At 69.9% G+C, this 56,945-nt stretch carries 47 protein-coding genes and 2 riboswitches (1 of these 49 running past the window's edge); of the genes, 24 read left to right on the plus strand and 23 right to left on the minus strand.

What is annotated here, in order from left to right; translation table 11 throughout:
- Positions 1-191 precede the first annotated feature (191 nt).
- Together ahcY and E2169_RS09850 are read right to left on the minus strand one after the other, a co-directional pair.
- On the minus strand, positions 192-1,640 hold the full coding sequence (gene ahcY / locus E2169_RS09845; RefSeq protein WP_132986440.1) for an adenosylhomocysteinase: 1,449 nt from the start codon (positions 1,638-1,640) through the stop codon (positions 192-194).
- 52 nt (positions 1,641-1,692) lie between these two features.
- A riboswitch (S-adenosyl-L-homocysteine riboswitch) is annotated at positions 1,693-1,776 on the minus strand.
- A 51-nt stretch (positions 1,777-1,827) separates the two neighbouring features.
- On the minus strand, positions 1,828-2,376 hold the full coding sequence (locus E2169_RS09850; RefSeq protein ID WP_132986441.1) for a DUF6933 domain-containing protein: 549 nt from the start codon (positions 2,374-2,376) through the stop codon (positions 1,828-1,830).
- A 240-nt stretch (positions 2,377-2,616) separates the two neighbouring features.
- Between E2169_RS09850 and E2169_RS09855 the strand changes: the two genes are divergently transcribed.
- Positions 2,617-5,133, plus strand: a complete 2,517-nt coding sequence (locus E2169_RS09855; RefSeq protein WP_132986442.1) for a S9 family peptidase — start codon at positions 2,617-2,619, stop codon at positions 5,131-5,133.
- A 408-nt stretch (positions 5,134-5,541) separates the two neighbouring features.
- On the opposite strand, the gene metK is transcribed toward E2169_RS09855, so the two are convergent.
- On the minus strand, positions 5,542-6,753 hold the full coding sequence (gene metK / locus E2169_RS09860) for a methionine adenosyltransferase (RefSeq protein ID WP_132986443.1): 1,212 nt from the start codon (positions 6,751-6,753) through the stop codon (positions 5,542-5,544).
- 169 nt (positions 6,754-6,922) lie between these two features.
- Between metK and olsF the strand changes: the two genes are divergently transcribed.
- The 4 genes from olsF to E2169_RS09880 all read left to right on the plus strand — a co-directional run bounded on the left by olsF (position 6,923) and on the right by E2169_RS09880 (position 11,323).
- Positions 6,923-8,638, plus strand: a complete 1,716-nt coding sequence (olsF, locus tag E2169_RS09865) for a bifunctional ornithine lipid synthase OlsF (RefSeq protein ID WP_132986444.1) — start codon at positions 6,923-6,925, stop codon at positions 8,636-8,638.
- On the plus strand, positions 8,635-9,453 hold the full coding sequence (locus E2169_RS09870) for a UDP-2,3-diacylglucosamine diphosphatase (protein WP_132986445.1): 819 nt from the start codon (positions 8,635-8,637) through the stop codon (positions 9,451-9,453). The genes olsF and E2169_RS09870 overlap by 4 nt, the downstream gene beginning before the upstream one ends.
- 75 nt (positions 9,454-9,528) lie before the next feature.
- The gene (locus E2169_RS09875) at positions 9,529-10,575 is read left to right on the plus strand and encodes a metal-dependent hydrolase (RefSeq protein WP_132986446.1); all 1,047 of its coding nucleotides are present in this window, start codon (positions 9,529-9,531) and stop codon (positions 10,573-10,575) included.
- Between the two features lie 148 nt (positions 10,576-10,723).
- Positions 10,724-11,323, plus strand: coding sequence for a nitroreductase family protein (locus tag E2169_RS09880; protein WP_132986447.1), 600 nt, complete (start codon positions 10,724-10,726; stop codon positions 11,321-11,323).
- Between the two features lie 39 nt (positions 11,324-11,362).
- Here E2169_RS09880 and dusB read toward each other — a convergent pair whose 3' ends face one another.
- From dusB to E2169_RS09900, 4 genes are all read right to left on the minus strand, one after another.
- Positions 11,363-12,355 (minus strand): tRNA dihydrouridine synthase DusB, encoded by a 993-nt coding sequence (dusB, locus tag E2169_RS09885; protein WP_132986448.1) that lies wholly within the window; start codon positions 12,353-12,355, stop codon positions 11,363-11,365.
- A 91-nt stretch (positions 12,356-12,446) separates the two neighbouring features.
- Positions 12,447-13,415: a ribokinase gene (locus E2169_RS09890; RefSeq protein WP_132986449.1), complete on the minus strand. Its 969-nt coding sequence runs from the start codon at positions 13,413-13,415 to the stop codon at positions 12,447-12,449.
- Between the two features lie 10 nt (positions 13,416-13,425).
- A complete protein-coding gene (locus E2169_RS09895) occupies positions 13,426-14,724 on the minus strand; it encodes a NupC/NupG family nucleoside CNT transporter (protein WP_132986450.1) in 1,299 nt (432 codons plus the stop codon).
- A gap of 81 nt (positions 14,725-14,805) precedes the next feature.
- Entirely contained in the window at positions 14,806-15,936 is a 1,131-nt protein-coding gene (locus E2169_RS09900; protein WP_132986451.1) for a GGDEF domain-containing protein, read from the minus strand.
- An 89-nt stretch (positions 15,937-16,025) separates the two neighbouring features.
- Between E2169_RS09900 and E2169_RS09905 the strand changes: the two genes are divergently transcribed.
- Together E2169_RS09905 and hemP are read left to right on the plus strand one after the other, a co-directional pair.
- Entirely contained in the window at positions 16,026-16,994 is a 969-nt protein-coding gene (locus E2169_RS09905; protein WP_132986452.1) for an aldo/keto reductase, read from the plus strand.
- A gap of 111 nt (positions 16,995-17,105) precedes the next feature.
- Complete coding sequence (gene hemP / locus E2169_RS09910) at positions 17,106-17,270, plus strand: hemin uptake protein HemP (RefSeq protein WP_132986650.1); 165 nt, start codon at positions 17,106-17,108, stop codon at positions 17,268-17,270.
- On the opposite strand, the gene E2169_RS09915 is transcribed toward hemP, so the two are convergent.
- Entirely contained in the window at positions 17,260-17,571 is a 312-nt protein-coding gene (locus tag E2169_RS09915) for a hypothetical protein (RefSeq protein WP_132986453.1), read from the minus strand. The two genes, hemP and E2169_RS09915, sit on opposite strands and share 11 nt — an antisense overlap.
- A gap of 98 nt (positions 17,572-17,669) precedes the next feature.
- Between E2169_RS09915 and E2169_RS09920 the strand changes: the two genes are divergently transcribed.
- The 6 genes from E2169_RS09920 to E2169_RS09945 all read left to right on the plus strand — a co-directional run bounded on the left by E2169_RS09920 (position 17,670) and on the right by E2169_RS09945 (position 22,106).
- Complete coding sequence (locus tag E2169_RS09920) at positions 17,670-18,629, plus strand: SPFH domain-containing protein (protein ID WP_132986454.1); 960 nt, start codon at positions 17,670-17,672, stop codon at positions 18,627-18,629.
- A 3-nt stretch (positions 18,630-18,632) separates the two neighbouring features.
- Positions 18,633-19,073, plus strand: coding sequence for an NfeD family protein (locus E2169_RS09925; protein ID WP_132986455.1), 441 nt, complete (start codon positions 18,633-18,635; stop codon positions 19,071-19,073).
- Positions 19,074-19,199: 126 nt separating this feature from the next.
- Entirely contained in the window at positions 19,200-20,300 is a 1,101-nt protein-coding gene (gene gcvT / locus E2169_RS09930) for a glycine cleavage system aminomethyltransferase GcvT (RefSeq protein ID WP_132986456.1), read from the plus strand.
- Positions 20,301-20,369: 69 nt separating this feature from the next.
- Positions 20,370-20,762: a glycine cleavage system protein GcvH gene (gene gcvH / locus E2169_RS09935; RefSeq protein WP_132986457.1), complete on the plus strand. Its 393-nt coding sequence runs from the start codon at positions 20,370-20,372 to the stop codon at positions 20,760-20,762.
- Positions 20,763-20,793: 31 nt separating this feature from the next.
- Positions 20,794-21,471, plus strand: a complete 678-nt coding sequence (locus tag E2169_RS09940) for a hypothetical protein (RefSeq protein ID WP_132986458.1) — start codon at positions 20,794-20,796, stop codon at positions 21,469-21,471.
- A gap of 35 nt (positions 21,472-21,506) precedes the next feature.
- On the plus strand, positions 21,507-22,106 hold the full coding sequence (locus E2169_RS09945; RefSeq protein ID WP_132986459.1) for a histone: 600 nt from the start codon (positions 21,507-21,509) through the stop codon (positions 22,104-22,106).
- A 485-nt stretch (positions 22,107-22,591) separates the two neighbouring features.
- Here the strand turns inward: E2169_RS09945 and E2169_RS09950 are convergent, their stop codons facing one another.
- Positions 22,592-24,019 (minus strand): serine hydrolase domain-containing protein, encoded by a 1,428-nt coding sequence (locus E2169_RS09950; RefSeq protein ID WP_132986460.1) that lies wholly within the window; start codon positions 24,017-24,019, stop codon positions 22,592-22,594.
- Positions 24,020-24,102: 83 nt separating this feature from the next.
- Between E2169_RS09950 and E2169_RS09955 the strand changes: the two genes are divergently transcribed.
- The 3 genes from E2169_RS09955 to E2169_RS09965 all read left to right on the plus strand — a co-directional run bounded on the left by E2169_RS09955 (position 24,103) and on the right by E2169_RS09965 (position 28,090).
- Complete coding sequence (locus tag E2169_RS09955) at positions 24,103-24,705, plus strand: LemA family protein (protein ID WP_188726151.1); 603 nt, start codon at positions 24,103-24,105, stop codon at positions 24,703-24,705.
- Between the two features lie 6 nt (positions 24,706-24,711).
- Positions 24,712-26,598: a M48 family metallopeptidase gene (locus E2169_RS09960; RefSeq protein WP_132986462.1), complete on the plus strand. Its 1,887-nt coding sequence runs from the start codon at positions 24,712-24,714 to the stop codon at positions 26,596-26,598.
- A 109-nt stretch (positions 26,599-26,707) separates the two neighbouring features.
- A complete protein-coding gene (locus E2169_RS09965; protein ID WP_132986463.1) occupies positions 26,708-28,090 on the plus strand; it encodes an NTP/NDP exchange transporter in 1,383 nt (460 codons plus the stop codon).
- Positions 28,091-28,174: 84 nt separating this feature from the next.
- On the opposite strand, the gene E2169_RS09970 is transcribed toward E2169_RS09965, so the two are convergent.
- Positions 28,175-30,649: an acyl-CoA dehydrogenase gene (locus E2169_RS09970; protein WP_132986464.1), complete on the minus strand. Its 2,475-nt coding sequence runs from the start codon at positions 30,647-30,649 to the stop codon at positions 28,175-28,177.
- A 185-nt stretch (positions 30,650-30,834) separates the two neighbouring features.
- Between E2169_RS09970 and E2169_RS09975 the strand changes: the two genes are divergently transcribed.
- Positions 30,835-31,416, plus strand: a complete 582-nt coding sequence (locus E2169_RS09975; protein ID WP_132986465.1) for a TetR/AcrR family transcriptional regulator — start codon at positions 30,835-30,837, stop codon at positions 31,414-31,416.
- Between the two features lie 103 nt (positions 31,417-31,519).
- Positions 31,520-33,295 (plus strand): phosphoenolpyruvate carboxykinase (GTP), encoded by a 1,776-nt coding sequence (locus tag E2169_RS09980; protein ID WP_132986466.1) that lies wholly within the window; start codon positions 31,520-31,522, stop codon positions 33,293-33,295.
- Positions 33,296-33,350: 55 nt separating this feature from the next.
- On the opposite strand, the gene E2169_RS09985 is transcribed toward E2169_RS09980, so the two are convergent.
- From E2169_RS09985 to hslO, 8 genes are all read right to left on the minus strand, one after another.
- Positions 33,351-34,634: a putative 2OG-Fe(II) oxygenase gene (locus E2169_RS09985; RefSeq protein WP_132986467.1), complete on the minus strand. Its 1,284-nt coding sequence runs from the start codon at positions 34,632-34,634 to the stop codon at positions 33,351-33,353.
- Between the two features lie 54 nt (positions 34,635-34,688).
- On the minus strand, positions 34,689-36,638 hold the full coding sequence (locus E2169_RS09990; RefSeq protein WP_165942394.1) for an O-linked N-acetylglucosamine transferase, SPINDLY family protein: 1,950 nt from the start codon (positions 36,636-36,638) through the stop codon (positions 34,689-34,691).
- Positions 36,631-37,647, minus strand: coding sequence for a class I SAM-dependent methyltransferase (locus E2169_RS09995; RefSeq protein WP_132986469.1), 1,017 nt, complete (start codon positions 37,645-37,647; stop codon positions 36,631-36,633). Before E2169_RS09995 ends, E2169_RS09990 begins: the two co-directional genes overlap by 8 nt.
- The gene (locus tag E2169_RS10000; RefSeq protein ID WP_165942395.1) at positions 37,644-38,318 is read right to left on the minus strand and encodes a TIGR02466 family protein; all 675 of its coding nucleotides are present in this window, start codon (positions 38,316-38,318) and stop codon (positions 37,644-37,646) included. The genes E2169_RS09995 and E2169_RS10000 overlap by 4 nt, the downstream gene beginning before the upstream one ends.
- On the minus strand, positions 38,315-39,715 hold the full coding sequence (locus E2169_RS10005) for a sulfotransferase (RefSeq protein WP_132986471.1): 1,401 nt from the start codon (positions 39,713-39,715) through the stop codon (positions 38,315-38,317). Before E2169_RS10005 ends, E2169_RS10000 begins: the two co-directional genes overlap by 4 nt.
- Before the next feature lie 64 nt (positions 39,716-39,779).
- Positions 39,780-42,449: a TonB-dependent receptor gene (locus E2169_RS10010; RefSeq protein WP_132986472.1), complete on the minus strand. Its 2,670-nt coding sequence runs from the start codon at positions 42,447-42,449 to the stop codon at positions 39,780-39,782.
- A gap of 171 nt (positions 42,450-42,620) precedes the next feature.
- Entirely contained in the window at positions 42,621-43,478 is an 858-nt protein-coding gene (locus E2169_RS10015; protein WP_132986473.1) for an XOO1806 family protein, read from the minus strand.
- Between the two features lie 97 nt (positions 43,479-43,575).
- Positions 43,576-44,463 carry an Hsp33 family molecular chaperone HslO gene (gene hslO / locus E2169_RS10020; protein WP_188726169.1) on the minus strand — a complete coding sequence of 296 codons (888 nt, stop codon included), beginning with the start codon at positions 44,461-44,463 and terminating at the stop codon, positions 43,576-43,578.
- 97 nt (positions 44,464-44,560) lie between these two features.
- Here hslO and mtgA point away from each other — a divergent pair, with 97 nt between their 5' ends.
- From mtgA to E2169_RS10035, 3 genes are read left to right on the plus strand one after another with little or no spacing between them, the layout of a single operon-like run.
- Positions 44,561-45,313, plus strand: a complete 753-nt coding sequence (gene mtgA / locus E2169_RS10025) for a monofunctional biosynthetic peptidoglycan transglycosylase (protein ID WP_165942396.1) — start codon at positions 44,561-44,563, stop codon at positions 45,311-45,313.
- Positions 45,314-45,351: 38 nt separating this feature from the next.
- Positions 45,352-46,380 carry a glycosyltransferase family 2 protein gene (locus tag E2169_RS10030; protein ID WP_132986476.1) on the plus strand — a complete coding sequence of 343 codons (1,029 nt, stop codon included), beginning with the start codon at positions 45,352-45,354 and terminating at the stop codon, positions 46,378-46,380.
- A complete protein-coding gene (locus E2169_RS10035) occupies positions 46,340-46,771 on the plus strand; it encodes a CBS domain-containing protein (RefSeq protein ID WP_132986477.1) in 432 nt (143 codons plus the stop codon). The genes E2169_RS10030 and E2169_RS10035 overlap by 41 nt, the downstream gene beginning before the upstream one ends.
- Before the next feature lie 15 nt (positions 46,772-46,786).
- On the opposite strand, the gene E2169_RS10040 is transcribed toward E2169_RS10035, so the two are convergent.
- The 5 genes from E2169_RS10040 to E2169_RS10060 all read right to left on the minus strand — a co-directional run bounded on the left by E2169_RS10040 (position 46,787) and on the right by E2169_RS10060 (position 53,528).
- Entirely contained in the window at positions 46,787-48,742 is a 1,956-nt protein-coding gene (locus E2169_RS10040; protein WP_132986478.1) for an AsmA family protein, read from the minus strand.
- 78 nt (positions 48,743-48,820) lie between these two features.
- Positions 48,821-49,459, minus strand: a complete 639-nt coding sequence (gene trhA, locus E2169_RS10045; RefSeq protein WP_132986651.1) for a PAQR family membrane homeostasis protein TrhA — start codon at positions 49,457-49,459, stop codon at positions 48,821-48,823.
- Between the two features lie 298 nt (positions 49,460-49,757).
- Positions 49,758-51,350, minus strand: coding sequence for a peptide chain release factor 3 (locus E2169_RS10050; RefSeq protein WP_132986479.1), 1,593 nt, complete (start codon positions 51,348-51,350; stop codon positions 49,758-49,760).
- A 262-nt stretch (positions 51,351-51,612) separates the two neighbouring features.
- Positions 51,613-52,431, minus strand: coding sequence for a M23 family metallopeptidase (locus E2169_RS10055; RefSeq protein WP_279432754.1), 819 nt, complete (start codon positions 52,429-52,431; stop codon positions 51,613-51,615).
- 8 nt (positions 52,432-52,439) lie between these two features.
- Positions 52,440-53,528: an NHL repeat-containing protein gene (locus E2169_RS10060; RefSeq protein WP_132986481.1), complete on the minus strand. Its 1,089-nt coding sequence runs from the start codon at positions 53,526-53,528 to the stop codon at positions 52,440-52,442.
- Between the two features lie 109 nt (positions 53,529-53,637).
- A riboswitch (SAM riboswitch) is annotated at positions 53,638-53,756 on the plus strand.
- A 109-nt stretch (positions 53,757-53,865) separates the two neighbouring features.
- Between E2169_RS10060 and metX the strand changes: the two genes are divergently transcribed.
- The 3 genes in view from metX to E2169_RS10075 are tightly spaced (each overlapping or abutting the next) and all read left to right on the plus strand, a layout consistent with a single transcriptional unit that may run on beyond the window.
- Positions 53,866-54,921 carry a homoserine O-succinyltransferase MetX gene (gene metX / locus E2169_RS10065; RefSeq protein WP_132986482.1) on the plus strand — a complete coding sequence of 352 codons (1,056 nt, stop codon included), beginning with the start codon at positions 53,866-53,868 and terminating at the stop codon, positions 54,919-54,921.
- Positions 54,918-56,129 carry an O-succinylhomoserine (thiol)-lyase gene (locus E2169_RS10070; RefSeq protein WP_132986483.1) on the plus strand — a complete coding sequence of 404 codons (1,212 nt, stop codon included), beginning with the start codon at positions 54,918-54,920 and terminating at the stop codon, positions 56,127-56,129. The genes metX and E2169_RS10070 overlap by 4 nt, the downstream gene beginning before the upstream one ends.
- Positions 56,126-56,945, plus strand: the 5' portion of a protein-coding gene (locus tag E2169_RS10075) for a homoserine dehydrogenase family protein (RefSeq protein ID WP_132986484.1). Its footprint extends 287 nt past the window's final position; 820 of the gene's 1,107 nt are visible here — the first part of the coding sequence; the start codon lies at positions 56,126-56,128; its stop codon lies off the right edge, out of view. Before E2169_RS10070 ends, E2169_RS10075 begins: the two co-directional genes overlap by 4 nt.

The raw sequence follows: 56,945 nt of genomic DNA on the forward strand, positions 1-56,945 counted from the left end.
GGCGCGGATCGGCGCGGATTCACGCGGATAAAGCCGTTTGGACATGGTTGCTTTTGCCCTATCCGCGTGAATCCGCGCCGATCCGTGGCAAAAAAGCTCCTGGCCCCCCTGTTCCACCCGCAGCCGGTGGCGCGATGCAAGAAGGGCGCCTTGCGGCGCCCTTCGCGTTCACTCCCGGTCGAGGACCGGCCTCAGTAGCGGTAGTGCTCCGCCTTGAACGGGCCGTCCACCGGCACGCCCAGGTACTCGGCCTGGTCGCGGGTGAGGGTCGTCAGCTTCACGCCGATCTTCTCCAGGTGCAGGCGCGCGACTTCCTCGTCGAGCTTCTTCGGCAGGATGTAGACCTTGTTCGCGTACGCGTCCTTGTTGGCCCACAGGTCGATCTGCGCCAGCGTCTGGTTGGCGAACGAGTTCGACATCACGAAGCTCGGGTGGCCGGTGGCGCAGCCCAGGTTCACCAGGCGGCCCTCGGCCAGCAGGAAGATGCTGTTGCCGCCGGCGAAGGTGTACTTGTCCACCTGCGGCTTGATGTTGACGTGCGTCAGGCCCTGCATCGCCTGCAGCTTCTCGACCTGGATCTCGTTGTCGAAGTGGCCGATGTTGCACACGATCGCCTGGTCCTTCATCGCCTGCATGTGCTCGACGGTGATGATGTCCTTGTTGCCGGTGGTGGTGACGTAGATGTCGGCGCGGCCCAGGGTGTCCTCGATCGTGGTGACTTCGAAGCCCTCCATCGCCGCCTGCAGCGCGCAGATCGGGTCGATCTCGGTGACGATGACGCGGGAGCCGTAGGCGCGCAGCGAGGCCGCACAGCCCTTGCCGACGTCGCCATAGCCGCAGACCACGGCCACCTTGCCGGCCAGCATCACGTCCAGCGCGCGCTTCAGGCCGTCGGCCAGCGACTCGCGGCAGCCGTAGAGATTGTCGAACTTCGACTTGGTGACCGAGTCGTTGACGTTGATCGCCGGTACCAGCAGCTTGCCGGCCTCGGCAAGCTGGTACAGGCGGAGCACGCCGGTGGTGGTCTCTTCGGAGACGCCCTTCCAGTCGCGGACCACGGTGGTCCAGAAGCCGGAACGCTCCTTCGCGACGCGCTTGAGCAGGTCCTTGATCACCTGCTCCTCGTGGCTGGCACCGGGGCTGTCGACCCAGCTGCTGTCGCCCTGCTCGAGCTCGTAGCCCTTGTGGATCAGCAGCGTCACGTCGCCGCCGTCGTCGACCACCATCTGCGGACCGAGGAAGCCGCCCTTGCCGTCGGGGAAGGACAGCGCCTCGAGCGTGCAGTCCCAATACTCCTCCAGCGTCTCGCCCTTCCAGGCGAACACGGGGGTGCCGGTGGCGGCGATCGCGGCCGCGGCGTGGTCCTGGGTGCTGAAGATGTTGCACGACGCCCAGCGCACGTCGGCGCCGATGTCCTTGAGCGTCTCGATCAGCACCGCGGTCTGGATGGTCATGTGCAGCGAACCGGTCACGCGCACGCCCTTGAGCGGGGCGCCGGCGGCGTGCTTGCGGCGGATGGACATCAGGCCGGGCATCTCGTGCTCGGCGATGTCGATCTCCTTGCGGCCCCAGTCGGCCAGGGAGATGTCGGCGATCTTGTAGTCGCCCTCGGTGGAGAAGGTCTTGACCTGTGCGTTCATGCGGAAGCTCCGGTTTCTGCTCCCTGTCCCGCTCGGGGAGAGGGTGGGTGAGGTGAACCGGGCGCCGTTCCAGTAGTCATCGCCGAGCCTGGTGGGGGCTTCGTTGAAGCCGGCCATCGCAGCGCCCCTCGGCGGAACCGGGAATTATATCGGCTCGCAGTCGTTGCGGGTGAATGACGCCCGGCGCTCAGTGGCGGCTTTGGGGCGGCAAGAACGCCAGGATCTTCGCCGCAGGACGCAGGTGCCGACGCAGGAGCTCGGCGGCGAAGTGGTAGTCGGGACCCAGGTCCTTGCGCCTGAACGGTGTCTCCAGCGTCCGCAGCGCCGCTTCGAACGCGGTCAGCCGGTGATAGGCGAACTGCGTCCAGATCTCATACTTACGCTGGTTCATCGAGGCCGCCATGCTGCGGTTGCTGTTGCGTGAGAAGACGAAGGGGTGCGCCAGCGCGTCGAGCTCGGCCTGCGCCAGCGGCCCGTCGATTCCACAGGCCTCCAGCAGGCCCCCCAGTTGTTCGGCGGACATGGCGTGCAGCTGCTTCAGGTCTGCTGCGCGCGCAGGCAGCACCAGCGAGGTCCCGGTGGCGGCGTTTATCAGCACCACGAACGGACTGCGGTCGATGAAGTCGATATCGGCATGCCAGGGACCCAAGGGATTCCCGGCCGCCGGCGGCTCCGGCAGGGTGGCCGGCTGGCGCAGGCGCTTGAGGAGCTTCTGCGAGCAGTGAAGTACGGTCACCGGACGGGACTCTCGAGCTGCGAAGCGGGCTTCAGGGGGTGTCGCATGTATCGTCCTTTGAGCGGGAGGTGAACATGAAGGTATCGGCGCGCCGGCATATACCATCGGGTCGGGGCCAATGGTGCAACCGGTCGGAACAAGCGGAGCAGCACTGGTACGGGTCGTGAGCATGACCCTCGCCACGGTACAGCCCGTCTCCGCCGGGCTAGGCTTGAGGCTTTACATCTGGGGATCCCCGACATGGCAAAGCCCTCCATCCGGGCGCTCGCCGCCCCGCTTGCGCTCGCAGCCCTGCTTGCAACGGCCTTTGCGGCGCAGGCGCGCGATGAAGCCGCGACCGGCCGCGCGACGGATTCCGGCTACCGCCTGCCCGCACCGGCCCTGCGCGCGATCGTCGATGCGCCGCAGGCGCCGCGCCTGTCGCTGTCGCCGCAGCGCGACCTCATCGCCTACATGCAAGTACCGTCGCTGCCGGGCATCGAGGTGGTGGCCCAGCCGGAGCTCAAGCTCGCGGGCCTGCGCATCCATCCGCGCACGCACTCGGCCAGCGGCTTCAGTTTCAGCACCGACCTTTGGCTGCAGGCGGTGGACGGTGGCGCCGAGCGCCGCATCGAAGGCCTGCCGCAGCCGCTGGCACTGCGTTCGATGCAGTGGTCGCCCGACCAGCGCCACATCGCCTTCAGCCATGTCGACGCCCGCGCCGGGCGCGTGGAACTGTGGCTGGTGGACGTGGCCGCGGGACGCGCGCGCAGGCTGCTGGAGCAGCCGCTGGGCAGCGTGGTGGGCAGCGGTTTCGACTGGTTGCCCGACAGCAGCGGCCTGATCGCGCTGCTTCGCCCCGAAGGGCAGGGTGCGGCACCGGCCAGCGATGGCGTGCCGGCCGGTCCGAACATCCAGGAGACCGATGGTGGCGGGCAGGTGCAGAGCCTGCGCACCTACCAGGACCTGCTCGGCAATCCCCACGACGAGGCCGTGTTCGCGTACTACATGACGAGCCAGCTGGCGCGGGTCGGCCTGGACGGAGGGGTGGATCGGATCGGCGTGCCGGAGATGTACGTCGGCGCCTCGGTCTCGCCGGACGGGCGCCACCTGCTGCGGCAGCGGCTCGAGCAGCCGTTCTCCTACCTGGTGCCGTACTCGCGCTTCCCGCGGCGCATCGACGTCACCGACCTCGGCGGCCGCCTGCTGCACACCGTGGCGGTGCTGCCGGTGGTCGAAGGCCTGCCGACCGGCAACGATGCCGTCGCCACCGGCGTGCGCCGCATCGCCTGGCGCGCCGACGCGCCGGCGACCCTGGTCTGGGCCGAAGCGCAGGACGGCGGCGATCCGGCGCGCGAAGTCGACGTGCGCGATCGCGTGTTCGCGCATGCGGCGCCCTTCAAGGGCGAGCCGGGGGTGCTGGCCGACCTGTCGATGCGCTACGGCGGCATCCAGTGGGGCAGCGGTGAACTCGCCCTGCTCACCGAGTTCTGGTGGAAGAGCCGGCAGCTGCGCGAGTGGCGCCTGGCGCCCGATACCGGAAGCGCTCCGGCGCTGCTGCGCGAGGGTTCGTACGAAGACCGCTACGCCGATCCCGGCACGCCGGTGATGCAGCTCGACGACCGTGGCTTCGCACGGCTGCTGACCACAGGCGCGGGCGACACCATCTACCGCATCGGCGCCGGCGCCTCGTCCGAGGGCGACCGTCCCTTCCTCGACCGGCAGGATCTTTCAGGCGGTGCCACCGAGCGCCTGTTCCATTCCGAGGCACCCTGGTACGAGGCGCCGTTCGCGCTGCTCGATGCCGAGGCCTCGCGCATCCTCACCACCCGCGAGTCGCCGACCGAACCCACGAACGTGCTGCTGCGCACGCTCGCCGCGGACGCGGAGCCGGTGGCGCTGACCGACTTCCCGCATCCCACGCCGGAGCTGCGCGGCGTCAGCAAGGAGCAGATCCGCTACGCCCGCGCCGACGGCGTCGAGATGACCGCCGACCTCTACCTGCCGGCCGGCTACGAGGCCACGCGTGACGGTCCGCTGCCGATGCTGATGTGGGCCTACCCGCGGGAGTTCAAATCCGCCGACGTCGCCAGCCAGGTGCGCGGTTCGCCGCACCGCTTCAACCGCATCAGCTACTGGGGCCCGCTGGCCTACCTGGCACAGGGTTACGCCGTGCTCGACGGTCCGTCGATGCCGATCATCGGCGAGGGCGACGCCGAGCCCAACGACACCTATGTCACCCAGCTGGTCGCCAGCGCACAGGCGGCGGTGGACGAGGTCGTGGCGCGCGGCGTCGCCGACCGCGACCGCATCGCCATCGGCGGCCATTCCTACGGCGCGTTCATGGCCGCGAACCTGCTCGCGCATTCGGACCTGTTCCGCACCGGCATCGCGCGCAGCGGTGCCTACAACCGCTCGCTGACGCCGTTCGGCTTCCAGGCCGAGGAGCGCAACTACTGGCAGGCCACCGACACCTATCACGCGATGTCGCCCTTCAACCATGCGCACGGGATCAACGAACCGATCCTGATCATCCACGGCGAGGAGGACAACAACTCCGGCACCTTCCCGATGCAGAGCGAACGCCTGTTCTCGGCGATCAAGGGCCTGGGCGGCACCGCGCGCCTGGTGATGCTGCCCAACGAGTCGCACGGCTACCGCGCCCGCGAATCGATCCTGCACATGTTGGCGGAGACCAATGACTGGCTGGAGAACTACGTGCGCAACGCCCCGCCGCGTGCGGCGGGGGTCGAAGCCGCGGCTACGGCAAGCCCGTAACGAGACCTGGAGGGCCCTGTGGTGGTCGTGAGGCCGTCGCGGGACCTCGTTGCCCCGCGGTGGCCGGCAGGCCTTCGCGGCTCATGTCCCCCGGCATCCGCCTGGCGGCGGATGCCTCCTCCTTGACTTCCCCGCGAAGGCCTCCCGGCCACTTCGGGGGCTCTGCGTTGGCTTGCAGGTATCGCAACCATGCGCGAGATCGCGGGCTTTGCTCCTGGGGCCACCGCGGAGTGCTGCGCACCGGGTGCCAAGGCCCTTGAGGGCGAAGTCAAGGAGGAGGCGATGGCCGCAGGCCATCGCCGGGGGACATGAGTCCTCAAGGGCCTTGGTACCCGGTGCGGGAGAGGAACCAAAAAAAGAACGGGCCGCGATTGCGGCCCGTCTTTTTGTTGCACGTGTTGCCGCGGATTACTTCAGCTTCGCGGCCCGTCGCAGCTCGTCCGCCTTGTCCGTCTTCTCCCAGGAGAACGCCGTGGCGGTATGGGTCTTGCCGGCGCCGTCGGTGTAGCTGACCTCCTCCGGCTTGCGGCCGAAGTGGCCGTAGCTGGCGGTGCGCTGGTAGATCGGGTGCACCAGGTCGAGCATCTTGATGATGCCGTAGGGACGCAGGTCGAAGTGGCGGCGGATCAGCTTCTCGATCACGTCGTCGCCGACCTTGCCGGTGCCGAAGGTGGTGACCGCGATCGAGGTCGGCTCGGCGACGCCGATGGCGTAGCTCAGCTGCACTTCGCAGCGGCCGGCCAGTCCGGCCGCGACCACGTTCTTGGCGACGTAGCGCGCGGCGTAGGCGGCGGAACGGTCGACCTTCGACGGATCCTTGCCCGAGAACGCGCCGCCGCCGTGGCGGGCCCAGCCGCCGTAGGTGTCGACGATGATCTTGCGGCCGGTCAGGCCGCAGTCGCCGACGGGTCCGCCGATCTCGAACTTGCCGGTCGGGTTGATGTGGTACTTGGTGCCCTTGTGCAGCCACTTGGCCGGCAGCACGGGCTTGAGGATCTCCTCGCGCACGGCCTCGATCAGGTCCTTCTGCCGGATGCCCGGGGCGTGCTGCGTCGACAGCACCACGGCGTCGATGGCGGTGGCCACGCCGTTGTCGTAGCGCAGGGTGACCTGGCTCTTGGCGTCGGGGCGCAGCCACGGCAGCGGCGACTTCTTCTTCTTGCGTACCTTGGCCTGCTGCTCGACCAGACGGTGCGAGAGGTGGATCGCGGCCGGCATGAAGCTGCTGGTTTCGTTGGTGGCGTAGCCGAACATCAGGCCCTGGTCGCCGGCGCCCATTTCCTCGGGCTTCTTGCGGTCCACGCCCTGGGCGATGTGCGGCGACTGCTTGCCGATCAGGTTGAGCACGCCGCAGGTGGCACCGTCGAAGCCGACGTCGCTGCTGTTGTAGCCGATGTCCAGGATCACCTTGCGGGTCAGCGCCTCGAGGTCGATCCAGGCACTGGTGGTGATCTCGCCGGCCACGATCGCCACGCCGGTCTTCACCATGGTCTCGCAGGCCACGCGCGCGCCCTTGTCCTGGCTCAGGATGGCGTCGAGGACGGCGTCGGAGATCTGGTCTGCGATCTTGTCCGGATGGCCTTCGGAGACCGATTCGGAGGTGAACAGGGTGCTGGACATCGGCCTTATATCCCTTGATTCGGATGGAGAGATGGGCGCGCATGATACATGGGCGTGCCACTCGGCGCATTGTGCAGGTGTCACGGCGTCGCCGTAAATCCGACACCGCGCTGTCGCGCGGTGTCCGCATGCTTCCCACGCAGAGGCGAAGGGGAGCGTCCGGGGAACGATGCCGCAGCTGGAAGAACATCTGCGCCAACGCTGGCCGCAATGGTTCCGGGGCCGGCGCGCGCAGCTGGCCCGGCCGCTGCTGCGCGGCATCGGCCGCTGGTCGCGCTTCGACCGCATCGAGGCCTTCCTCGGTTCCCACGGCCACCTGCGCGGCTTCGCCTTCGTGGCCGCCGCGCGCGACTACCTGCAGCTGCGCTACGAGATCGATCCCGAAGACCTGCTGAGGATCCCGGCCCGGGGCCGCCTGCTGGTGGTCGCCAACCACCCGTCGGGCGCGCTCGACGCGCTGGCATTGCTGGACTGCATCGGCCGCGTGCGCCGCGACGCCTGCATCGTCGCCAACGACCTGCTGTCGCTGCTGGAGCCGCTGGGCGAGCTGATGCTGCCGGTGCGCATCCTCGGCGGCCGCCCGAGCGGTGCAAGCCTGGCGGCGATCGAACAGGCCCTGCGCGGGGAGCGCTGCGTGGTCATCTTCCCCGCCGGCGAGGTCTCGCGGCTGGGCCCGCGTGGTGTCCGCGACAGCCGCTGGCGCCGCGGATTCCTGCGCTTCGCCCGCGCGACCGGGGCCCCGGTGCTGCCGATACGCGTGGAGGCGCGCAATTCGCCGCTGTTCTACGGCGTATCGGTGCTCTACAAGCCGGCCGCCACCGCGCTGCTGGCGCGGGAGATGTTCGCGCACAGGCAGCGCCCCCTGCGCCTGCGCGTGGGCTGGCCGCGGGTGATCGCGCCCGGGACCGACGCCGGATCCGCGATGCGCGAGGTGCGGCGCACGCTGTACGCCATCGGCCGCCGCAGCGAGGCGCGCGTGGCCGGCATGGCGCCCATCGCGCCCGCGCTGCCGGCAGCGCAGGTGCGCGCGGCGGTCGCCGGCTGCGAGTGCCTGGGCGAGACCAGCGACGGCAAGCAGGTGCTGCTGGCGCGCTTCGACGGCCCGCGGGCGCTGGAGGCGCCGCTGCTGCGCGAGCTCGGCCGGCAGCGCGAGATCGCCTTCCGCAGCGTCGGGGAGGGCACGCGCCGGGCCTGCGACCTCGACGCCTACGACGCGCACTACGAGCACATCGTGCTCTGGGACGATGCCGCATCGCGCATCGTCGGCGCCTATCGCGTGGCGCGCGGGGCCGAGGTGCTGGCGCGCAGCGGGCTGGGCGGTCTGTACACGGCGTCGCTGTTCCGCTACGCCGATGACGCCATTCCGCGCATCGCCGAGGGCCTGGAACTCGGCAGGAGCTTCGTGGCGGCGGACTACCGTGGCGGTCGCAGCCTCGACTACCTGTGGCAGGGCATCGGCGCCTACATCGCCGCCCGGCCGCGGCTGCGCTACCTGTTCGGTGCGGTATCGATCAGCGGCGCGCTGCCGCGCGAAGCCCGCGAACAGCTGGTCGCCTATTACCAGCGTTACCACGGTGCCGGCGAGGCGCTGGCCACCCCCGGCCGCCCCTTCGAGTACTTCGCCGCGCCGCCGTGCTTCGGCGCGCTCGACGCCGGCACGGCATACGGCGTGCTCAAGGCCAACCTGGCCGCGCACGGGGCCAGCGTGCCGACCCTGTATCGCCAGTACACCGAACTGTGCGAGCCGGGCGGCGCACGCTTCCTGGCGTTCGGCATCGATCCCGCGTTCAGCGATTCGATCGATGGCCTGGTCGAAGTCGACCTGCACCGCGTACGTCCACAGAAGGCGCGGCGCTGGCTGCGCCGCGAAGGAGAGCAGGCATGAGAAGCGTTCCCCAGCCGCCGCCGCGGCGCGCGGTGTTCCTGTCCGACGTGCATCTGGGCTCGCGCCACTGCCACGCCGCCGAGCTCGCCACCTTCCTGGAAGGGCTGCGCTGCGAACGCCTTTACCTGGTCGGCGACATCATCGACCTGTGGTACCTGGCGCAGCGTCGCGCACGCTGGGGCCGGGCGCACGACCGCGTGGTCGAGGCCCTCCACTCGCTCAGCCGCGCCGGCACCGCGATCATCTACGTGCCGGGCAACCACGACCGGCCGGTGCGGCGCCTGTGCGGCTTGGCATTGCCGGAGATGCAGGTGCGCCGGCGCGCCATCCATGCCACCGCCGACGGCCGCCGCCTGCTGGTGGTGCACGGCGACGACTACGACGGCATCACCCAGTTCGGAAACCTGCAGGAGAAGTCCGGCGACTGGCTGTACTACCGGATCCTCACCGGCAACCAGCTGCTCAACCGCGCGCGCCTGCGCATGGGAATGCGCTACTGGTCGCTGTCGGAGTTCCTCAAGCGCCGCAGCAGTGCCGCCGAGCGCTACATCGAACGCTTCGTCCAGGCCGGGCTGGACGATGTCCGCCGGCGAGGCCTGGACGGCATTGTCTGCGGCCATATCCACCGCGCGGCGCTGCTGCAGCGCGACGGCCTGGTCTATGCCAACGACGGCGACTGGGTGGAGAGCCTCACCGCGCTGGTCGAGGAGTGCGACGGTACCCTGAGGCTGCTGTCGCATCGCGGCGAAGTGCTGGCCGAGGTGGCACCGGCGCGGGGCGTCGGAGAGGAACCCGCACTGACCTGCGCGGCCTGAGCGCCATTGCCTTGCCGGTTGCCGGATGCGATGGGGCGTTCACGATTGCAGCATAGGCCGGGCTAGCATCCGCGCATGGATTCCCTGACCCAGATCGTTCTCGGCGGCGCGGTCGCCGCTGCCATCGCGCCGGCGCGCCATCGCCGCGCGGCACTGCTCGCCGGTGCCGCGCTCGGCACGCTGCCCGACCTCGATTCGCTGCCCATCCTCCTGCTCACCGACGATCCGGTGGCGCTGATGACCCTGCTCCGCGGCGCCAGCCATTCGCTGTTCGTGCTGCCGCTGCTCGGGTGGCTGCTATGGGCCTTCTTCCGCCGGCGGGGCGGCCGCGTGGCGCAATCGCCAAAGCGCTGGTTCTGGGCGATCCAGGCGGCGCTGCTGACGCACCCGGTACTCGATGCTTTCACCGTCTACGGCACCCAGCTGCTCTGGCCGCTGCCGCTGCGGCCGGTGATGTGGTCGAGCGTGTTCATCATCGATCCGCTGTACACGGTCTGGCTGCTGCTGGCCTGCGTCGCCGCGTTCTTCCTGCGCGAGCGCGTGGCCGCGCAGCGCGCGCTGGCGGCGGGCCTGGTGCTGAGCACCGCCTACCTCGGCTGGTCGCTGGCCGCCAAGGCCATGGTCGAGCGCGAAGCCGATCGTGCGCTGGCTGCGATCGGGCTGGCCGACGCGCCGCGGTTCTCGGTGCCCACGCCGTTCAACACCCTGCTGTGGCGGGTGGTGGCGATGACGCCGGATGGCTACGTCGAAGGCTTCCGCTCGCTGGTGGCCGACGAGGGGGCGATGCGGTTCCAGCCCCATGCCTCCGACGTCGCGGCCCTGGCCGAGGCCGCCGACATTCCCGCGGTCGCGCGCCTGGCCTGGTTCAACCACGGCTTCATGCGCGCCAGCGAGGTCGACGGTGAGCTGGTGCTGACCGACTTGCGCATGGGCAGCGAGCCGGACTACAGCTTCAATTTCGCGGTGGCCGGGCACGACGGCGGGCGCTGGCACGGGATCGCCCCGAAGCAGCTGTCTTTCTCCTGGGACGGTGCCGGTGGCCGGCTGCCGATGGTCTGGGGACGCATCTTCGATCCTCATGTCGACTTGGCCGCGGACGACTGTCTTTCCCTGTCCTGCTGAATCCGGCGCGCCGGCAGGGGCGGGGGCGTTCCCGGCGCGGCATTCGTTCTATTTATGGAAATATCAGTGATTCTGACGTCGATTGCGCTCACGATTGGTTCCAATACCATTCCCTGGTCCCTTGAAACCTTCCCGGAGAGCCAGTCCCATGAGCAACGTCGTCATCGAATCGCTGCGCAAGCGCCGCAGCCAGTACAGCCTCGGCAGGCAGGTCAAGCAGTCGCCGGCCGAGATCGAGGCCCTGATCAAGGACGTGATCCGCTGGAGCCCGTCCTCGTTCAACTCGCAGTCCTCGCGCGCGCTGATCCTGTTCGGCGCGGAGAGCGAGAAGTTCTGGGCGCTGACCCGCGAAGCGCTGCGCCCGCTGGTGCCGGCCGAGGCGTTCGGCGCGACCGAGGGCAAGCTGGCCTCGTTCGCCGCCGGTGTCGGCACGGTGCTGTTCTTCGAGGACCAGGCGGTGGTGAAGGGGCTGCAGGAGCAGTTCGCGCTGTATGCCGACAACTTCCCGGTCTGGTCGGAGCATTCGACCGGCATCGCCCAGGTGGCGACCTGGACGGCGCTGGCCGAGGCCGGCATCGGCGCCAGCCTGCAGCATTACAACCCGGTCGTGGACGAGGCCGTGGCCCGGGAATGGAATATTCCGGAAAGCTGGAAGCTGCGCGCGCAGATGCCGTTCGGCTCCAACGAGGCCCCGTTCGGCGACAAGACCTTCATCGACGACGCGACCCGCTTCAAGGTCTTCGGCTGACCCTGCGCGCCGCGACGGCAGGCCGAAGGTGCCTGTCGCTCAGGCGGCGACCGGCTGCAGTTCGCCCGCCGCCAGCGCGTCGAAGTAGTCGCGGGTCAGGCACAGCTGCGCGCGGGCGCTGCCGGCGGCGTTGACCACCGCGCGGAAGGCGGCATTCTCCGGCCGGTCCTTCGCGTACCAGCCCAGGTGCTTGCGCGCGATGCGCACGCCGGACTGCTCGCCGTAGAAGTCGTGCAGCGCCTCGAGATGTCCGAGCAGGATGTCGCGGACCTCGCGCAGCGACGGCGGCGGCAGGCGCTCGCCGGTGGCGAGGAAGTGCGCGACCTCGCGGAAGATCCACGGCCGGCCCTGCGCCGCACGTCCGACCATCACCGCGTCGGCGCCGGTGTGGCGCAGCACGGCGGCGGCCTTGTCGGGCGAGTCGATGTCGCCATTGGCGATCACCGGGATGCGCAGCCGCGACTTCACCTCGGCGATCGTGTCGTACTCCGCGATGCCGGTGTAGTGCTGGTCGCGCGTGCGGCCGTGTACGGCCAGCGCGGCGATGCCGCAATCCTCGGCGATGCGCGCGATGGCGACCGCGTTGCGCTGGTCCGCGGCCCAGCCGGTGCGGATCTTCAGCGTCACCGGCACGTCCACCGCCTCGACCACTGCCGACAGGATGCGTGCGACCAGCGCTTCGTCGCGCATCAGCGCCGAGCCGGCCCAGGCATTGCAGACCTTCTTCGCCGGGCAGCCCATGTTGATGTCGATGATGCGCGCGCCCTGGTCGACGTTGTGGCGCGCGGCATCGGCCAGCTGTGCGGGCTCGGTGCCGGCGATCTGCACGCCGACCGGATCGGGCTCGCCGGCGTGGTCCATGCGTCGCAGCGACTTCTCCGTGCTCCAGAAGCGGCGGTCGGAGATGGTCATCTCGGACATCGCCAGGCCCGCGCCCAGCTGCTTGCACAGCAGCCGGAACGGCTTGTCGGTGACCCCGGCCATGGGCGCGAGGACCACGTTCGGGGCGATGGCGTGGGGGCCGATGCGCATGGCGGGATTGTCGCCGATCGCTGCCGAGGGCGTCGATCCGGCCAGAGGCCCGGTTTCAACCGGCCACGCGCTGCGAGGCGACGCGGCGCGATCAGGCGCCGGGATAGCGCGCGGCGACTTCGTCTGCGTTCGGCATCGATGCGGCCGCGCCTTCACGCTCGGTCGACAGCGCGGCATAGCGGGTGGCGAAGGTCGCGTGGCCGGAGAAGGGCTGCGCAGGCGACAGTGCAAGCGATGCCGCCAGCGCGCCGTTGAAGGCATCGCCGGCACCGGTGCTGTCGACGGTTCGCGCCTCGGCGGCGGGGCAGCGGTAATGGGCGCTTCCATCGCCGCGGAGGCTGTCCTCGCGATGCGAGACGAAGCAGCCTGCCGCGCCCAGCGTCAGCACCAGGGTCCCGCGCGGGAGCAGGGTGCGGCACAGGCGGTGCAGGCGCTCGCCGTCCATGGTGGCGAGCGCATCGGCATCGACGCTGTCGCCACAGTGGCGCGCCAGCAGGCTGGCGAACTCGGTCTCGTTGGGCGTCAGCACTTCGGCCACGGCCAGCAGTTCGCGGCTGCAGGCGGCATTGGCCGGCGCCGGGTTGAGCACGGTGTGCGCGCCGTTCGCGCGGGCCAGCCGCAGCGCCTCGACGATGGCCTCCACCGGCGACTCGAGCTGCGCCAGGACGACGTCGGCGGCGGCGATGGCCTTTCCTTGCGCGGCCACGAAATCCTGCGACAGCGCGGCGTTGGCGCCGGGTCCGATGACGATGCTGTTGCCGCCGCGGGCGTCGACGAAGATGCCCGCGGTGCCGGTGGCGACGTCGGCATCCTGGGCGCGCAGGTCGATGCCGTGCGCAGCCGCCAGCCGCCGCGCCAGCCGCGCACCCTCATCGTCGCCCAGGGCACAGATGAAGGTGGTTGTGGCGCCGGCCGAGGCCGCGGCCACGGCCTGGTTGAAGCCCTTGCCGCCCGGGCCGGTGGCGTAGCTGCCGGCCAGCGTCTCGCCCGGCCGAGGCAGGTTCCCGCAGTGCCAGACGTGGTCGACGTTGAACGAACCGGCGACGACGACGCGCGACACGACCCGGGCCTCAGGCGCCGATGTGGGTCAGGACGCCGGCGATGGTCGCGGTCATCAGCGTGGCGATGGTGCCGCCCAGCACCGCGCGCAGGCCGAAGCGCGCCAGGTCCTGGCGGCGGTCGGGGGCGAGCCCGCCGATGCCGCCGATCTGGATCGCGATCGAGCTGAAGTTGGCGAAGCCGCACAGCGCGTAGGTCGCGATCAGCCGGCCCTCGTCACCCAGCGACACGCCTTCCACGCGCCCGTTGACGATGTCGGCCAGCTGCAGGTAGGCGACGAACTCGTTGATCACCACCTTCTGCCCGATCAGCGAGCCGACGGTGCCGGCGTCTTCCCAGGGCACGCCGATCAGCCAGGCCACCGGCGCCAGCACGTAGCCGAAGATCGCCGACAGGTCGGTCGGCTTGCCGATCGCCGCCGCGAGGCCGGTGACGTCGCCCAGCCAGGTCAGCGGCGCATTGATCATCGCGATCAGGGCGATGAAGGCCAGCAGCATGGCGCCGATGTTCAGCGCCAGCTTCAGGCCGTCGCCGGCGCCGGCGGCTGCGGCATCGATCAGGTTGCTGGTGGTCTTTTCGACCTCCATCCTCACCGTGCCGCGGGTCAGCGGCTCGCCGGTCTCCGGAATCAGGATCTTGGCGACCACCAGCGTCGCCGGCGCGGCCATGATCGAGGCCGCCAACAGGTGCTTGGCGTAGTACGCCTGCTGCGCGGGATCGCCCGCGCCCAGCATGCCCACGTAGGCGGCGAGCACGCCGCCGGCGATGTGCGCCATGCCGCCGATCATCATCGTGATCAGCTCGGACTCGGTCATGCGCGAGATGTAGGGGCGCACCGTCAGCGGCGCCTCGGTCTGGCCGATGAACACGCTGGCGCAGACGCTGGTGGTCTCGGCGCCGGACACGCGCATCACCTTGGTGATCGCCAGCGCCATCACGCGCACCACCGCCTGCATCACGCCCAGGTGGTAGAGCACCGCCATCAGCGAGGCGAAGAAGATGATCGTCGGCAGCACCTGGAAGGCGAAGATGAAGCCGTAGGTCTGCACGTCCATCAGGCTGCCGAAGATGAACTCCGAGCCCGCGTTGACGAAGCCCAGCACCTGCACGAACAGGTGCCCCAGCCAGTCGAAGACCTCGCGCCCGCCGGGCACCAGCAGCACCAGGGCCGCGAAGGCGACCTGCAGGGCGACGCCGGTCGACACCAGCTTCCAGTCGACCCGGCCACGATTGTTGGAGAACAGCCAGGTGATCCCGATGAGCACGGCCAGGCCGAACAGGCCAAAACCGATCCGCGTCAGCAATTCCATCCGAATCCGATCCCCTGGCGGTGCCGCGGGCGCGCGGCGACGGAGCAGCGTAGTGCAGGCCCGGAAGGCGGGCAACCTTGCTCAGGGGTCGCGGGCCACGATCCGGTTGCCGCCGGCGGCCTTGGCACCCTTCAGCCGGCGGTCGGCGCAGCCGAGCAGTCCCGAGGTGCTGGCGCCGTCCTGCGGCCAGGCCGCCAGGCCCGCGCTGAAGGTGAAGGCGAAGGCATCCTGGCCGCGCTCGGGCAGGAACGGGCGCTCGACCAGGGTGCGGCGCAGGCGGTCCAGGCGCTCCCAGGCGCTGCCGGCGGGGCAGTGCAGCACCATCACGAACTCCTGGCCGCCGATCCGTGCCAGGGCCTCGTTGTCGGCCAGCATCCCGCTCATGGTCGAGGCGATGTGGCGCAGCGCGCGGTCGCCGGCTTTTGGCCCGGCTTCGTCATTGACGCGCTTGAAGCGGTCGATGTCGAGCAGCACCAGCGTGAGCGAGGCCCCCGAGTTGCGCGCGGTCGCGAACACGTGCGGCATGCGTTGCAGCAGCCAGGAGCGGTTCGGCAGCCCGGTGAGGCCATCGTGTCCGGACAGCTCCACCAGCGACTGCATGCGCCGGGCCAGGACCGCGGCAGTGGCGGTGGCGAGTGCCAGCAGGAGTACCTGCGAGAGGTGCGCGCCGATCCCCAGCGCGTCGGCATCCAGAGGCTGCAGGCCGACGGGCACCGCGCCGCGCGCGTACTCCGCCGCAGCCAGCAGGGCGTACTGGGCCAGTGCGAGGCCGCCGGTGAACAGCGCCAGGCGACCGTCTGCGCGCAGGGCCGTGGACCCGATCACGACCAGGTAGAACGACCATGCGACCGCGCCGTGGAGCGTGGCCGCCGGATCGCGGGTCACCAGCACCGCCAGCACCACGGACACCAGGGTGATGTCCCAGGCGCTGGTCGCGAACGGCAGCCAGGGCCGGCGCCTGCGCGTCAGCACCAGCCACAGCAGCGCCATCGCGTTCGCCAGCACCACTGCGCCCAGGCAGACCAGGATCCGGCCCGTGCCCGCGCCCGCCGCCGCGACGAGCAGCGGCAGGGCCAGCGCGAACACCGAGAGCAGCAGGCGCACGCGCGCGACCAGGCGCTCGCCACTTCCACCGAGTTCGCGCATGACTTCGTCGGGCGCTGCCATCAGGCGCCCCAGCGTGTCGCGGATCCCGCCGTCGTTGGCGTGCATCGTGCGTATCGTTCCCCTTGCCTGCGGCAGAGGATAGCGCGGCGGCGCGCGTACACTGCGGCCCGGGCAAGTGAATGGAGTTGTCGACGATGGAATACCGCAGGCTTGGCGCCTCGGGGCTGGCGCTCTCGGCGCTGTCGCTCGGCGCCTGGACCACGTTCGGAAGCGGCATCGCGCGCGGCGAGGCGCGCGACCTCGTGGCCGCGGCCTGGGACCACGGCATCAACTTCTTCGACAACGCCGAGAGCTACGCCCAGGGCGACGCCGAACGGGTGATGGGCGATGTGATCGTCGACCTGCGGCTGCCGCGCGACGGCTTCGCAGTGTCGAGCAAGGTGATGTTCGGCTCCGCCGCGGATCCGCTGCCGATGCAGAAGGGCCTGTCGCGCAAGCACGTGCACGACGCCTGCCATGCGGCGCTGAAGCGGCTGCGCGTGGACTACCTCGACCTCTTCTTCTGCCACCGCCCCGACCCGGACGTTCCGGTGCTGGAAACGGTGGCCGCGATGGACGCGCTGGTGCGCCAGGGCAAGGTGATGTACTGGGGCACGTCGGAGTGGCCGGCTGCGCTGGTACGCGAGGCGCATGCGGCGGCGCGCGCCCACCACCTGCAGCCGCCGACGATGGAGCAGCCGCAGTACAACCTGCTGCACCGTCGGCGCGTGGAGCTCGAGTACGCACCGCTGTACGCCGAGCTGGGCATGGGCACCACGGTGTGGTCGCCGCTGGCCTCGGGCCTGCTGACCGGCAAGTACAACGACGGCGTTCCCGAGGGTTCGCGGGCCGCGCGCGAGGACTGGCTGCGGGAGCGGCTGGCCGGCGACGAGGGCCACGAGCAGCTTGCGCGGGCGCGAAGCTTCACCGCGCTGGCCGGGGAACTCGGCGTGCGCCCGGCCGCGCTGGCCATCGCCTGGTGCCTGCGCAACCCGCACGTCTCGACCGTGATCCTGGGTGCGAGCCGCGTGCCGCAGCTGATCGAGAACCTGGAGGCGCTGGTCCTGGGCGGGCAGGTGGAAGAAACCACCTGGCGCCGCGTTGAGGGCGCCACGGCGGCCTGAGCCAGATTCCGGTTGACAGGCAAATGAGAATCATTAGCATTGATGCCTCCTGCCGATGATGAGGAGCCCGCGATGCTTGCCTCCCAGTCCCACCCCTCCAGCTTCGAAGCCATGGCCGACGCATCCCCGGTCGACGGGCGCCTGGACGTCACGCGTGCGGAAGAGGTGGACAGCGTCCGCCTGCTGCACGGCCAGCGCGAGGTCCTCATCCGCCACGGCAGCGAGCTCTATCGCCTCCGCCACACCCGCAACGACAAGCTGATCCTCACCAAGTAAGCGTCGGCTGCGGGCGTCCCGCGGCGCCGCCGACGCCCCGCTGGCCGCCGCCGCGTCCGCTTCGGGCGCCGTCGAGTTCGACCGCGTCGCGGTCGCCGCCACCCGCACCGAGCGCGTGGTTGTCGACGTGCCCAATACCGTCGGCATCATCGATCGTGAGCGCATGGACGAACTGGTCGTCCGCGACCTCGAGGACCTGTTCCGCTACGAGCCGGGCATCACCGTGGGCACCGGCTTCGGCCGCTTCGGCGTCGGCGTCGGCGTGCGCCCCGAGACCAGCGACGGACTCGAGGCCGGCCATCGCCAGCGACCGCTGAGCAACCCGTTGGCGGCAGCTGCGGTCACAGTCGCCGACCGGCCCGCGTCTATACTCCAGATCATTCATCGGGGAGAGTGCGGATGTCCGGAGCCACCTTCATCGCCGCCGTGCTGGCGGTCGCGTTCATCATCTTCTTCTTCAAGATGGTGCGCATCGTGCCGCAGGGCTTCGAGTGGACCGTCGAGCGCTTCGGCAAGTACACGCACACCCTGTCGCCCGGGTTGCACCTGCTGATCCCGGTCATGCAGGCCGTGGGCCGCAAGGTCAACGTGATGGAGCAGGTGCTCGACGTGCCCTCGCAGGACGTGATCACCAAGGACAACGCGGTGGTCAAGGTCGACGGCGTGGTGTTCTTCCAGGTGCTCGATTCCGCCAAGGCCGCCTACGAGGTCTCCAACCTCGAGATCGCGACCATCGCGCTGGTGCAGACCAACATCCGCACGGTGATCGGCTCGATGGATCTCGATGAGTCGCTGTCCAACCGCGAGACCATCAACGCGCAACTGCTCAACGTCGTCGATGCCGCCACCAATCCCTGGGGCATCAAGGTCACGCGCATCGAGATCCGCGACATCCAGCCGCCGCGTGACCTGATCGACTCGATGGCCCGGCAGATGAAGGCCGAGCGCGAGCGTCGCGCGGTGATCCTTGAAGCCGAAGGCCACCGCCAGGCCGCCATCCTGCGCGCCGAGGGCGAGAAGCAGGCGGCGATCCTCGAGGCCGAGGGCGAGCGCGAAGCCGCCTATCGCGAGTCCGAGGGCCGCGAGCGCCTGGCCCAGGCCGAGGCCAAGGCCACGCAGATGGTGTCCGACGCCATCGCCGCCGGCGACGTGCAGGCGATCAACTACTTCATCGCGCAGAAGTACGTGGAGGCGTTCCGCGAGCTGGCCGTCGGGCCGAACCAGAAGTTCGTGCTGATGCCGATGGAGGCCAGCGGCGTGATCGGTTCGATCGCCGGCATCGCCGAGCTGGCGAAGGAAGCCCTGGGCAAGCAGCAGGTCGAGACCCGTGCGCGGGTCGACACCAGGCGCGGGGACTGAACCATGGCCTGGAGCGCCAACACCATCGCCTGGGCCGCGATCGCACTGGTGTTGATCGCGGCGGAAACCTTCATCCCGGGCGCATTCCTGCTGTGGATGGGCATCGCCGCAGCGGTCGTGTGGCTGGTCGTGCTGCTGTTCCCCGGGCTGGGCCTGTTGGTCCAGGTGGTGCTGTTCGCGGCCTTGAGCGTCGTGGCCGTGCTCGCGTACCTGAAGTGGGGGCGTCGTCGCGAGCGTCCGAGCGACCGCCCCCTCCTCAACCGCCGCGCCGAGCAGATGGTCGGGCGCGAGGTCGCGCTCGACCGCGCGATCGTCGGCGGGCGCGGTCGGGTCAAGCTCGACGACGCCTACTGGGAAGTCAGCGGCCCCGAACTCGAAGCCGGGCAGCGGGTGCGCGTCATCGGCGCCAACGGCATGGTCCTGGAAGTCCGCGAGGCCGGTTGACCTCAACCCTCCGTGGGAACAGCTCCCGCAGGATCGGGGGACGGGAACGGCAGCAGTGCCGATGGCGTGCCGGGCGGCGTCCGAAGGGCGATAATGGCCTTCCACCGCAAAAGGAACCGACATCCCATGACCCGAATGACCGTCCTCAACGCGTCCCACCGCGCGCTCGGCGCGAAGATGGTCGACTTCGGCGGCTGGGACATGCCGATCAATTACGGCTCGCAGATCGAGGAGCACCACCATGTGCGCCGCGCCGCCGGCATGTTCGACGTCTCGCACATGACCGTGGTCGACCTGCACGGCGCGCGCGCGCGCGACTTCCTGCGCAGGCTGGTCGCCAACTCGATCGACAAGCTCAAGGTCCAGGGCAAGGCCCTGTACACCTGCATGCTCGACGGGCAGGGCGGGGTGATCGACGACCTGATCATCTACTACCTCGGCGACGACTTCTATCGGCTGGTGGTCAATGCCTCCACCCGCGACAAGGACCTGGCGTGGATCAACGCCCAGGCGGCACCCTTCGACATCGAGGTCCGGGTACGCGACGACCTGGCGATGATCGCCGTGCAGGGCCCCCAGGCGCGCGACAAGGTGCTGGGCCTCGTGCACGCGGACGACCAGGCCGCCATCGCCAGGCTCGGCAAGTTCGCCAGCCGCGACGTGCGCTCCGCCGACGGCGCGCCGCTGTTCATCGCCCGCACCGGCTACACCGGCGAGGACGGCTTCGAGGTCGCGCTGCCGGTCGGGCACGCGGTGGCGTTCTGGGACGCGCTGGTCGCGGCGGGCGTGGCGCCGGCGGGCCTGGGCGCGCGCGACACACTGCGCCTGGAAGCCGGCCTGCCGCTGTACGGCCAGGACATGGATGAATCGGTGACGCCCTACGAGGCCGGCCTGGGCTGGACGGTATCGCTCGACGACGGGCGCGACTTCAACGGTCGCGCGGTGCTCGAGGCGCAGCGCGACCGCGGCGACGCCCGCCAGGTGGTCGGCCTGGTGATGGACGAGAAGGGCGTGCTTCGCCACGGCCAGAAGGTGCTCGCGGGCAGCGGCGAGGGCGTGGTCCTGTCGGGCACGTTCGCGCCCACGCTGGGCAAGGCGATCGCCCTGGCGCGGATTCCGGCGGGCGCGCCGGGCGAGGTGCGCGTGGATATCCGCGGTCGCGAAGTCCCGGTGCGCGTGGTGGCCTATCCCTTCGTACGCGATGGCCAGCCACGCGACGGCATTTGATCCACCGCCCCGGCCCTTCGCTACACTAGCCGTCCACCCCCCCAGCAACGCTGTTTCCGGAGCAATGCGATGAGTGAAATCCCTGGCGATCTCAAGTTCATGAAGTCCCACGAGTGGGCCCGTGTCGAAGGCGGCGGCAAGGTCACCGTCGGCATCTCCGACCATGCCCAGGGCCTGCTCGGCGACCTGGTCTATGTCGACCTGCCCGGCGTCGGCGACAGCGTCGAGGCTGGCACCGCGTGCGCCGTGGTCGAGTCGGTCAAGGCCGCCTCCGATATCTATGCCCCGGTGTCGGGAACGATCCTCGAGGTCAACGAGGCGCTTGCCGACAAGCCGGAAACGATCAACGAGGACGCCTTCGGCGAAGGCTGGTTGTTCGTGATCGAGGCCAGCGAGCCCGACGAGGCCAAGGCCTTGCTCGAGCCCGACGACTACGCCGCGCTGATCGAAGGCGACGACTGACAGACGCCATCGCCGCGCGACGCGCGGCATCGTGTTTCAGAACGCCGGGCATTGCCCGGCGTTCTTCGTGCGGGGTGTTGAAGCGGTCGACAAGGTCCGCGCACTTTCGCGCAATTCGGTCATTGAAGCGCCATTCGCGGCGCCTTCCCTGCGTGCGTCTGCACGCGACGTACACACGGATGCCGCATGCCGCCGCATCGCGCCGATGCCGCTCGCACACATCGATGCACGCATCGGACAAATTCCGCGCAGCGCGCTAGAAGCGCTTAAAACAAGCGCTTTCCTGCAACAGCATCGACACGTCGGCGTTTCCACCCTCGCTTGCGCGGCACGTCGGCACGTCGCTTTCGCCGGCGATGGCGGTGATGGCCGCTCCCGTGCAGTGCCATCGGGGCGACGAAGGGTGTTGACACCGAAAAAAACCGTGATTAGGTTTCGCCACAACAACACGTGGCAACAGAAGCGAGTGAGTGCGAACCAAGCGACAGCGCGCGATACAACTCAGTCCTCCGCCGGGATGCCCGGCATGGTGGGCTCGGGCGTTGTCTCCCCCGCGAAAACTCGAGGGCCATCGAATCATGCAACCCGCGATGCATTGCGCAGCGGGTTTTTTCGTATCGAGCGATACCAGATCCGGCACGACGCGCTCTGCGCGTCGTCGGTTGGCCGTGGGTCCGATACCCGCGGTGCGTTTCGTACTGGGCAGTAGTACCTGCAAGTCCCACTGACGAGGAGAGCCATCACATGGCCACTAAGAAAGTCGTGAAAAAGAAGCCCGCCAAGAAGGCGGCGAAGAAGACCGCGAAGAAGGCCGTGCGCAAGGCTGCACCGCGCAAGGCCGCCAAGAAGGTCGCGAAGAAGAAGGTCGCCAAGAAGGCCGTGAAGAAGGCCGTGAAGAAGGCTGCCAAGAAGACCGCGAAGAAGGCCACCCGCAAGGTCGCCAAGAAGAAGGTCGCCAAGAAGGTAGCGAAGAAGAAGGTAGCCAAGAAGGCCACCAAGAAGGCTGCCAAGAAGACCGCGAAGAAGGCCACCCGCAAGGTCGCCAAGAAGAAGGTCGCCAAGAAGGTAGCCAAGAAGGCCACCAAGAAGGCTGCCAAGAAGACCGCCAAGAAGGCGGCGAAGAAGGTCGCCAAGAAGCGCCCAGCCAAGAAGGCCGCCAAGAAGGCGGTGAAGAAGGCGGTCGCCAGGAAGTCGCCGGCGAAGAAGACGGCCAAGAAGGCCGCCAAGAAGACCGTGAAGAAGACCGTGAAGAAGACCGCCAAGAAGGCGGCGAAGAAGGGTGCGCCGCGCAAGGCCAAGGCGCCGGTCGTCTCCATCCCGGCCGCACCTGCACCGTTGATGTAAGCAATCCCGATCGCCGTAAACGCAGCCCCTCTCCCGCAGCCCAGGCGGGGGAGGGGTTTTTCTTGGTTCATCTCCGAACTCCGGGGAGCCGGTTCGACGAGGAGTGTCTGCTTCCTTCGCTATGCGTCGCCGTGACCTGGAGGGCCCCGCCGCGGCCGGGAGGCCTTCGCGGCTCATGTCCCCCGGCATCCGCCTGGCGGCGAATGCCTCCTCCTTTACTTCCCCGCGAAGGCCTCCCGGCCACGGCGGGGCTCGGCTTCGGCCGCAGATGCGCATGGTCCCGGGCTTCGCTCCTGGGCCACCGCGTACTGCTGCGCACCGGGTGCCAAGGCCCTTGAGAGCGAAGTCAAGGAGGAGGCGATGGCCGCAGGCCAGCGCCGGGGGACATGAGCACTCAAGGGCCTTGGCACCCGGCACCCGGCGCCCCAGAGGATCAATGGCGCGCCATTCCCTCAGTTGGGAGATGAACCTTTTTCTTTGGTGCGTTACTGCGGCTTTGCGGTCGAGGCGGCGGCGCCGGAACCGCCGGAACCCGCCGTCGACGTCGTGCCGGCGCGTCGCGTCGGCATGGCATCGCTGTCGGCTGCGGCGTTGGCAAGCAACAGCTCGTCCACCTCTTCAAGATCGACATCCAGCCACTGCCGCGGGCCCAGGCCGATGGCGCTGTCGAGGATGGTCGGCAGCAGGCCGGTGGGCAGGCTGCTTTCGCCGTTCCACAGCACCACCACGCCCAGGTCGCGCTCGGGCATCAGGGCCATCAGGCCGCGATAGCCCTGGACCGCGCCGGCGTGGAAGACCACGCGATGGCCGGCATATTCATAGACGCGCCAGCCAAGCGCATAGCCGGCCTCGTTCACGCGTTCCCGCCGCCATGACGAGGTGCGCATCTCGCGCGGTGTCGATACCAGCGGCTGCTGCAGCGTTGCCAGCAGCGGCGCCGGCAACACGTCGGGGCGGCGCCCGGACTGCGCGATCAGCCACTGGGCCATGTCGCTGATACTGGCGTTGACGCCGGCGGCCGGTGCGACCCGGTAGTAGGTGGGTTTGGGCGTGAGCGAGCGCCAGCCGCCGCCCGCGCGCACGTGCGGCCTGGCCCAGCGCGGACTCGCCTGGATGCCCTCGAGGCCGTAGCTGGCATCGTTCATGCCCAGCGGCTTGAAGATGCGTCCGGCGACGGCCTCGCTGAAGAACTGGCCGGTGGCGGCGAACACCACGTCGCCGACCAGGCTGAAGGCCACGTTCTGGTAGCTGTAGCACTCGCCGACGTCGCAGGTCATCGGTGCGTCGGCGAACCTCTGCACCAGGGTGCGGTAGTCGGCATTGCGCTCGATGTCGCGGTCGTAGGTGTTGCGGCCAAGTCCGACGCGATGGCTGAGGACATCGGCGACGGTCAGCTTGCCGGCGGCCTCGGGATTGGAGAAGCGCAGCGCCGGCATGAAGTCGGCGACGTTGCTGTCCCAGCGCAGCGAACCTTCGGCGACCAGCAGGCCGGTCACGGTGCCGGCGAACGGCTTGGACAGCGACGCCAGGCGGAAGACCGTGTGTGCGTCGACCGGCTCGGCGGCGCTGACATCGGTGATGCCATAGCCGCGCGCGCTGAGCACCTCGCCCTTGTGGACGATGGCCATCGCCAGGCCGGGCACGCGCTGGTTCGCCACCACCATCTGCGCCATGGCTTCGAAGCGGGCGACGTCGAAATCGGTGGCCAACGGCATCGGCGTGGTGCCCGGCGGCAACATCGGCGCCGGGCCGGCGACCACGGGTACTGCCGGTGCCGCCTTGACCTGGACATCCGTGGACGGCTGCCATGCGAGTTCCGACTGTGCCGCCGTACCCACCGCCATTGGCGTGAGACATGCGAAGAGGCCTGCGGCCAACAAGAGGCGGCGAGGCGTGCGCGCTGCTTCTTTCATCGGGCGTTCCCCCTGCGTATGCTGCGACTGCGGGGTGATCATATGCCCCTGTTTCCGCATTTGCATGAACAAGGGGAGCTTTGATGTCCAGCCTGCTGATCCTGCTCGTGTTTGCCGGTGTGATCGTGGTCGCGCTGATGTGGGGCGTGGGCATCTACAACGGCCTCATCTCCGCCCGCAACGCGTTCAAGAACGCGTTCGCCCAGATCGACGTGCAGCTGCAGCGCCGCTTCGACCTGATCCCGAACCTGGTCGAGACCGCCAAGGGCTATCTCACGCACGAGCGAGAGACCCTCGAGGCCGTGATCGCCGCCCGCAGCGCCGCGATGTCGGGTCTGTCGGCGGCCAAGGCCAGCCCGGGCGATCCCGCGGCGATGGCCGAGCTCGGCCAGTCGCAGGGCCTGCTCAACGGCGCCCTGGGCCGCCTGATGATGGTCGCCGAGGCCTATCCGGACCTCAAGGCCAACCAGAACATGATGCAGCTCACCGAGGAGCTCACCTCTACGGAGAATCGCGTCGCCTTCGCGCGCCAGGCCTACAACGACTCGGTGATGGCCTACAACATCAAGCGCGAAGTGTTCCCGTCCAACATCCTGGCCGGCATGTTCAACTTCGATGCCGCGGCGCTGCTGGAGATCCCGGCCGACAAGGCCGAGGTCCGCGAGGCGCCGAAGGTCCAGTTCTAGCGCTCGATGAACTTCTTCGAGCAGCAGGCGAAGGCCCGCCGCAACAGCACCCGGCTGGTTGTCCTGTTCGCGCTGGCGGTGGTCGGCATCGTGCTGGCCATCGACATCGCGGTGGCAGTGATGGCGGGCCCCAACTGGGGCCTGCTGGCATTCACCACCCTGGCCACGCTGGCGGTGATCGGGCTGGGGTCGCTGTACCGGATGGCCTCGCTGCGCGGCGGCGGCGACACGGTGGCGCTGCAGTTCGGCGGCACCCCGGTTCCGCAGGACACCACCGATGCATCGCTGCGCCGCCTGCGCAACGTGGTCGAGGAGATCTCGATCGCCTCGGGCACACCGGTGCCGAGCCTCTACGTGCTCGAGAACGAGTCGGCGATCAACGCCTTCGCCGCCGGTTATTCGCCCAGCGACGCGGCGATCGCGGTGACCCGGGGGGCGCTCGACCGCCTCAACCGCGACGAGCTGCAGGGTGTCATCGCGCACGAATTCAGCCACGTGCTCAACGGCGACATGCGCCTGAACATCCGCCTGATGGGCGTGCTGTTCGGCATCCTCATGATCAGCCTGATCGGGCGCAAGGTGCTGTACCTGGGCGGTAGCCGCAGCCGCAACGGGGCCGCGATCCTGGGCGCGGCGCTGGTGGCGATCGTGGTCGGCGCCATCGGCATGTTCTTCGCGCGCATGATCAAGGCCAGCGTCAGTCGCACGCGCGAACGCCTGGCGGACGCCTCGGCGGTGCAGTTCACGCGCCAGACCGCGGGTCTGGCCGGCGCGCTCAAGAAGATCGGCGGCCTGCCCGACGGCGCGCGCCTGAGCGACAGGGCCGACGCCGAGGAGGCCAGCCACATGCTGTTCGGCGACGGCGTCGGCTTCAGCGGCCTGTTCGCCACCCACCCGCCGATCCTCGAGCGCATCCAGGCGCTGGAGCCGGGCTTCGGCGGCGAGCAGCTCGAACGCATGCGCGCACAGTGGGCGATGGCGCCGCCGTCGGGCCTGCAGGAAGACCGGATGATGGGCCTGGACGGGCACCCGGGCACGCTGCCGGCGCGTGACGGCAACTTCGATGTCACGCCGCCAATGGTGTCCGCCCAGGTCGGCCATCCGGAGGCGGACGACTACCATCGCGCCGATGCCATCGTCCATGCCATGCCCGAAGCGCTGCGCACGCTGGCGCGCTCGCGCGAGGCGGTGCTGCCGCTGGTGCTGGGGCTGCTGCTCGACGACGATCCCGGAATCCGCGGGCGCCAGCTGCCGGAAATCACCGCGCGCCTGGGCGACGCGGTGGCCCAGGGGGCGCTGGCACTGCATCGCGGCGAGCTGGTCGCGCTGCACCCGATGCAGCGCCTGCCGCTGGCCGCGATCGCGTTCCCGGTGCTGCGCCGGCGCCCACGCCCGGAGCTGGAAACATTCCTCGACACCGTGCACGCCGTGGTCCACTGCGACGGCCGCGTATCGCTGTTCGAATACTGCATGGCGCGACTGCTCGAAGTGCAGCTGCGTGAGTCGCTGGACCCCCGCAACCACGCGCGCTTCGGTCGCCGCAAGCCGGGCAGCGTGCGCCAGGAGTTCGCGACCCTGCTTGCGGTCGTGGCGCACGCCGGCAGCCCGGGCGACCCGGCCGCGGCGCAGCGCGCGTACCTGGCCGGCCTGCAGCGCGTGCTGCCGCGCGACCATCTGCCCTACGCGCCGCCGGCCGCGGGCGTGCTCGCGCTCGACGAGGTCTGGCCGGCGCTCGACGCGCTGGAGCCGCTGGCCAAGCAGGCGATGGTCGAGGCGGTGACCGCCGCGGCCAGCCACGACGGTCGCATCTCGGTGGCCGAGTCCGAGTTGCTGCGCACCATCTGCGGCGTGCTGCACTGCCCGCTGCCTCCGGGACTCGAAGCAGCGGGCTGAGGCAAGCCGCCCGCACAAACGCATAGTCCCCGCCGCAAGGTGGCGGCAGGGTCGCCCGATCGGATAACGTGCGGCTTGCAATGGGCGGCGACTGGAAGGCACCGGTTTGATGATCAGCGAGCAGGTGGGCACCGGTCGGCGCCTGGGACGCTTCCGGGCCGCGCTGTCCGCCTCGCCACCGCTGTGGTGGGCGATGCTCTACTTCTTCAGCCTGCTCTGCGGCTACTACGTGCTGCGCCCGGTGCGCGACGCCATGGGTGCCTCGTCCGACGCGGCGGCCGTATTCCCGCGCGGCCTGATCGCACTGGGCGAGCGCCTGGGCATCGAGGTCGGCGCCTTCACCCTGCAGCTGCTGTTCACCGCCACCTTCATCGCCATGGTGCTGCTGCAGCCGCTGTACGGTGCCCTGGTGTCGCGCTTCCCGCGGCGCGTCTTCCTGCCGGCGGTGTACCTGGTGTTCATCGCCTGCCTGCTGGGTTTCTGGTGGGCTTTCGACAGCGGCATTCCCGGGCGCGGCGCGGTGTTCTTCGTCTGGGTGGCGGTGTTCAACCTGTTCGCGGTGACCGTGTTCTGGAGCTTCATGGCCGATGTCTTCGACAACGCCAATGCGAAGCAGTTCTACGGCTACATCGGCGCTGGCGGTACCATCGGCGCCCTGGTCGGCCCCGCCATCACGCGCTTCCTGGTGGAGCCGGTGGGCGTGGCCAACCTGCTGCTGGTCTCGGCGGGCTTCATCGGCATCTGCCTGCTGTGCATCATCAAGCTGCGGCCCTGGGCGCTGGCACGCGAGCGCAGCCACGGCGGCGGCACGGACGGGCGCGCGATGGGCGGCTCGATCCTCGCCGGCCTGCGCCTGGTCTGGGAGCGGCCGCTGCTGCGCGCGCTGGCGATGCTGATGTTCTTCGGCGTCGGCGTCGGCACCCTGCTGTACAACGAGCAGGCGGCGATCGTGCGCGCGGCCTTCGACACCGCGGAAGAGCGCGCGGCGTTCTACTCGATGCTCGACTGGGCGATCAACGGGCTCACGATCGCCATCCAGCTGTTGCTGACGCGCTTCCTGCTGCAGCGCTACGGCATCGCGCCGCTGCTGTTGCTGCCGGCGTTCGCGATCATCCTGGGCTTCGCGGCACTGTCGGCCTCGCCGCTGCCGATGCTGGTGGCGATCGTGCAGATCGTCACCCGCGCCAGCGAGTTCTCGCTGGCCAAGCCCGCGCGCGAAACCCTGTACACCCGCGTCGACCGCGAGGAGCGCTACAAGGCCAAGGCGGTCATCGACACCGCGGTCTACCGGGGCGGCGACCTCACCTTCGTCTGGGTGCACAAGGCGCTGGCGACGCTGGGTTCGAGCATGGTGTTCCTCGCCGGCCTGGGCATCGCCCTTGGCATGACCTACGGCGCGTGGCGCGTGGTGCGCGCCGAGCGCACGCTGCCGGAGGACCCCGGCCGACGCCAGGCGAGCACCGGCAGCGGGAAAGCGTCCGCGGCCACTTGAACAGCGCCCGGAACGCCAGGTGGAACAGCGCGAAGCCCAGGCTGTGGATTGCGCACAGCAGCAGCATTCACGACCGCTCCGGACTCAGGCCGCTTCGCGCGTCCCGTCCGGACGGTGGCGGTCGTAATACGTCGCCGCGCGCAGTTCGTGCGCATCGAAGTCGTCGACGGTGATCGCGTCGAGCGTCATCGCGCGCAGCTCCTCGAGCTGCACCCGCTCCTCGGCGGTGATCCAGCCTTCGCGCACGCCCTCGTCGAGCTGGCTGGCGAAGTCCAGCGCCTCGATGCCCTTGTTCTTCAGCGCCTTGAGGAACTTGCGTTCCACCGGCTCCGCGGCCACGGCGGCGGCCAGGTAGCTGTTGATGCGGCCGGCGGGGTTGTTCGCGCAGGGCGTCATGAAGACGCCCGATGCGAGCCGGTCGCGCGCTTCGTTCGGTGCCATCAGCAGCGCGGCGACGCGATGGCCGAGGCGGTCGCCCGGCGCTTCGGCGCGGCGGCCGAGCGGGAAGATCAGCAGCCACATCAGCCAGCCCACCGGGCGGATCGGGAAGTTGCGCAGCGCCGCCGAGAGCGCGGTTTCAATCTTGTGCACGCTGTCGTGGTACGCCCACGCCAGCAGCGGGCGGTCGGCGACCGGCGCGCCCTCGTCGTGGTAGCGCTTCAGGATCGCGCTGGTCATGTACAGGTGGCTGAGCACGTCGCCCAGGCGACCCGACAGGGATTCCTTGAACTTGAGCTTGCCGCCCAGCATCAGCATCGACACGTCGGCCATCAGCGCCAGGTTGGCGGAGTGGCGGTTGAGGCGGCGGAAGAAGCGGCGGGTGTAGTCGTCGCCCGGCGCCTTGCCGAAGCGCGAGCCGGTGACGGCGAACCACACCGAACGCACGGCGTTGGAAATCGCGTAGCGGATGTGGCCGAAGAGCGCGCGGTCGAAGGCCTCGAGGCCGGCGCGCTCGTCGGGATCCTGCGCCGCCTTCATTTCCTTCATCACCCAGGGATGGCAGAGGATCGCGCCCTGGCCGAAGATCAGCAGGCTGCGCGTCATGATGTTGGCGCCCTCGACCGTGATCGCGATCGGCGCTGCCTGCCAGGAACGCCCGGCGAAGTTGCGCGGGCCGAGGATGATGCCCTTGCCGCCGATCACGTCCATGACGTCCTTGGCGACCTCGCGGCCCATCTCGGTGCAGTGGTATTTCGCGATCGCCGAAGGCACCGCCGGCACGTCGCCGCGGTCGACCGCGGCCGCAGTCGCCTGCGAGAGCGCGCTGATCGCATAGGCCTTGCCGCCGATGCGGGCGAGCGCTTCCTCCACGCCCTCGAAGCGCCCGATCGACAGCCCGAACTGCTTGCGGACGCGCGCATAGGCACCGGTCGTGACCGCGCCGGACTTGGCGCCGCCGCTGGCGGTGGAGGGCAGGGTGATCGAGCGGCCGATCGACAGGCACTCGCTCAGCATGCGCCAGCCCTCGCCGAAGCCGTTTTCCTCGCCGATGATCCGGCTCAGCGGCACGAACACCTCGTGGCCGCGCACCGGGCCGTTCTGGAACGGCGAGTTGAGCGGGAAGTGGCGGCGGCCGACGTCCATGCCTTCGACCTCGCGCGGCACCAGGGCCAGGGTGATGCCGATGTCGCGGGTGTCGCCCAGCAGGCCGTCGGGGTCGTACATGCGGAAGGCCAGGCCGATCAGCGAGGCCACCGGCGCCAGGGTGATGTAGCGCTTGTCGAAGGTGAGCTTCACGCCCAGCACGCGGGCGCCGTCCCACTCGCCCTTGCAGACGATGCCGAAGTCCGGGATCGAGGTCGCGTCGGAGCCCGCGAACGGGCCGGTCAGGGCGAAGCAGGGCACCTCGCGGCCATCGGCCAGGCGCGGCAGGTAATGATCCTTCTGTGCCTGGGTGCCGTAGTGCATCAGCAGCTCGCCCGGGCCGAGCGAGTTCGGCACGCCGACCGTGGAGCTGACTACGCTTGAGATCGAGGCCAGCTTCTGGATCACCTTGTGGTGCGCCAGCGCGCTGAAGCCCAGGCCGCCGTACTCCTTGGGGATGATCATCCCGAAGAAGCGCTGCTCCTTCATGAACTGCCACAGCTCCGGCGGCAGGTCGGCGCGCACGTGGGTGATGTCCCAGTCGTCGGTCATCCGGCAAAGCGCTTCCACCGGGCCGTCGAGGAAGGCCTGCTCCTCGGCGGTGAGCTCCGGCTTCGGCTGCGACATCAGCACGTCCCAGTCCGGCGCGCCCGAGAACAGCTCGCCCTCGAAGCCGACCGAGCCGGCCTCCAGCGCGATGCGCTCGGTCTGCGACAGCGGCGGCAGGATCTTGCGGTAGAACTTCAGCAGCGGCGCGGTGACCAGGGGCTTGCGGATCGCCGGCAGCAGCAAAGGCACGGCGATCAGGGTGGCGATGACGATCGCGACCACGGTGGCGGGAATGCTGGCGCCCAGCAGCCAGCAGGCGGCGAGCGCGGCGGCGGTGATGGCCGCCCAGGTGGCGAGGCGCATCCGGTGGTAGGCGGCGAAGGCGCCGACCAGCAGCAGGACGAGGAAGGGGATGACGATACTCATGGCATGGTCTCCGCGAGCGCTGGGCTCGCCTTCGGCTGGTGGAAGCCAGTGTGCACCCGCTGACAACACGGGTCGCGCAGCGGCCATACGGATCAGTATGGACATCGGCGCCGGGCGCTGTCAATGCGGCGCCCGGCAAAGTGGAGAGACTGTCCCGCACCCATGCGTATGGATACACTCGGGAAATGAAGAAGCCTGCGGCAAAGAGCGAACGCAGCCGCCTCAGCGCCGAAGACTGGGCCGAGGCCGCACTTGACCTGGTCGCCGAGCAGGGCGTGTCCGCGGTGGCGGTCGAGCCGCTCGCACGCCGGCTGGGCGTGACCAAGGGCAGTTTCTACTGGCACTTTCCGTCCCGCGACGCGCTGCTGCAGGCTGCGCTGGAGCGCTGGGAAGCGGTCGAGGAACAGGACGTGTTCGGCAAGCTCGAGGCCGTGCCCGATCCCCGTGAACGCCTGCGCGCGCTGTTCCAGATGGTCGCGCGCGAGTTCAAGTCGCACGTGGTCTACAGCGCGCTGCTCAAGGCACCCGACCATCCGGCCGTACAGCCGGTGATCGACCGCGTCTCGCAGCGTCGGCTCGACTATCTCACCGCATCGTTCCGCCAGGCGGGCCTGGGCCGCACCGAGGCCCGGCACCGCGCGCGCCTGACCTATGCCGCCTACGTCGGATTCCTGCAGCTGAACCTGCAGTTGCACCAGGCACGGATGCCACAGGAGGAATTCGACGAATACGTCGAGCACCTGACGCGCACGCTGGTGCCGGGCTGAGGCCGAAGCGGGGCTGCGTATTGCACTGCAGCACAACGCGGGGGTGTCGGCTGGCTAGAATTGGCGGTCCAGCCTGAAAAAGCGCGCTTCGGAGGCGCAGGACATGAATGCAGTTCCCCAGCAGGGCGCGGATGCGACGCCCGGCACCCGGCTTGCGTCCCTGCGGCAGTGGGTCGACGAAGTCGCGGCGCTGACCCGTCCGGATCGCGTGGTGTGGTGTGACGGCAGCGACGCCGAAGCCGCTGCGCTGCAGGAGGCCATGATGGCCGATGGCACCCTGTTGCCGCTCAACCAGGACACCCATCCCGGCTGCGTGCTGCACCGCTCCAGCCCCGATGACGTGGCCCGGGTCGAGCACCTGACCTTCGTTTGCCCGTCGAACCGGGAGGACGCCGGCCCCAACAACCACTGGATGGCGCCGGCCGACGCCCACGCGAAGATCGACGCCCTGTTCGATGGCTGCATGCAGGGCCGCACGATGTACGTCGTCCCGTACTGCATGGGCCCGATCGACTCGCCGCTGGCGCGCTGCGGCGTCGAGATCACGGATTCCGCGTACGTCGTCGCCAACATGCGGCTGATGACGCGCATGGGCGTGACGGCACTGGCGCGCATCGAGCGCGAAGGGACCTTCGTGCGCGGCCTGCATTCCACCGGCGAGCTGGATCCCGAGCGCCGCTTCATCATGCATTTCCCGGAGGAGCTGACGATCAAGTCCTACGGCTCCGGCTATGGCGGCAACGCGCTGCTGGGCAAGAAGTGCCACGCACTGCGCATCGCGTCGTACCAGGCGCGCCAGGAGGGCTGGCTGGCCGAACACATGCTCATCGTCGGCATCGAGAATCCGCAGGGCGAGGTGCATTACGTCGCGGCGGCGTTTCCCAGCGCCTGCGGCAAGACCAACCTGGCCATGCTGATCCCGCCGGAGTCCTACCGCGAGAAGGGCTGGAAGGTGTGGACGGTCGGCGACGACATCTGCTGGATGCATCCAGGCGAGGACGGGCGGCTGTGGGCGATCAATCCCGAGGCCGGCTTCTTCGGCGTCGCCCCGGGCACGTCCGGGAAATCCAATCCCAACGCGCTGGCCTGCATCCAGGAAAACACCATCTTCACCAACGTCGCGGTCACCGACGACGGCCAGCCCTGGTGGGAAGGCCTGGACAAGCGCGTACCGGCGGAGGACTGGCAGGGCCGGCCCTACGACGCCGCCAACGGCCCGGCCGCGCACCCGAACTCGCGCTTCACCGTCAGCGCGCGGCAGTGCCCCACGTTCTCGCCGCACGCCGAGGATCCTCAGGGTGTGCCGATCAGTGCGATCGTCTTCGGTGGCCGGCGTTCCACCCTCGTGCCGCTGGTGTTCGAGGCCCGCGACTGGGCGCACGGCGTGCTCGTCGGCGCGGCGATGGCATCGGAAACCACCGCTGCCGCCACCGGGGCCGTGGGCGTGATGCGTCGCGACCCGATGGCGATGAAGCCCTTCTGCGGTTACAGCTTCGCCGACTATTTCGCGCACTGGCTGTCCTTCGACAGGCCCGGCGCGAAGCTGCCGAAGATCTTCCACGTCAACTGGTTCCGCAAGGATGCCGATGGGCGTTTCATGTGGCCCGGTTTCGGGGACAACCTGCGGGTGCTGGAATGGATCATCGGCCGCGTCGATGGCCGCGCGGCCGCCGACGCCTTGCCGATCGGCCACGTGCCGTCGGCAGGCGCGCTCGATGTCGACGGCGCGGAGGTCGCGCCGGAGGCGATGGCCGAGCTGCTGAGCGTGGATGCGGAAGGCTGGGCGGCCGAGGCCGATGTGGTCGAAGCCTACCTGCATGGGCTCGGCGTGCCGGCGGACTCCCCGCTGCGCCGGAGCCTGGAGCCGCTGCGCGCCTGACAGCGGCCCTGCGCTGACGGGGATCCGGGCGGTCGAACCGGCTCGCGGTCGGAGTTCAGGCCAGCGGCATGACGTCGAAGGCCAGGCTGATCCGCGGCCGGGTGCCGCGGTAGGGCCGCGTGTGGTGGAAGAAGTACGAGGGGAAGCTCACCAGTTCGCCAGTGCGCGGTGCATGGACGTGCCCGCGCGGCGGCGAGCGCATGGTGCCCGGTGGCGCATGCCCGAACAGCAGTGAGCCGTCGGACGGTCCGGGCTCCGCGTTCCCTGCGTCGACGTAAAGCACCCCGCTCAGCCAGCCCGCAGGGTGGATGTGCGGATCCTGGTGCCCGCCTGCGTGCAGCACGGTGGCCCAGGATTGCAGCCGCCAGCGGCGCGGCGCGGCGCGGCCCCAGGGATGCGCATGCAGCACTGGATCGGCCGACACCGCCCTGATGCGGTCGGCGACGAAGCGCTCGATGAAGGCGCCATACGCTCCAAAGGGCGAGTCCGGCGAGAGGTCGAGCATCGCGCTCTGCTCGCCGCGGCGGGTGGAGCGTCCGGCGGGCTCCCAGTGCAGCGCCGGGTGCGCCAGCGTGGCTTCGCGCAGGGCATCCAGGTCGATCGCATCGCCAGTGCCGCCGCCGGCGAGCAGCCTGTCATGGTCCATGAGCAGGTCGACCGTGGCGGCATCGCCAAGATCGTTCGCCGCCATGTAGAGGCCGGCCAGCGCGGTCTGGTCGCGCGGGTCCAGCTCCAGCGCGTGCGCGAAACGCCGGCGCGCCTCTTCCGCGTGGCCGGCGCCGAGCAGGGCGACGGCATGGTCGGTCAGCGCCGCGGGATCGGCGGGCGCGCGGCGTTCGGATTCGGCGAGCAGGGCCAGGCCTTCGTCGCGACGCCCGCTGCCATGCAGCGCATTGCCGAGGCTGCGCAGGATGCGCGGGTCGTGCGGGGCCGCGGCGCGGGCGCGCTCGAGGTAGGGAATGGCTTCGCCGTGGCGCCCCAGGCGCTGCAGGATCACGCCGGCGTTCGCCGAGGCTTCGGTGGCCGCCGGATCGATGCGCAGGAGCGCGGTGAAGTCCGCCAGCGCGTCTTCGGCGCGTTCGCAGGCGTTCAGGGCGAGCGCGCGGTTGAACAGCAGCGCGGGGTTGTCGGCGCGCGGACCGAGCGCGGCGGTGAAGTCCGCGATCGCCGCCTCGAAGCGGCTGCCGCGGGCATGGGCCGCACCGCGCAGCGCCAGCACGGACGCGTTGCCCGCGTGCACCGCCAGCGCGGCATCGAGGATGGCGACCGCGGCCAGGTCATCGTTGCGGCGCAGCGCGGCGCGGGCATCGAGTATCGCGGTATCCGGGGTGCTGTTCATGCGCTCCGCTGCACGTCAAAGCCCATGCATCATGGGAGCGCAGGCGCGCTGATTTCAAGTCGTCGCGTGCGGCCCCCGCCGCGCGGCCAGCTGCTCCACCGCCAGGTCTTCGATCGCCGCCGCCGCGCGGCGCGGGTCGAGCAGGCGGCTGCGTGCCACGGCGGCGGTGGTGCGGGCGCGAAGCTCGGCAAGCGCGACGGGATCACTGGCCAGCGCCACTGCGCGCGCGACGTAGGCGTCGGCGTCGGTGCACACCAGGTCCTCCATGCCGAGGAAGCCGTTCAGGCCGGAGCCGAGTCGCGCGAGCGGGCTGTCGCCGCGGCGTGAGAGCAGCGGCAGCCCCGCGGCCGCGGCGGCGATGCCGGTGGCGCCGGCCTGGTAGCGGAAGGCATCGAGGAAGAGGTCGCAGCTCGCGGCGCGGTCGGCCTGGCGCTCGGCCGGCAGGTGCCCGCAGGGATGCAGGCGCGCGGGATCACCACCGTGCCGCGTCCAGGCCGCGAGGAACCCGCTGCGCGCCGCCTCGGGCAGGTACACCAGGAGGTGCGCGCGTGGCGCGCGCTGCAGGATGCGCACCCAGGCGTCGACGAGCGCATCGTCCAACTTGTAGCTGTTGTTGAAGCTGGCCAGCAGCGGCACGCCCTCCGGCAGGCCGAGGCCGGCACGATCCGGGCGCCCGCTCGGCATCGCGCAGGCGGGCAGCATCAGGGTGTCCAGGCGCAGCGCTGCGTCCGACCAGGGCCAGGCGGCATCGACGGGCTGCACGTGGCGGTCGAGCACGATGCCGTCCAGCCACGGCGCCTGGTGGCCATGGATGAAACCCAGCCAGCCAAGCTGGAGTGCACAGGGTCGCAGTGCCAGCACTTCGGGGCGTGCGCCGGCGGTATAGCCGCCGAGGTCGAACAGCACGTCGATGCCGTCGTCGCGGATGCGGCGGGCGATGGCGTCGCTGGCCATCGCCTCGCAGTCGATGAAACTATCGCAGCCCGCGCGGATGGCGGTGGCAACGTCATCGTCGTGGTGGCGCAGCGAATAGGCGTGGACCTGGAAACGCGTGCGGTCGTGGGCGGCGAAATGCCCCGCGAGCAGGGTTCCAACGGCGTGCCGGCCGAAGTCGGCGGACAGGTAGCCGATGCGGATGCTCCCGCCGCCGACCGCGTGCGTTGGCGGCGGCAGCCGCGGCAGCGCGCGCGCACGGGCGAGGATGCGGCGCACCTGGCGTTCGAGCACCTGCGCGGTGGCGACGTCGCCGGTTTCCAGCCAGGACATCGGGAACGGCTCCGGCCGGTCGTCATCGCCGATGGTGCCGGCCGCCAGGAGCGCATCGGCCATGGCGGCGTGGGCGCGGCTGTCGTCGAAGCGGCAGGCCATGGCTTCGACCTGCGCCAGGCGCACCAGCACGTCGGCGCGCCCGGGGGCGGCGGCATGGGCCTGCAGGTAGGCGTCCCGCGCCACGGTGAGGTCGCCGGCGCGCTCGGCGCAGATGCCGACGTTCATGGCTTCGCCCGGATGCCCGGCCATGGCCTGGCGGTAGGCGGCGGTGGCTTCCTGCCAGCGGCACCGGGCCTGCAGCGCTTCGCCGAGGTAGTGCCAGGCTTCGAACAGGCGCGGCTCGATGGCCACAGCGGCCCGCAGCCAGGGCTCGGCCGAGGTGGCGTCGCCGGCGATCACGGCCAGGCTTCCGGCGGCGAGCAGGGCCAGCGGATCGCGCGGTTCGATAGCGAGCGCTGTGGATGCGGCGTCACGTGCAGCGGCGACGTCGCCCAGGCCACGCAGCGCGAAGGCCAGCATTGTCGCCGCCTGCGCATCGCGCGCGCCCGCGGACAGCACCTCGCGCAGCAGTGGAATCGCCTCGCGCGGGCGTGCGCGCTGCAGCAACAGGGCGGCAAGGTCGCGGCGCAGCGGCTGGTCGCCGGGGGCCGCGGCCAGCGCCCGCATGTAGTGGCGCTCGGCGCCGTCGAGGTCGCCGGCCTGGTGCAGGCGGCGGGCCGCGCCGGCCTCATCCACGCGCGGCAACCTCCAGCGTCCAGCCGAGCTTGGCGTCCGGCCGCTGCGCCAGTTCCCCGCAGGCCACATCGTGGCCCGCGGTGCGGAAGCATCCGGCAAGCCCGGCCAGCGCCTCGTCGTCGAGCAGCGAAGCGCGCAGCTGCAGCAGGCGCGCTTCCTCGTCGTCGAGCCATTGGCGGAGCGAAGCGAGTTGCCCGCGCGCGCCGTCCGGATCCGCGCCGGCGGTCCTCAGCGCATGCGAGATCGCGCGGGTGCTGCGCTCCACCACGTCGGCGGCGCCGGGTTCGGCGGCGCGGGCCAGCAGCGCCGCGGCGGCGTCGTTGAACGCCTTGCGCGCCGCCTCGGCGCCCGGGCTCGCGGCCAGCGCCGCGCGCGCGGCGGGCGTGCGGGCCCCGGCGAGCACCTCCAGCATCGCCGCGGCGGCAGGCAGCAGGGGACTGTCGCGCAGGACGTGGCCGAACCACGGCAGCCGCCCGGCGGAGGTGCGCGCGATGAGGCTGTCGGTGGAATGCAGCACCATCGCCACGCCGCCGCGCCGGCCGATCACGCGCAGGGCTTCGGCGGCCGCGGCATCCCGCGGCGCGTATTCGAACGCGAACTGCGAACACAGGAGATCCACGCCGCCGTCGGCGAAGGGCAGGGCGGTAAACGAGGTGCGCGGATGGAAGCGGATGTCGGCGAAGGCGCCTGCCCCGGCTTCGATGGCGTCACCAGGCGTGATGTCCGCAAGGTCCACGCCGTGCACGTCGAAGCCGATGCCGCGCGCCCGCGCCGCTTCCACGGCCAGCAGCGCCAGGGCTCCGTTGCCGGTGCCGATGTCGACCATCACGCTGCCGTTGGCGAGCCGACCGAACTGCGCCGCCCAGAACGCGCGGACCGGACCCTCGTAGTTCCCGTCCATGGCGGTCGAGCAGGAATGCAGCACGCCGCTGCGCCACAGGCGCGTCCACGGCGCGGCCTGCGCAGGGCTGCCCGCCCCCGGGTCCACCGGTACACCGCTGCCGCTCATGCCGGCGGCTTCTTCCAGCGGCACCAGGCATTGAGCGCGACGACGATGCGCGGGCGCTCGCCGGTGTATGGGAACACCTCGTGCAGCAGGTAGGAGGGGAACGCGATCAACTGCCCGGCCTTGTGCTTGAGCTGCCAGGCACCGATGCGATAGGGGATCTGCAGGTGCTCGTTGGCCGGGTCGCGGTACATGTCGCTGCCCACCCGGGGATCGTGGAAACGCACCAGGCCACTCTGGGGTTCGCTGGCGTCGCCCGGGTCCACGCAATAGATCGCCGACCAGCTGGCGTTGGGATGGTTGTGCACCGACTGGAAGCCACCGCGGCGGGTGACGTGGAACCAGCTGTGCATGTCGACCTCGATGTTGTCCATCTGCGCGTCGTCGAAACCGCTGATGCCGCGGACGAAGTTGTCGAGCAGCGAGTCGATGTGGGAGAACAGCGCCCGCACCGGGGCCTCGGGCCGGCGGTGCAGGTAGAAGTTGCTCTCGAAGATTCCGTGCTGGGTGTCGCGCGCCTGGATGTCGCGATGGCGATCGCCTTCGGCCTCGAGTCCGAGGAACAGCTCCCGCAGGCCGGCGTTCAGCGCCTCCGCCCCGGGTATCTGCGCCTGCAGCAGGGGCACGGCATACAGCGGGTGCACGGTAGCCTGGACTTCGTCGGTCTGCGTCATGGCGAAGGGGACTCGGGTTGCCGGGATACGGAATGATGCCATTTCGCCGCCGCTCCCCGGACTGCGGCCAGGAAGATGGCGGATGCGGGAAGGAAGCGCCGGGCGCTTCCGATGGAGCGGGTGTGCACCGGCTCGCGCACCTGGGCTTCGCTGTAGGTCGCGGTCTGCACGTCCTGGCGCCAGAACTCGGGGATCGACGGATCCCAGTCGAGGCCCAGGCGTGACAACAGGGGTCGCAGGCTGGCCTCGGGCGCGCGTGCGAGGTCTTCGAAGCGCAGGTGCAGCACGCGCGTGGGGCTGCGTTCGCGCAGGCCGCGAAGGTGGCTGGCGATGGCGCCCGCATAGTGGCCGAGGTCGGCGCCTTCGCAGGCGTAGGCGCTGCCCGACTCGAAGTCGTGCATGTGTATGGAGGTCGCGCAGTCATCCAGCCCGCGCTCAAGGTGCACGACGAGGGCGTCCGGGAAGCGGGCGAGCGCGTGACCGGCGTGTTCCGCGTTTCCGGGAAGCTTGTCGACCACCACGGGTGCGCCGTCCGCAAGATCGGCGAGCGCGGCGCGGTACCAGTCACGGGCATGGGCGCCGCTGCGGGCGGGGGGCGGGTCGGCGGCGAGCGCGGGCAGCAGGCCCTGTTCGCCGACGTTGGCGATCGACGGGTGCGCGCCCAGCAGGCTGGCAAGCAGGGTGGTCCCGCTGCGGGGAAGGCCGACGATGAAGACTTCGCTGCAGGGCCTGCCCCGGTCGGGCAACGGCGCCAGGCTGCGGTCGTGGGCGAGTCGTGCCTCGAATGCGGCACGATCCCAGGGGCCGATGCGGCCGCGCTTCCGCGCCTGCGCCGCGGCGGCCAGCGCGAACGCGCGCTGCGGATCCCGCGGCGCAACGGCGCGCGCCAGTGCGAAGCCGGCCTTCTCGCGGTCGTAGTCGGTGGCACCCGCGGCGAGGATGCGCTCCAGCGCCTGCACCGCATGGTCCGGCATGGCGCCGGGGGCTTCGAATTCGGCGTACTTCTGCAGGGCATCGACCCAGTGGGGATGGCGCCCGATGACTTCCCGGAAGCGTGCGCGGGCCTCGTCGCCGCGGCCGACGGCCTGCGCGACCTGGGCGGCCAGGAGTTGGACGTCGGGGGGCGTGGCGGCGCCGATCGGCCAGCCGCCGGTCACCCGCCATGCGCGCTGGGGCCGGTTGCCGAGCAGCATGGCCTGCAGCCAGGCGCCGAGTACCTGCGGGTTCGGCGCTGCTGCGCCGTGCATGCGGTCGAGTGCCCGCAGCCGGGCATAGGGATCGTTGCGCAGGGCTGGATCGGCCAGCAGTGCGCCCAGCATCGCCGGATCGGCGCGGGCGAGGCGTGCCTCGACGGCGGGATCCGGATGCGGTGCCCACGGAGGATCGGGTCGGTCCATCCCCTGCTCCAAAAAAAGACGGCCCGCAATGCGGGCCGTCCAATGTTACGCAATTACCGCTGGATCAGAAGTTCTGCTCGTAGCGGATGTAGGGGGTGCGACCCCAGATGTTGTACAGCGTGTTGTCGTAGTACGGGAAGCCATACAGCGAGGCGTTGAACGGAGGCATCTTGTTGCCGACGTTGCGGACGCCCATGGCCACCTTGGCGTTCCACGGCAGCTTCACGCTGCCCTGCAGGTCCCAGGTCGTCCACGACGGCAGGCGGCGGTTGACTCGGGCGCCGGCAGCGTTGGTGGTGATTTCACCGCTGTCGCCGATGTAGTTGCCGATGGCGACGGCCGACCAGTCACCCGAATCCCAGCCCAGCGAAAGCTGCGCGCGGTTCTCGGGCTGGCCGGGATCGCCGATCTGCTCCTGCGTCGGGGACAGGATCGGGGTGAAGTTGTACTCCAGCATGTGCGACACGGCAAGGCGGGTATTGAACGTGCCCATGGCTTCGGTGTCGAGGCGGTAGCTGGCCTCGAGGTCGATGCCGCGGACGGTCTGCAGCGCACCGTTGTCGATCGGCAGCAGGATCTGCTGCGGCACGCCCGGCATCATGGTGGTGCCGTCGGGCGCCAGGAAGCCAGGGGTACGGGTCACGCCATAGCTCGGACGGCCCTCGTCGCCGAACTGGAACGCCAGCGCGCGCGGCACGTTGGAGATCACGTTCTCCAGCTCGATGTCGTAGTAGTCGAGCGCGAACGACATCGCGTCGGTCGGGCTCCACACCACGCCCAGGCCCCAGTTCTTCGACTCTTCCGGCTTCAGGTTCGAGTTGGAAGTGACCAGCCACTGGTACTGGCCCTCGGTCAGGCAGGGATCGACCGGGTAGGGGTTGTAGGTCGCGTCGCCCGTGTTCGTACGTGCGGTGCGGAGCGCGGCGCAGGCCAGGGCGTCGCCACCGGCGAGGCCGGCAGACGGCACGGGCGGGCTGTTGAGGTTGGTCGTGGACGACGCACCGTACAGGTTGGCCATGCTCGGGGCCTTGAAGCCCTTGCCCCACGAGCCACGGACCAGCAGGCTGTCGATCGGGCGGAACTCCATCGACACGCGCGGCGAGAACTTGCTGCCGACGTCGTTGTAGCTGTCGTAGCGGCCGGCCAGCGTCACGCTGAAGGTGTCGAGGATCGGGAACAGCGACTCGAAGTAGGCGGCGTAATAAGCGCGCTCGCCACCACCCGGGGCACCCGCCGAACCGAAGACGTTGCCGGCGGCACTCTGTGCGTCATAGAGCTGCAGGAAGCGGTCGTCGCGGTATTCGAAGCCGGTGACGAAGCCGACCGGGCGGTCGCCGATGTCGAACAGGTCGAAACCGATGTTGCCGTCGACGGTGAAGGTGCGCTGCTTGGACTCCACGTACACGGTGTGGCCGACCAGCGGAGCCGCGGCGGTGACGCTCGGATGGGTGGGGATGAAGGGGTTGTAGTCGCCGGAGTCGATCAGCTCCTGCAGGACGCTGCCGATGCCGTAGTTGTAGTTCACCGACGACTGGTTGGACTCGCCGTGGCCAGCCGTGAGCTGCCAGTCGGCGCCGCCGAACATGTCGACGATGCCGCGCAGGCCGACGCTGTACTCGCGGAAGGTGTCAGCGCGCAGCGAGTCGCGGGTGCCGAGCGGGGTGAAGCGGTAATACAGGGTGCCGTCGGCGCCGTGCGGGTTGTGCGGATTGTCCGCGGAGATGGTCGGGAAGGTGTCGACCGGCGCCGAGGCGTACACGCCCAGGCTGTCGGTGTTCGACGCCAGCGCGCGGAAGAACAGCGAGGTGTTGTCGGTGATGTCGTAGTTGCCGTTCAGCAGCATGGCATTGCGGTTCATCGACGACTCGTTGGCCGAGGTGGCGCCGTGGTCGAAGCCGCAGGTGCCGTTCGCCTGCATGACACTGTTCTCGAACGAGTCGCAGTTCGGGGCGGAGACGATGCCACGGCCGGGGATGAAGATGTTGGCCGCGGAGTTGAAGGTGCTCAGGCCCCAGGCCAGGCCGGCCCCGGTGACGATGCCCTTGATGTCGCGGTTGTACATCATCTCGCGTTCCATGTGGTCCAGAACGAAAGTGACGTTGCCGCGGTCGGAGCTGATGCCGCCGGCCACGCTGGCGTAGTTGCCGTTCGGGCCGACCTTCGGGCTTTCGACGCCGCCGGAGATGGTCATGCCTTCGTAATCCTTGCGCAGGATCACGTTGACCACGCCGCCGATCGCGTCGGAGCCGTACACCGCGCCCGCGCCTTCACGCAGGATTTCGATGCGCTCGACCGCCGAGGTCGGGATCATGTTGATGTTGGCGGCGGCGCCGTTCAGCGCGCCCGAGGTCGTCATGCGACGGCCGTCCAGCAGCACCAGGGTGTAGGACGAGCCGAGGCCGCGCAGGCTGATGGTGGCCTGCGAACCGGTCGACGAGCCCGAAGCCTCGCGGGTGGAGCCGAACGAGTTGTAGACGGAGTTGCGCAGGAAGTCGGCGACCGAGATCTCGCCAGCGGCGTCCATGTCGGCACGGCTGATGACGGTGATCGGGTTCGGGCCTTCGATTTCAGCGCGCTTGATGCGCGAGCCGGTCACCTCGATGCGATCGAGGGTGGTGGCTTGCTGTTCCGAGCTGTCCTGCGCGAACGCGACGCCGGTACCGGCGAGGGCGGTCGCACCGGACACGAGCGCGAAAGTGATCGCGTCGCGGAGCTTGGTGGTCTTGACGGTCATCTCTTCTCTCTCCAAATGAGTCTTGGGTAAATCCCATGGGAGCTCACCGGTGAAGTCAAGATCGACGCCAAGCCCGGCAAGCCGATGCCGATAGTAGCCCTGCCGGAGCAAAAATTAAAGTGTTGTTAATAATCGCGGATTCCGTGAAAGAAATCCGGATGAATCAAGGACTTAGAGGTCCTGCTCGTACCGGATGTAAGGCACGGTACCTTCGTCGTTGCGGCCATTGAGGCTGGGCGCGAACGGATTTCGGCCCTTGGTGACGAGATTGTCGGCGCCCACGGTGAGCTGTCCGCTCCAGGGCGTGCGCCAGGTCAGGCCGAGTCCAAGGCCTTCCCACTTGGGCTGGCCGGGGGTCTCGACGACCTGGCCGACGATGCTGGCACCGAAGCGGCCATAGCCGCCGCCGATCGACAGGGTGTGCGAAGTCCAGGCATCGCCGATGCCGAGGTTGGTGGCCTCGGCGGGGGTCATCAGCGTGGCCTTGGCCACGGTGCCGGCAATGGCGACCACGCCCTCGCGGCCGATGTTGTGCTGCGCGAACACGGTCAGGTCGTTGAGGTCGACCGTGGCACCCGCGCCGCGGGAACCAGGGGTCAGCCAGGCGGGGAGCGTGCCGCTGCCGCTGCCGGCGCTGAGGCCCAGCCGGGTGTTCCGGCCGGCCTTGAAGGCCGCCGTGCCGCTGGCATGCGTGCCGCCATCGTCTTCGAAGCTGGCAAGCATGCAGTTGTTGGCGAGGTTGCCCAGGGCACTGGCCAGGCCGGACTGGCGGTCGCAGAACACGCCCAGGGAGTTGCCGGCGTCGATCCCGAAGGCGGCATCGAGCGCGTTGTCGCCGAAGCCCGAAGCGGCGCCGGGGTTGGCCGGTTCAAGCAGGAGCAGGGCCTCGATCTTGCCGCTGGACTGGTTCCACACCGGCAGCACGGCCTGGTCGCGCTTGCCGCCCTGCAACGCCTGCGCATGCGCGCCCGTTGCCACGCCGAGGGCGAGGGCAAGCGTCAGGGACAGTTGTGCAAGGCGCGACTTCATGACGTGCCGATAGACCCCCAGGTTGAGGCGGAAGTTCCGCCCCGATCATGACTTCGACTCTAGTCGATTTATAATTCCTTAACAATCCCCTCGGCGTTCACTGCAGTCCTGCAGGGGGTTCCATTGGGCGCTGGGCCGAGGTGAAGAGATTGTGTATGGCCTCTGCATCGAACAAATAGCCCTGGCCGCAGAACTCGCATCGCACCGTGGCCGTCCCTTCCATCAACGCGGCTTCCGCCTCCTCCCGGCCCAGCGCGGCCAGCATCGCTTCCACCCGGCCACGCGAACATGAACAGGCGAAGGCCAGGGGGCGACCGCCGACCAGCTCCGGCGCCTCCTCGTGGAACAGGCGGTGCAGCAGCGTGGGGCCCGGCGTGGCCAGCAATTCGGTGGTATCCAGGGTCGAGAACAGCGCGCTGGCGCGGTTCCAGCCATCGTCGTCGCCACCGTCGGCGGGGAGCTTCTGCAGCATGAGGCCGGTAGCGTGGTCGGTGCCGGCAGCCAGCAGGATCCGCGTGGGCAATTGCTCGGATCGCGTGAAGTAGCCTTCGAAGGCCTCCGCCAGGACGGGGGCGTCCAGAGGTACCAGGCCCTGGTAGCGGGCGGCGTCGCGGCTGCCGATGCCGGGGTTTTCGATGGTGATGGCGAGCAGGGCATCGTTGCCGAGGTCCTCGAGCCCGCCGATGTCGCCAGCGTCCTCGGCCATGCGCGCCAGGCCGCGCAGGGTGCCGGCCGCGGTGCATTCGGCGAACAGGGTGCGCAGTGCGCCCTCGCCGCGCAGCTGCACCGACAGCCGGCCGTCCACCTTGACGTGGCCGGTGAACAGCGCCGAGGCCACCGCGGCCTCGCCGAGCAGGCCGCGCACCACCGGCGGGTAGTCGTCGCTGGAGGCGATGCGGCGCCAGGTTTCGCCCAGGTGCACGTGCACGCCGCGCACGCCGGCGTGCGGCAGCAGGAAGCGGCTCAGGTGGTCACGGCTTTCGATGGAAGCGGTCATTCGGGATCCGGTGCGATTGTGGCGGGGGCCGGCGGCTGGATAATCGTCGCATCGGCCCGCGCGTGGGCGAACGGTGGAGATGGGGATGGCGCGTGGCAGGAACAAGGACGTGGAGCCGGCATCGTCCCCGGCGCCCCGGCGTCGGCGCAGCCGCTGGCACTGGCTGTGGAAGCTGCCGCTGCTGCTCGCGTTGCTGAGCATCGCGCAGGTGCTGGTGCTGCGCTTCGTCGACCCGCCGTTCTCTTCGTTCATGGCCATCCGCCAGTTCGAGGCGCTGCGTGGCGGCGACACCGGTTTCCGTATCGCCTACGACTGGCGCGACCTGGACCGGATCGCGCCTTCGCTGCCGCTGGCAGCGGTGGCGGCCGAGGACCAGAACTTCGCCAGCCACCGCGGCTTCGACCTCGCGGCGATCGAGCATGCGCTGGAGAGCAACGCCGACGGCGGGCGCATTCGCGGCGGCAGCACGATCAGCCAGCAGCTGGCGAAGAACCTGTTCCTCTGGGGCGGCCGCAGCTGGGTGCGCAAGGGCGCCGAGGCCTGGTACACGCTGTGGATCGAGCTGCTGTGGCCGAAGCAGCGCATCCTCGAGGTCTACGTCAACGTGGCCGAGTTCGGTGACGGCATCTACGGTGCGCAGGCGGCGGCGCGCAGTTACTGGGGCAAGGACGCGGACGCCCTGTCGAACAGCCAGAGCGCGCGCCTGGCCGCGGTGCTGCCGAGCCCGCGACGCTACAGCGCGCACCGCCCCGGGCCCTGGGTGCAGCGGCGCACGCAGTGGATCGAGCGCAACATGCGCAACCTTGGCGGCGAGGCCTGGCTGGAGCGGCTGGAATGATGCCGCGGCGCATGGCCCGCCCGCGCTACGATGACGGCATGACACGCGACAGACTGACCGTGGTGGTGGCGGCCTTCAACGAGGACCAGTCGCTGCCGGAGCTGCATCGCCGCCTGGCCGCCGTGCTGGCCGGACTGGCCGACGACGACGGCGTGGATGGCGGCGTGCTCTACGTCGACGACGGCAGTACCGACGGCACCTGGGGCTTGCTGCGGGACCTGGCCGCGACCGACCCGCGGGTGTCGCTGCTGCGCCTGTCGCGCAACTTCGGCAAGGAGGCGGCGCTGACCGCGGGCCTGGACCGGGTGCTGGACGGCGCCGCGCTGATCCTGGATGCCGACGGCCAGGATCCGCCGGAGCTGATCCCGGAGTTCGTCGCGCGCTGGCGCGAGGGGTATGACGACGTCCACGGCACGCGCCTGGCGCGCGAGGGCGAGGGCTGGTTCAAGCGCGCGTCCGCGCACGCCTTCTACCGGGTGATGCAGCGCCTGTCGAAAACACCCATGCCCACCGACACCGGCGATTTCCGCCTGCTGTCGCCGCGTGCGCTGGCCGCCCTGCGCGAACTGCGAGAGCGTCACCGCTTCATGAAGGGCCTGTTCGGCTGGATCGGCTTCAACCGCGTGAGCATTCCCTACCGGCGCGAGCCGCGGCTGGCCGGCAACAGCAAGTTCAACGCATGGCGGCTGTGGAACTTCGCGCTCGAAGGCATCACCAGCTTCTCGACCGCGCCGCTGCGGCTGGCGACCTACCTCGGCGTCGCCACCGCGCTGGTGGCCTTCGGCTACGGCCTGTGGATCATCATCAAGGCCTTGTTCTGGAGTGACCCGGTCGCCGGCTGGCCGACGATGATGGCGGTGATCCTGTTCCTGGGCGGCGTGCAGCTGACGGCGCTCGGGCTGATCGGTGAATACCTCGGCCGGCTTTACGAAGAGTCCAAGCAGCGGCCGCTGTACCTGGTCGACACCTGGTCGCCGGCCGAAGGGGTATGCTCGGCCATGCCACCCATGATCGAGCGAGGCCGCGATGCGCACGGTGAGGCAGCTGCTGGAGTCCAAGGGTCCTGAGGTCCACGCGATCAGCCCGGATGCGGCGGTGATCGACGCCATCCGGTTGATGGCCGAGAAGGGCATCGGTGCGCTGGTGGTGCTTGAACCCGGAGGCCGGCTCGCCGGCATGGTGTCCGAACGCGACTACGCGCGGAAGATCGTGCTCGCCGGGCGTTCTTCGAGGGAAACCCCGGTGCGCGACATCATGACCGCCGACATCGTCACCGTCGGCCTGGACGACGCCGCGCCGGCCTGCATGCAGCTGGTCACCGAGCGGCGGGTCCGGCACCTGCCGGTGGTCGTGGACGGCGAAGTGGTCGGCCTGGTGTCGATCGGCGACCTGGTCAAGGCGGTGATCGAAGAGCAGCAGTACGAGCTCGATCAGCTGCAGCGCTACATCACGTCCTGAGCCTGTTCTGCTGCGCTAGTGGGCGTACTGCCCACCGCAGTCGCTGTCCTCGCCCGGTCCCAGTTCCAGCGTTGCCAGCAACGCCGCCGGCGGCGCGATGCTGGCCAGCGTCAGCGCGATCGCACCGCGCAGGCCCAGGCGTCCCATGTCCGGACGGAATCCCGGATCACGGAAGCTGCCGTCGACCACCAGCGGCGAGCGCAGCGCGAGGATGCTGCGGTCCTTGGGTCGTGGCTTGAGCACCAGGTCCAGCTGTTCCTCGCCAAGGTCGACCGTGCCCTCGCCGACGATGATCGTGTCGGACGTGTCGAAGGCGAGCGCGCGCGCGGTCATCAGGCCATCCTCGATCACGAAGTCGCCGAACGCACAGTGGATCGCGACCTTGCGATCCTTGCCGATCAGGAACTTCAGCGCTTCGTAGACATCCAGCCCGGCGAGTTCGAGCAGCAGGTTGCTGATCTCGCCGCGGCCCATGCCGAGCACGGCCTCGCCGTCGGCACTGCCGAGCATGCGTGCGATCGAATTGCCGCTGCCGGCGATGTCGATGTCGCCGCTGATCTTCCCGACCGCGTCCTCAACCAGTGCCGAGTCGGGAAACAGCCGGCCGAGCGCGAGACCGCGCACGCGGATGGCGGCATCGGTGCGGATCGCTTCCTGGCGCGCGTCCATGCGGATCGTGGACCGCAGGCGGCCGCCGGCCACGCCGAAGTCCAGCGGATCCAGTCGCAGCAGGCCGGCCTCGAGCATGACGTGCGCGTCCATGTCGTCCAGCGGCCAGCCCGGGGCTTCGATGCGCTGCGCCTTCCAGCGCACGTCGGCATCCATGGTGCGCAGCTTGTGCAGGTCGTAGGGCGTGTCCGGCAGCAGGCGGCCCGCGGCGGCGCGCTCGCCGGCTTCGGCTTCGAGTTCGGCGTTGCCGGTCTCGCCGGCGCCGCTGTCGGGTGCGGCGCCGACAAAGCCGGCGAGGTCGTCGAAGTCGAGCAGCTCGGAATGCAGGTCGCCCTCGAACAGCATCCGTTCGCGGTCGGTGGTGACCTTGGCCGTGCCGCCGAGGTCGCTGTCACCCACCGTGCCGCTGAAGCCTTCATAGCGCCACACCGCGCCGTCGCGGACAAGACGGCCGTCGAGCGCGTAGGGCGGTGTATGCGGCATCGCGATCCCGAGCAGTGGATACAGATTCTCGAGGTCCTTGCCGGACAGCGCCATCTGCAGGTCGAAGGCCGACAGTCCGAGCAGCCGGGTGATGGCGCCGCGGGCGTGCGCATGGGTGCTGCCGGCGGACGCCTTCAGGTTGATCGCATAGGGCGTCCGGGTGTCGCGCAACTCCAGCGGCGAGGCCACGGCACCGGACACCTTGAAGGATTCGCCGCGCCAGTGGCCGTCGCCGCTGAGCGCAAGCGGACGCAGCGACGGGTCGTCGGCGTCCGCGCTGGCCACCGAAATGTTCACGTCGGTCCGGTTCGCGGCATCGACGAAGCGAAGGTGGCCCTTGTCGACCTGGAGGTGGTCGATGCGCGGTCCATCGCCATCACCCGACATGTCGTCGAAACGCCAGTTGCCGCCGTCATCGCCGGTTTCCAGCAGCGCGTCGGGACTGGACAGGCGCAGCCTGGGGATGTGGATGCGGCCGACCAGCAGCGGGAACAGTCGGACATGCAGTTCGAGCGCGTCGGCGCTGGCCATCTCCGGTGTGTCGGACCAGTCGGCATTGCCGAGCGTCAACCGGTCGGCGCGGATCACCGCGGTGCGCCCCAGGTCGACGTCGAGGTTGCCGCCGATGTCGAAGCTGCGGCCGGTGCGGGCGGTGACGACGCGTTCGACCGGACCCTTGAACCAGTTCCAGTCCCAGAGCAGCACCAGCGCGAGCAATGCCACGGCGACGATGGCCACGGCCGTCCGCCAGGGATGGGCGTGGACGGCGATGCGGGCCCTGCGATAGGGCGTGTCCTGCGGCGGGACATCCGTCGGCATGCGCCGGCTCCGGGTGCGGGTGCGATGTCCAGCCTCTGCCGGGCGCGGTCAAACCACAGTGAATGCGTTCGATGGCGTTCAGGCGGGCAGCGTGACCTGCGCCATCACCGCGACGTAATGGCAGACGCTGCCGGCGATGCAGAACAGGTGCCAGATCGCGTGCGAGTACGGGATCGATTCACGGTGGTAGAAGACCGTGCCCAGGGTATAGAACACGCCGCCGGCGACGAGCCAGCCGAATGTCCAGGCGTCGAGCGCGGCCAGCACCGGCTTGATCGCCACCAGCACCAGCCAGCCCATGGCCACGTAGACCAGGGTGGACAGGCGCTTGAAGCGGCCGGTGTAGAACAGCTTGAACACCACGCCGGCCAGCGCCAGCGTCCAGATCGCGGCGAACAGGCTCCACCCCCATGGGCCGCGGAGGCCGATCAGGGTGAAGGGGGTGTAGGTGCCCGCGATCAGCAGGTAGATCGCGCAGTGGTCGAAGACCTTCAGGCGGCCCTTGAGCACCGGGTGCTGGAAGGAGTGGTACAGGGTGGAAGCAAGATAGAGCAGGAGCAGGGACACGCCGAACACGATCGCCGCGCCCAGCTGCCAGCCGTTGCCGTGCAGCGCCGCCAGGGTGATCAGGACCGCGCCGCCGGCGAGCGCGGCGGTCGCGCCAAGGCCGTGCGTCAGGGCGCTGGCCAGTTCTTCGCGCTTCTGGCGCAGGCTCATGGTCGACACGGTGGAATCCCGGGGGGAGGAGCCGGGCCGATCATGCCATGCGTGGGTGTGTTGGCCACGGATTCGCGCGGATCACGCGGATCTGGCCGGGGCGCATCTGCTGCAACTCGCGGAGGGGAGTGGACCAAGGCAAGGAGCAACTCTAGGCCTTGGCTTGATCCGCGTAGACCCGCGCAGATCCGCGTCATCCGTGGTGAAAATCGCTCTTCCGCCTCCCCACCCCGGCGCGTGCAGTCCCGGCTTCCCCGTAAAGTCCCGGCGTCAAGGGGGCTGGTGCTCAGCCGGTGACTTAGGCGTGGGCTTGTTCGCGGGTGGCGTCGAAGCGCACGTCGGGCCAGCGTTCCTGGGCCAGCTGCAGGTTGACGCGGGTGGGCGCCAGGTAGACCAGTTCGCCGGCGGCGTCGATGCCGAGGTTGGTCGCGTTCTTCTCGCGGAACTCTTCCAGTTTGCGCTCGCTGTCGCAGTGCACCCAGCGCGTGGTGACCACGCCGACGGGCTCGAAGATGGCGTCCACGCCGTACTCGGCCTTGAGCCGGTAGGCGGCGACGTCGAACTGCAGCACGCCAACCGCGCCCAGGATCAGGTCGTTGGACATCAGCGGCCGGAAGAACTGGGTCGCGCCTTCTTCCGACAGCTGCGCCAGGCCCTTCTGCAGCTGCTTGAGCCTGAGCGGGTCGCGCAGGCGCGCGCGCCGGAACAGCTCGGGCGCGAAGTTGGGGATGCCGGTGAAGGCGAACTGTTCGCCCTCGGTGAAGGTGTCGCCGATCGAGATCGTGCCGTGGTTGTGGATGCCGATCACGTCGCCCGGATACGCCTCGGCGGCGATCTCGCGGTCGCTGGCCATGAAGGTCAGCGCGTTGGCGAGCTTCATGTCCTTGCCCGTCCGCACGTGGAAGGTTTTCATGCCGGCCTCGAAGCGGCCGGAGCACACGCGCATGAAGGCGACGCGGTCGCGGTGCTGCGGATCCATGTTGGCCTGGATCTTGAACACGAAACCGGTGAGCTTCGGCTCCGCGGGCGCGACGACACGGTCGGTGGTGGCGCGCGGCTGCGGCGGGGGCGCGTGGCGGACGAAGAAGTCGAGCAGCGGCTGCACGCCGAAGTTGTTGACCGCGGAGCCGAAGAACACCGGCGTCTGGCGGCCGGCCAGGTACTCCTGCGCATCGAACGCATGGCTCGCGCCCTGGACCAGTTCCAGTTCGTCGCGCAGGCCGGCAAGCATGTCGGCGCCGATGCGCGCCTCCAGGCCCGGATCGTCGATCGAGGGGAAGATGGTCGAATCCTGGCGGGTGAAGTTGCGGCCCTGTTCGTACAGGTGCACTTCGCCCGTGATGAGGTGCACCACGCCCTTCAGGCGCTTGCCCATGCCAATGGGCCAGGTCACGGGCGCGCACTGGATGCCGAGCACGCTCTCGACTTCGTCGAGCAGTTCGATCGGTTCGCGGCCCTCGCGGTCGAGCTTGTTGATGAAGGTCATGATCGGCGTGTCGCGCATGCGGCAGACCTCCATGAGCTTGATGGTGCGCTCCTCGACGCCCTTGGCGACGTCGATCACCATCAGCGCGCTGTCCACCGCGGTCAGCACGCGATAGGTGTCTTCGCCGAAGTCGGCGTGGCCAGGCGTGTCGAGCAGGTTGACGACGCGGCCCTCGTAGGGGAACTGCATCACCGAACTGGTGACCGAGATGCCGCGCTCCTGCTCGAGCTTCATCCAGTCGGACGTGGCATGGCGGGCGGCCTTGCGGCCCTTCACCGACCCGGCCATCTGGATCGCCCCGCCGAACAGCAGCAGCTTCTCGGTCAGGGTGGTCTTGCCGGCGTCGGGATGCGAAATGATCGCGAACGTACGGCGGCGGGCGGCTTCGGCGGCAACGTCAGGCATGGCGATACGCGCCTTGCTGGCGCCGGGAGTCTGCGGGGAACCCGTGATTATACGGCGGCCATGGGGATCCCAAGAGCATTTTTGCCACGGATGACGCGGATCCGCGCGGATTCACGCGGATCAAGCTGAGAAAAAGGGGCAGGGCGCGCCGATCCGGCTGGCCCCGGCCCGATCCGCGTAATCCGCGTAGATCCGCGGCTGAAAAGCTTCTGCCCCATCCGCGTCCTCCGCGTGAATCCGTGGCAAAAACGCTCTTGCCCTGCTACTCCACCCCCGCCGCAGCCTCGCTGAAGCGCAGGATCCCGCCCGGGCCGAACATCTTGAAGGGCAGGGACGCCAGGCGCAGGCCGCGGTTGGCCTGGACGACGAAGTGCAGGTGCGGGCCGCCGCTGTAGCCGGTGCTGCCCGAGGTGCCGATGCGCTGGCCGCGGCGCACGCGCTCGCCCTGGCGGACCTGCGCGCCGCCAGGTGCCAGGTGGGCGTAGACGGCCATGGTGCCGTCGTCGTGGAGGATGCGGATGAAGTTGGCGCGGTCGATGTCGTCGGGCGAGTCCAGGCCGCCGTCGGCGAAGCCCGCCTCGACCTGCATCACCACGCCGTCGCGCGCGGCCAGCACGGGGGTGCCCTCGGGGGCCGCGAAGTCCACGGCGTGGCGGTTTTCATCGTCGCGGTGGCTGAAAGCGCCGCCCCAGCCCTGGCCGATGCGCAGCGTGCCGGTGGCCAGCGGCCAGGCATATTCGACGTCGCGCGGTCGCGCGCCTGCATGTCCGGGGACGACCTCCAGCAGCAGCTCGGCGTTGGTGCGGTCGACGCGGGCGACCAGGACCCGGCCCAGCGCCGGGATCGTGGCGCGCGCGGGCAGTGCAGGGCGCGCCGCCGGCGTTGTTCCGCGTGCGCGCAGCACGACTTCGATCGGCCCGGAGAGGAGGTTCTGCGCCCAGGCCTCGGGGCCCTGGCCGCGATCGACGATGTCCAGTCGCGCAAGCGGCGCGGGATCCTGGTACGCGTGCCGCTGCGGGTCCTGCGCGTGCGCCATCCCGGTGGCGGTGACCCACGCAAGCACGATGGCGGCGGCGCGCATGCGCATCGTCAGTGCAGGCAGGCGGGGTCCAGGCCCAGCGTGTCGACGATGTCACGCAGGTCGAAAGCCGAAATCGCGCGGTCGTCATGGACGGCGTACAGCACGCCGCCCGGGAAGCGCGGCGTGGCCGCCGCGTGCAGGGCGATGCCGTCGGTGCGCGCGGTGACGTCGCCGTGGAAGCTGCCGACGGGCGACAGGTCGCTGCGATCGAACAGGTGGAACCAGGTCAGCGGCGCCTGCTGGTCGACGGCCAGCCAATAGCCCCCGGTGGCGCTGCAGGCCCAGAGCACGACGCCCTCGGCCTCGCCGGTGAAGGTGCCCTCGGGCAGGCTGCGGCCGGTCCAGCGTCCGTCGAAGCCGTAGACGTGCAGGTTGGACGGGCTGGTCTGGTCCTCTTCGGCGACCAGCAGCCGGTCGTGGGCGGGGTCGCCGGCGATGGACTCGACCATGTTCAGGCGGGCCGGTCCTCCGGTTTCACCGAACGAGCCGAGGTGGGTGGCGTCGAGGTGGCCCTGTTCGTCAAAGCGCAGGCGGTAGCGACGCACGCGCTGGGAGAGTTCCTCCGCGGGCGGCACCACGTCGTGGCGTTCGCCATACATGAAGCTGTCGGTGACGAAGGCCTCGAGCTCACCGGGCGCGGATTCGTGCAGCCAGATGCCATAGGGGCTGCGCAGTTCGTCGGCACCGAAGATGGCTTGCGGCTCGAAGTCGGGCAGCGACAGCAATTGCACGCGATGGTTGTCGCGTTCGACCACGAACAGCAGGTCCCCGAATACGGTCAGGCCGTTGGGGCGCTTGAATTCGCCCGGCGCCTTGCCGCGCGTGCCGATGGTGCGCAGCGGCTCGCCGGTGTCGCCGTCGAACAGCGACAGGCGGTGGGTGGACTTGCCGGTGGCCAGCAGCCAGATCTGGCCGTCTTCACCCACCCAGGTAGCGACGGAATCCAGCTCCTCGCCGCGCACATCCGGCGAGATCCAGGCTTCGGCGACCAGGCTGGAGGCCTCGGCTGCGGGTGCTGCCTGATGCGATGTTGGGGGAGTGCTCGCGCAGGCGGCGAGTACGAGGGCGAACGCGCCCGCAAGGATAGGCTTCGACATGCGCGCATTATGCGGCACCCCTCACTCCGCCAGCGGGGGAAAGGTTCTTGTCATCGCTTCATCGCGATAAAGCGATTGACACGATTCCGGGGCCCTGCCAAGCTGCGCGCATCCATCGAGACCGGCTGAGGGACAGGCCCGAAGAAGCCGGGGCAACTGGATGGGGCGCGAGCCCCGTCCGCTGTGCCAAGTCCTGCGGGGACCTGTGTGTCCACCGGAAGATGGTTGCGGATCGCTTCGCGGCGGTCCGTCGCGTATCGCCGTGCTCGCGCGGCGATACCCGTCCTCCGGCATGCCCCGCGGCATCGATGGCCTTGTCCCTTCCCCGGATATCGCCATGAGCCTCGAAGATCGCGCCGCCGCTGTTGCCCCTCTTGCCGCACCGTTCCCCGTCGCCTGCGACCCGCGGGCCGTTGCCAGCGTCGCCCACGTGGGCCATCCCGCCGTGCGCGGCGACATCGACGTGGTGCTGCCCATGCGCCATGCCGGCACCCGCCGCCTGCGCCTGGCCTGGGAGCTGGCGGGTCCGGAAGGCGCGCCGGTGGTGCTGGTCTCGGGCGGGATCTCCGCCGGCCGCCATCTTGCTGCCAGTGCCTCGTTTTCCGAACGAGGCTGGGCCGAAGCCATCGTCGGCGGAGGCCGCGCGCTGGATCCCTCGCAGCTGCGGCTGCTCGCCTTCGACCACGTTGGCGCCGACGGCACGCTCGACGCGGTGATCGACACCGCCGACCAGGCCGATGCCGCGGCGGTGCTGATCGATGCGCTGGGCATCGCGCGCCTGCATGCCTTCGTCGGCTACTCCTACGGGGCAGCCGTGGCGCTGCAGTTCGCGACGCGCCACGGCGCGCGGCTGGAACGGGTGGTGGCGGTCAGCGGTGCGCACCGCGCGCATCCCTGGGCCGCGGCCTGGCGCGCGCTGCAGCGCAAGGCGGTGGCGCTGGGCGAGTTGCAGTGCGCGGGGGACCAGGGACTGTCGCTGGCGCGGCAGTTCGCGATGCTCGGCTACCGCAGCGGCGACGGCTTCGCCGAACGCTTCGCCGCGCCGGCCGAGGTCGTCAATGGCTGCGTGCGGGTCGCGGCAGAGGACTACCTCGATGCCGCCGGTGCGCGCTTCGTCGCAAGCACGCCGGTGCTGGCGTGGCAGCGGCTGTCGGAATCCCTCGACCTGCACCGGGTGGATCCGGCAGCGGTCCGGGCGCCGGCGACGGTGGTCGCGGTCGAGGGCGATCCGCTGGTGCCGCTGTCGGAAGCGGTCGCGCTGGTGGAAGGCCTGGGCGGCCCGGCCAGCCTGCGCGTGCTGCGCTCGCCGCATGGCCACGACGCCTTTCTCAAGGATGACGGCCGGGTGGACGCGATCCTGCGCACGGCGCTCGGCGAGGAGGTGGCGGCATGAGCGCGCATGATTCCGGCCGCGCTGCCGCCGCGACCCGCGCGGTGCGCGCGGGCATCGACCGCGACGACGCTTTCGGCGCCGTGGTGCCGCCCCTGGTGCTGTCATCGAACTTCAGCTTCGACGGTATCGGCGGCAAGCGCGACTACGACTACACCCGCAGCGGCAATCCCACGCGCGACCTGCTCGGCGAGGCGCTGGCAAGCCTCGAAGGCGGCGCCGGCGGCGTGGTGACCTCCAGCGGCATGGCGGCGATCACCCTGCTGCTGCACGCCCTGCTCGAACCCGGCGATCGCCTGGTGGTGCCGCACGACGCCTACGGCGGCAGCTGGCGGCTGTTCGATGCGCTTGCGCGCAAGGGCCATTTCGAGCTCGTCACCGCCGACCTCACCGATCCGCGCGCGCTGGCCGAAGCGCTGGCCACGCAGCCGAAACTGGTGCTGGTCGAAACCCCGTCCAACCCCCTGCTGCGGATCACCGACCTGCGCTTCGTGATCGAGGCGGCGCACCGCGCGGGCGCCCAGGTCGCGGTCGACAACACCTTCCTGTCGCCCGCGCTGCAGCGGCCGATCGAATTCGGCGCGGACGCGGTGCTGCATTCGACCACCAAGTACATCAACGGCCACAGCGACGTGGTCGGCGGTGCGGTGGTGGCGGCCACGCCGGAGCTGCACGAGCGCTTCACCTGGTGGGCGAACGCGCTGGGCATCACCGGCGCGCCATTCGACAGCTTCCTCACCCTGCGCGGCCTGCGCACGCTCGATGCACGCGTGCGCGTGCACCAGGAAAATGCGGAAGCCGTCGCGCACCAGCTCGACGCGCACCCGGCGGTGGCGACGGTCCATTGGCCGGGCCTGGAGGCGCATCCGGGGCACGCCGTGGCCGCGCGCCAGCAGCGGGGCTTTGGCGCGATGCTCAGCGTCGAGCTGTGCGGCGGCGAGGCCGCGGTGCGCGCCTTCGTCGATGGACTGCGGTTCTTCACCCTGGCCGAATCGCTGGGTGGCGTGGAAAGCCTGGTCGCGCATCCGGCCACGATGACCCACGCGGCGATGACGGCGGAGGCGCGTGCGCGCGCCGGGATTCCCGACGGGCTGCTGCGGCTGTCGGTCGGCATCGAGTCCTGCGCCGACCTGCAGGCCGATATCGCCGCGGCGCTGGAGCGCGTGCAGGTGGTGCCGATCACGGTCGCGCGCCGGCGGGTGGACGAATGACGGCCGTCATCCGGCTTCCGCTGCCGGCCCGTGCCCAGGGGCGCTCCCTGCGCGTCCCGCGGTCCGGGCCGCGCCTCGCCCTGCTGGGTACCGGCACCGTGGGCAGCGCCTTCGTCGAGCGCTGCGAACGCCTGCGCGCGCAGGGCGTGGAGGTTCCCGCGTTCGCATGGCTGTCGAACACGCGCGCGCTGCGCGAGGCCGGCGGGCGCCCGTCGGAGGCGCTCGCCCAGCTCGATGCCGCCGCGCCGGTGCGCCGCGACACCTGGGCGCCTTGGGTGGAAAGCGAGGGCCTGCGCCCGGGCGACGTCGTGGTCGATGCCACCGCCAGCGACAGCGTGGCCGGCTGGCACAGCGAATGGCTGGCGCGCGGCATCCACGTGGTCACTGCCAACAAGCTCGGCAACGGCGGCGAGCTGGTGCGGGCGCAGGCGATCGCGGAGGCGCAGGAGGAGGGCGGCGCGCGCTACGGCGACAGCGCCACCGTCGGCGCCGGATTGCCGCTGCTGCGCTCGATCCGCGAGCTGATGGCCGGCGGCGACCGCATCTGCTCCGTGAGTGGCGTGCTGTCGGGTTCCCTGGCCTGGCTGTTCGACCGCCATGACGGATCGCGGCCGTTCTCGGCCCTCGTGCGCGAAGCGCGCGACCTGGGCTATGCAGAACCCGACCCGCGCACCGACCTTTCGGGCGAGGACGTGCGCCGCAAGCTGCTGATCCTCGCGCGCGCGGCCGGGCTGGCGCTGGAGGCGGGGCAGGTGCAGGTCGATTCACTGCTCACCGACGCGCTGGCGTCGGCAGAGGCGGGCGAAGTCGATGCCT

This window comes from Luteimonas terricola (assembly GCF_004352845.1).
In the GTDB taxonomy this organism is placed as follows: domain Bacteria; phylum Pseudomonadota; class Gammaproteobacteria; order Xanthomonadales; family Xanthomonadaceae; genus Luteimonas; species Luteimonas terricola.

Excerpts from the sequence above, each read along its gene's own strand:
- ahcY (WP_132986440.1), bottom strand. The coding sequence starts at position 1,640 with ATGAACGCACAGGTCAAGACCTTCTCCACCGAGGGCGACTACAAGATC.
- E2169_RS09855 (WP_132986442.1), top strand. The coding sequence starts at position 2,617 with ATGGCAAAGCCCTCCATCCGGGCGCTCGCCGCCCCGCTTGCGCTCGCA.
- metK (WP_132986443.1), bottom strand. The coding sequence starts at position 6,753 with ATGTCCAGCACCCTGTTCACCTCCGAATCGGTCTCCGAAGGCCATCCG.
- olsF (WP_132986444.1), top strand. The coding sequence starts at position 6,923 with ATGCCGCAGCTGGAAGAACATCTGCGCCAACGCTGGCCGCAATGGTTC.
- E2169_RS09870 (WP_132986445.1), top strand. The coding sequence starts at position 8,635 with ATGAGAAGCGTTCCCCAGCCGCCGCCGCGGCGCGCGGTGTTCCTGTCC.
- E2169_RS09875 (WP_132986446.1), top strand. The coding sequence starts at position 9,529 with ATGGATTCCCTGACCCAGATCGTTCTCGGCGGCGCGGTCGCCGCTGCC.
- E2169_RS09880 (WP_132986447.1), top strand. The coding sequence starts at position 10,724 with ATGAGCAACGTCGTCATCGAATCGCTGCGCAAGCGCCGCAGCCAGTAC.
- dusB (WP_132986448.1), bottom strand. The coding sequence starts at position 12,355 with ATGCGCATCGGCCCCCACGCCATCGCCCCGAACGTGGTCCTCGCGCCC.
- E2169_RS09895 (WP_132986450.1), bottom strand. The coding sequence starts at position 14,724 with ATGGAATTGCTGACGCGGATCGGTTTTGGCCTGTTCGGCCTGGCCGTG.
- E2169_RS09900 (WP_132986451.1), bottom strand. The coding sequence starts at position 15,936 with ATGCACGCCAACGACGGCGGGATCCGCGACACGCTGGGGCGCCTGATG.
- E2169_RS09905 (WP_132986452.1), top strand. The coding sequence starts at position 16,026 with ATGGAATACCGCAGGCTTGGCGCCTCGGGGCTGGCGCTCTCGGCGCTG.
- hemP (WP_132986650.1), top strand. The coding sequence starts at position 17,106 with ATGGCCGACGCATCCCCGGTCGACGGGCGCCTGGACGTCACGCGTGCG.
- E2169_RS09915 (WP_132986453.1), bottom strand. The coding sequence starts at position 17,571 with ATGGCCGGCCTCGAGTCCGTCGCTGGTCTCGGGGCGCACGCCGACGCC.
- E2169_RS09920 (WP_132986454.1), top strand. The coding sequence starts at position 17,670 with ATGTCCGGAGCCACCTTCATCGCCGCCGTGCTGGCGGTCGCGTTCATC.
- E2169_RS09925 (WP_132986455.1), top strand. The coding sequence starts at position 18,633 with ATGGCCTGGAGCGCCAACACCATCGCCTGGGCCGCGATCGCACTGGTG.
- gcvT (WP_132986456.1), top strand. The coding sequence starts at position 19,200 with ATGACCCGAATGACCGTCCTCAACGCGTCCCACCGCGCGCTCGGCGCG.
- gcvH (WP_132986457.1), top strand. The coding sequence starts at position 20,370 with ATGAGTGAAATCCCTGGCGATCTCAAGTTCATGAAGTCCCACGAGTGG.
- E2169_RS09945 (WP_132986459.1), top strand. The coding sequence starts at position 21,507 with ATGGCCACTAAGAAAGTCGTGAAAAAGAAGCCCGCCAAGAAGGCGGCG.
- E2169_RS09950 (WP_132986460.1), bottom strand. The coding sequence starts at position 24,019 with ATGAAAGAAGCAGCGCGCACGCCTCGCCGCCTCTTGTTGGCCGCAGGC.
- E2169_RS09955 (WP_188726151.1), top strand. The coding sequence starts at position 24,103 with ATGTCCAGCCTGCTGATCCTGCTCGTGTTTGCCGGTGTGATCGTGGTC.
- E2169_RS09960 (WP_132986462.1), top strand. The coding sequence starts at position 24,712 with ATGAACTTCTTCGAGCAGCAGGCGAAGGCCCGCCGCAACAGCACCCGG.
- E2169_RS09965 (WP_132986463.1), top strand. The coding sequence starts at position 26,708 with ATGATCAGCGAGCAGGTGGGCACCGGTCGGCGCCTGGGACGCTTCCGG.
- E2169_RS09970 (WP_132986464.1), bottom strand. The coding sequence starts at position 30,649 with ATGAGTATCGTCATCCCCTTCCTCGTCCTGCTGCTGGTCGGCGCCTTC.
- E2169_RS09975 (WP_132986465.1), top strand. The coding sequence starts at position 30,835 with ATGAAGAAGCCTGCGGCAAAGAGCGAACGCAGCCGCCTCAGCGCCGAA.
- E2169_RS09980 (WP_132986466.1), top strand. The coding sequence starts at position 31,520 with ATGAATGCAGTTCCCCAGCAGGGCGCGGATGCGACGCCCGGCACCCGG.
- E2169_RS09985 (WP_132986467.1), bottom strand. The coding sequence starts at position 34,634 with ATGAACAGCACCCCGGATACCGCGATACTCGATGCCCGCGCCGCGCTG.
- E2169_RS09995 (WP_132986469.1), bottom strand. The coding sequence starts at position 37,647 with ATGAGCGGCAGCGGTGTACCGGTGGACCCGGGGGCGGGCAGCCCTGCG.
- E2169_RS10000 (WP_165942395.1), bottom strand. The coding sequence starts at position 38,318 with ATGACGCAGACCGACGAAGTCCAGGCTACCGTGCACCCGCTGTATGCC.
- E2169_RS10005 (WP_132986471.1), bottom strand. The coding sequence starts at position 39,715 with ATGGACCGACCCGATCCTCCGTGGGCACCGCATCCGGATCCCGCCGTC.
- E2169_RS10010 (WP_132986472.1), bottom strand. The coding sequence starts at position 42,449 with ATGACCGTCAAGACCACCAAGCTCCGCGACGCGATCACTTTCGCGCTC.
- E2169_RS10015 (WP_132986473.1), bottom strand. The coding sequence starts at position 43,478 with ATGAAGTCGCGCCTTGCACAACTGTCCCTGACGCTTGCCCTCGCCCTC.
- mtgA (WP_165942396.1), top strand. The coding sequence starts at position 44,561 with ATGGCGCGTGGCAGGAACAAGGACGTGGAGCCGGCATCGTCCCCGGCG.
- E2169_RS10030 (WP_132986476.1), top strand. The coding sequence starts at position 45,352 with ATGACACGCGACAGACTGACCGTGGTGGTGGCGGCCTTCAACGAGGAC.
- E2169_RS10035 (WP_132986477.1), top strand. The coding sequence starts at position 46,340 with ATGCGCACGGTGAGGCAGCTGCTGGAGTCCAAGGGTCCTGAGGTCCAC.
- E2169_RS10040 (WP_132986478.1), bottom strand. The coding sequence starts at position 48,742 with ATGCCGACGGATGTCCCGCCGCAGGACACGCCCTATCGCAGGGCCCGC.
- trhA (WP_132986651.1), bottom strand. The coding sequence starts at position 49,459 with ATGAGCCTGCGCCAGAAGCGCGAAGAACTGGCCAGCGCCCTGACGCAC.
- E2169_RS10050 (WP_132986479.1), bottom strand. The coding sequence starts at position 51,350 with ATGCCTGACGTTGCCGCCGAAGCCGCCCGCCGCCGTACGTTCGCGATC.
- E2169_RS10055 (WP_279432754.1), bottom strand. The coding sequence starts at position 52,431 with ATGCGCGCCGCCGCCATCGTGCTTGCGTGGGTCACCGCCACCGGGATG.
- E2169_RS10060 (WP_132986481.1), bottom strand. The coding sequence starts at position 53,528 with ATGTCGAAGCCTATCCTTGCGGGCGCGTTCGCCCTCGTACTCGCCGCC.
- metX (WP_132986482.1), top strand. The coding sequence starts at position 53,866 with ATGAGCCTCGAAGATCGCGCCGCCGCTGTTGCCCCTCTTGCCGCACCG.
- E2169_RS10070 (WP_132986483.1), top strand. The coding sequence starts at position 54,918 with ATGAGCGCGCATGATTCCGGCCGCGCTGCCGCCGCGACCCGCGCGGTG.